The organism is Pseudarthrobacter sp. NamB4, assembly GCF_005796185.1.
Taxonomy (GTDB): Bacteria; Actinomycetota; Actinomycetes; order Actinomycetales; family Micrococcaceae; genus Arthrobacter.
Genome location: NZ_VAHM01000002.1, coordinates 1 through 56,845, shown reverse-complemented (window position 1 = coordinate 56,845; position 56,845 = coordinate 1). Strand labels below are relative to the sequence as shown.

Annotated in this window: 51 protein-coding genes and 5 pseudogenes (1 of these 56 cut by a window edge); 27 read left to right on the top strand and 29 right to left on the bottom strand. The window is 63.1% G+C overall.

Features of this window, described 5'->3' with window-relative positions:
* Positions 1–868: the 5' portion of a nucleoside hydrolase gene (locus tag FDW81_RS01760; RefSeq protein ID WP_138132412.1), read on the bottom strand. 212 nt of this gene lie to the left of the window's left edge; 868 of the gene's 1,080 nt are visible here — the first part of the coding sequence; the start codon lies at positions 866–868; its stop codon lies beyond the left edge, outside the window.
* 217 nt (positions 869–1,085) lie between these two features.
* Between FDW81_RS01760 and FDW81_RS01755 the strand changes: the two genes are divergently transcribed.
* Positions 1,086–2,075: a LacI family DNA-binding transcriptional regulator gene (locus FDW81_RS01755; RefSeq protein WP_171027088.1), complete on the top strand. Its 990-nt coding sequence runs from the start codon at positions 1,086–1,088 to the stop codon at positions 2,073–2,075.
* 49 nt (positions 2,076–2,124) lie between these two features.
* The gene (locus FDW81_RS01750) at positions 2,125–3,231 is read left to right on the top strand and encodes a GTP pyrophosphokinase family protein (RefSeq protein ID WP_138132410.1); all 1,107 of its coding nucleotides are present in this window, start codon (positions 2,125–2,127) and stop codon (positions 3,229–3,231) included.
* Between the two features lie 17 nt (positions 3,232–3,248).
* On the opposite strand, the gene ilvD is transcribed toward FDW81_RS01750, so the two are convergent.
* Positions 3,249–5,114, bottom strand: coding sequence for a dihydroxy-acid dehydratase (gene ilvD / locus FDW81_RS01745; protein WP_138132409.1), 1,866 nt, complete (start codon positions 5,112–5,114; stop codon positions 3,249–3,251).
* Between the two features lie 75 nt (positions 5,115–5,189).
* Here ilvD and FDW81_RS01740 point away from each other — a divergent pair, with 75 nt between their 5' ends.
* Entirely contained in the window at positions 5,190–6,041 is an 852-nt protein-coding gene (locus FDW81_RS01740; protein WP_138132408.1) for a helix-turn-helix transcriptional regulator, read from the top strand.
* Here the strand turns inward: FDW81_RS01740 and FDW81_RS01735 are convergent.
* Both FDW81_RS01735 and FDW81_RS01730 read right to left on the bottom strand, forming a co-directional pair.
* Entirely contained in the window at positions 6,038–7,222 is a 1,185-nt protein-coding gene (locus FDW81_RS01735; RefSeq protein WP_138132407.1) for a mandelate racemase/muconate lactonizing enzyme family protein, read from the bottom strand. The two genes, FDW81_RS01740 and FDW81_RS01735, sit on opposite strands and share 4 nt — an antisense overlap.
* Before the next feature lie 16 nt (positions 7,223–7,238).
* Positions 7,239–8,288 carry a LacI family DNA-binding transcriptional regulator gene (locus tag FDW81_RS01730; protein ID WP_138132406.1) on the bottom strand — a complete coding sequence of 350 codons (1,050 nt, stop codon included), beginning with the start codon at positions 8,286–8,288 and terminating at the stop codon, positions 7,239–7,241.
* 244 nt (positions 8,289–8,532) lie between these two features.
* Here FDW81_RS01730 and FDW81_RS01725 point away from each other — a divergent pair, with 244 nt between their 5' ends.
* The 7 genes from FDW81_RS01725 (at position 8,533) to FDW81_RS01695 (ending at position 15,782) form a co-directional block, all read left to right on the top strand.
* Positions 8,533–9,861 carry an extracellular solute-binding protein gene (locus FDW81_RS01725; protein WP_138132405.1) on the top strand — a complete coding sequence of 443 codons (1,329 nt, stop codon included), beginning with the start codon at positions 8,533–8,535 and terminating at the stop codon, positions 9,859–9,861.
* Positions 9,858–10,793, top strand: a complete 936-nt coding sequence (locus tag FDW81_RS01720; protein ID WP_138132404.1) for a carbohydrate ABC transporter permease — start codon at positions 9,858–9,860, stop codon at positions 10,791–10,793. Before FDW81_RS01725 ends, FDW81_RS01720 begins: the two co-directional genes overlap by 4 nt.
* Before the next feature lie 79 nt (positions 10,794–10,872).
* Entirely contained in the window at positions 10,873–11,700 is an 828-nt protein-coding gene (locus tag FDW81_RS01715; RefSeq protein ID WP_370278688.1) for a carbohydrate ABC transporter permease, read from the top strand.
* Positions 11,701–11,714: 14 nt separating this feature from the next.
* Positions 11,715–12,908, top strand: a complete 1,194-nt coding sequence (locus FDW81_RS01710) for a Gfo/Idh/MocA family protein (RefSeq protein WP_138132402.1) — start codon at positions 11,715–11,717, stop codon at positions 12,906–12,908.
* A gap of 38 nt (positions 12,909–12,946) precedes the next feature.
* Positions 12,947–13,951: a sugar phosphate isomerase/epimerase gene (locus tag FDW81_RS01705; protein WP_138132401.1), complete on the top strand. Its 1,005-nt coding sequence runs from the start codon at positions 12,947–12,949 to the stop codon at positions 13,949–13,951.
* Positions 13,952–13,974: 23 nt separating this feature from the next.
* A complete protein-coding gene (locus FDW81_RS01700; protein WP_138132400.1) occupies positions 13,975–14,676 on the top strand; it encodes a ThuA domain-containing protein in 702 nt (233 codons plus the stop codon).
* Entirely contained in the window at positions 14,661–15,782 is a 1,122-nt protein-coding gene (locus tag FDW81_RS01695; RefSeq protein ID WP_138132399.1) for a Gfo/Idh/MocA family protein, read from the top strand. Before FDW81_RS01700 ends, FDW81_RS01695 begins: the two co-directional genes overlap by 16 nt.
* Here the strand turns inward: FDW81_RS01695 and FDW81_RS01690 are convergent.
* The 5 genes from FDW81_RS01690 to FDW81_RS01670 form a co-directional block, all read right to left on the bottom strand.
* The gene (locus FDW81_RS01690; protein ID WP_138132398.1) at positions 15,779–16,627 is read right to left on the bottom strand and encodes a pyruvate, water dikinase regulatory protein; all 849 of its coding nucleotides are present in this window, start codon (positions 16,625–16,627) and stop codon (positions 15,779–15,781) included. The genes FDW81_RS01695 and FDW81_RS01690 overlap by 4 nt on opposite strands.
* Complete coding sequence (ppsA, locus tag FDW81_RS01685) at positions 16,628–19,042, bottom strand: phosphoenolpyruvate synthase (protein ID WP_138132397.1); 2,415 nt, start codon at positions 19,040–19,042, stop codon at positions 16,628–16,630.
* Positions 19,043–19,287: 245 nt separating this feature from the next.
* Positions 19,288–20,133: an alpha/beta fold hydrolase gene (locus FDW81_RS01680; protein WP_138132396.1), complete on the bottom strand. Its 846-nt coding sequence runs from the start codon at positions 20,131–20,133 to the stop codon at positions 19,288–19,290.
* Between the two features lie 988 nt (positions 20,134–21,121).
* Positions 21,122–21,967, bottom strand: coding sequence for an aldo/keto reductase (locus FDW81_RS01675; protein WP_138132395.1), 846 nt, complete (start codon positions 21,965–21,967; stop codon positions 21,122–21,124).
* 83 nt (positions 21,968–22,050) lie between these two features.
* Positions 22,051–22,935 (bottom strand): NAD(P)-dependent oxidoreductase, encoded by an 885-nt coding sequence (locus FDW81_RS01670; RefSeq protein ID WP_138132394.1) that lies wholly within the window; start codon positions 22,933–22,935, stop codon positions 22,051–22,053.
* A 689-nt stretch (positions 22,936–23,624) separates the two neighbouring features.
* Here FDW81_RS01670 and FDW81_RS01665 point away from each other — a divergent pair.
* From FDW81_RS01665 to FDW81_RS01645, 5 genes and pseudogenes are all read left to right on the top strand, one after another.
* The gene (locus FDW81_RS01665; protein ID WP_138132393.1) at positions 23,625–23,879 is read left to right on the top strand and encodes a hypothetical protein; all 255 of its coding nucleotides are present in this window, start codon (positions 23,625–23,627) and stop codon (positions 23,877–23,879) included.
* Between the two features lie 309 nt (positions 23,880–24,188).
* Positions 24,189–24,269, top strand: a pseudogene (locus tag FDW81_RS18285) (recombinase family protein); the annotation flags it as partial.
* The gene (locus FDW81_RS01655; protein WP_240719838.1) at positions 24,238–24,663 is read left to right on the top strand and encodes a hypothetical protein; all 426 of its coding nucleotides are present in this window, start codon (positions 24,238–24,240) and stop codon (positions 24,661–24,663) included. The pseudogene FDW81_RS18285 and the gene FDW81_RS01655, both read left to right, overlap by 32 nt.
* Positions 24,664–25,162: 499 nt before the next feature.
* Positions 25,163–25,660: an HAD domain-containing protein gene (locus tag FDW81_RS01650; protein ID WP_138132392.1), complete on the top strand. Its 498-nt coding sequence runs from the start codon at positions 25,163–25,165 to the stop codon at positions 25,658–25,660.
* A gap of 111 nt (positions 25,661–25,771) precedes the next feature.
* Positions 25,772–26,290 carry an alpha/beta hydrolase gene (locus tag FDW81_RS01645; protein ID WP_240719868.1) on the top strand — a complete coding sequence of 173 codons (519 nt, stop codon included), beginning with the start codon at positions 25,772–25,774 and terminating at the stop codon, positions 26,288–26,290.
* 328 nt (positions 26,291–26,618) lie between these two features.
* Here the strand turns inward: FDW81_RS01645 and mscL are convergent, their stop codons facing one another.
* The 6 genes from mscL to FDW81_RS01615 all read right to left on the bottom strand — a co-directional run bounded on the left by mscL (position 26,619) and on the right by FDW81_RS01615 (position 30,730).
* Positions 26,619–27,083 (bottom strand): large conductance mechanosensitive channel protein MscL, encoded by a 465-nt coding sequence (gene mscL / locus FDW81_RS01640; protein WP_205754584.1) that lies wholly within the window; start codon positions 27,081–27,083, stop codon positions 26,619–26,621.
* Positions 27,084–27,704: 621 nt separating this feature from the next.
* Positions 27,705–28,163: a DUF4383 domain-containing protein gene (locus tag FDW81_RS01635; protein ID WP_138132390.1), complete on the bottom strand. Its 459-nt coding sequence runs from the start codon at positions 28,161–28,163 to the stop codon at positions 27,705–27,707.
* Positions 28,160–28,819 (bottom strand): MarR family winged helix-turn-helix transcriptional regulator, encoded by a 660-nt coding sequence (locus tag FDW81_RS01630; protein WP_138132389.1) that lies wholly within the window; start codon positions 28,817–28,819, stop codon positions 28,160–28,162. The genes FDW81_RS01635 and FDW81_RS01630 overlap by 4 nt, the downstream gene beginning before the upstream one ends.
* Positions 28,816–29,511, bottom strand: a complete 696-nt coding sequence (locus FDW81_RS01625; RefSeq protein WP_138132388.1) for a DUF3618 domain-containing protein — start codon at positions 29,509–29,511, stop codon at positions 28,816–28,818. Before FDW81_RS01625 ends, FDW81_RS01630 begins: the two co-directional genes overlap by 4 nt.
* Positions 29,508–29,918 carry a phage holin family protein gene (locus FDW81_RS01620; RefSeq protein WP_138132627.1) on the bottom strand — a complete coding sequence of 137 codons (411 nt, stop codon included), beginning with the start codon at positions 29,916–29,918 and terminating at the stop codon, positions 29,508–29,510. The genes FDW81_RS01625 and FDW81_RS01620 overlap by 4 nt, the downstream gene beginning before the upstream one ends.
* A 17-nt stretch (positions 29,919–29,935) precedes the next feature.
* Positions 29,936–30,730, bottom strand: coding sequence for a hypothetical protein (locus tag FDW81_RS01615; RefSeq protein WP_240719866.1), 795 nt, complete (start codon positions 30,728–30,730; stop codon positions 29,936–29,938).
* A gap of 208 nt (positions 30,731–30,938) precedes the next feature.
* Here FDW81_RS01615 and FDW81_RS01610 point away from each other — a divergent pair, with 208 nt between their 5' ends.
* The 3 genes from FDW81_RS01610 to FDW81_RS18055 all read left to right on the top strand — a co-directional run bounded on the left by FDW81_RS01610 (position 30,939) and on the right by FDW81_RS18055 (position 33,580).
* Positions 30,939–32,405 carry a TrkH family potassium uptake protein gene (locus FDW81_RS01610; protein ID WP_171027080.1) on the top strand — a complete coding sequence of 489 codons (1,467 nt, stop codon included), beginning with the start codon at positions 30,939–30,941 and terminating at the stop codon, positions 32,403–32,405.
* Positions 32,398–33,090 (top strand): TrkA family potassium uptake protein, encoded by a 693-nt coding sequence (locus tag FDW81_RS01605; RefSeq protein WP_171027079.1) that lies wholly within the window; start codon positions 32,398–32,400, stop codon positions 33,088–33,090. Before FDW81_RS01610 ends, FDW81_RS01605 begins: the two co-directional genes overlap by 8 nt.
* A gap of 190 nt (positions 33,091–33,280) precedes the next feature.
* The gene (locus FDW81_RS18055) at positions 33,281–33,580 is read left to right on the top strand and encodes a hypothetical protein (RefSeq protein WP_171027078.1); all 300 of its coding nucleotides are present in this window, start codon (positions 33,281–33,283) and stop codon (positions 33,578–33,580) included.
* A 69-nt stretch (positions 33,581–33,649) separates the two neighbouring features.
* Here FDW81_RS18055 and FDW81_RS01595 read toward each other — a convergent pair whose 3' ends face one another.
* From FDW81_RS01595 to FDW81_RS01585, 4 genes are all read right to left on the bottom strand, one after another.
* The gene (locus FDW81_RS01595) at positions 33,650–34,549 is read right to left on the bottom strand and encodes a diacylglycerol kinase family protein (protein WP_138132386.1); all 900 of its coding nucleotides are present in this window, start codon (positions 34,547–34,549) and stop codon (positions 33,650–33,652) included.
* A 108-nt stretch (positions 34,550–34,657) separates the two neighbouring features.
* Entirely contained in the window at positions 34,658–34,810 is a 153-nt protein-coding gene (locus FDW81_RS18050; RefSeq protein ID WP_171027077.1) for a hypothetical protein, read from the bottom strand.
* Positions 34,811–34,961: 151 nt separating this feature from the next.
* On the bottom strand, positions 34,962–35,213 hold the full coding sequence (locus FDW81_RS01590) for a hypothetical protein (RefSeq protein WP_138132385.1): 252 nt from the start codon (positions 35,211–35,213) through the stop codon (positions 34,962–34,964).
* A 216-nt stretch (positions 35,214–35,429) separates the two neighbouring features.
* Complete coding sequence (locus tag FDW81_RS01585; protein ID WP_138132384.1) at positions 35,430–35,708, bottom strand: hypothetical protein; 279 nt, start codon at positions 35,706–35,708, stop codon at positions 35,430–35,432.
* Positions 35,709–35,884: 176 nt separating this feature from the next.
* On the opposite strand from FDW81_RS01585, the gene FDW81_RS01580 reads away from it, so the two are divergent.
* Together FDW81_RS01580 and FDW81_RS01575 are read left to right on the top strand one after the other, a co-directional pair.
* Entirely contained in the window at positions 35,885–36,595 is a 711-nt protein-coding gene (locus FDW81_RS01580; protein ID WP_138132383.1) for a TetR/AcrR family transcriptional regulator C-terminal domain-containing protein, read from the top strand.
* Positions 36,596–36,891: 296 nt separating this feature from the next.
* The gene (locus FDW81_RS01575) at positions 36,892–37,635 is read left to right on the top strand and encodes a GAF and ANTAR domain-containing protein (RefSeq protein WP_138132382.1); all 744 of its coding nucleotides are present in this window, start codon (positions 36,892–36,894) and stop codon (positions 37,633–37,635) included.
* Positions 37,636–38,421: 786 nt separating this feature from the next.
* Here the strand turns inward: FDW81_RS01575 and FDW81_RS01570 are convergent.
* Complete coding sequence (locus FDW81_RS01570; protein ID WP_240719836.1) at positions 38,422–39,390, bottom strand: alpha/beta hydrolase; 969 nt, start codon at positions 39,388–39,390, stop codon at positions 38,422–38,424.
* Positions 39,391–40,189: 799 nt separating this feature from the next.
* On the opposite strand from FDW81_RS01570, the gene FDW81_RS01565 reads away from it, so the two are divergent.
* Both FDW81_RS01565 and FDW81_RS01560 read left to right on the top strand, forming a co-directional pair.
* Positions 40,190–41,047, top strand: coding sequence for a hypothetical protein (locus tag FDW81_RS01565; RefSeq protein ID WP_240719834.1), 858 nt, complete (start codon positions 40,190–40,192; stop codon positions 41,045–41,047).
* 94 nt (positions 41,048–41,141) lie between these two features.
* Positions 41,142–42,431, top strand: coding sequence for a hypothetical protein (locus tag FDW81_RS01560; RefSeq protein ID WP_138132379.1), 1,290 nt, complete (start codon positions 41,142–41,144; stop codon positions 42,429–42,431).
* Positions 42,432–42,543: 112 nt separating this feature from the next.
* Here the strand turns inward: FDW81_RS01560 and FDW81_RS01555 are convergent.
* Positions 42,544–43,775 (bottom strand): annotated as a pseudogene (locus FDW81_RS01555) (IS256 family transposase).
* A gap of 315 nt (positions 43,776–44,090) precedes the next feature.
* Here FDW81_RS01555 and FDW81_RS01550 point away from each other — a divergent pair.
* Positions 44,091–45,087: pseudogene (locus tag FDW81_RS01550) on the top strand (IS30 family transposase).
* Positions 45,088–45,555: 468 nt separating this feature from the next.
* Here FDW81_RS01550 and FDW81_RS01545 read toward each other — a convergent pair.
* The 7 genes and pseudogenes from FDW81_RS01545 to FDW81_RS18580 all read right to left on the bottom strand — a co-directional run bounded on the left by FDW81_RS01545 (position 45,556) and on the right by FDW81_RS18580 (position 53,311).
* Positions 45,556–46,419, bottom strand: a complete 864-nt coding sequence (locus FDW81_RS01545) for a hypothetical protein (RefSeq protein WP_138132378.1) — start codon at positions 46,417–46,419, stop codon at positions 45,556–45,558.
* Complete coding sequence (locus FDW81_RS01540; protein ID WP_205754583.1) at positions 46,416–49,643, bottom strand: VWA domain-containing protein; 3,228 nt, start codon at positions 49,641–49,643, stop codon at positions 46,416–46,418. Before FDW81_RS01540 ends, FDW81_RS01545 begins: the two co-directional genes overlap by 4 nt.
* Before the next feature lie 499 nt (positions 49,644–50,142).
* Positions 50,143–50,730 (bottom strand): maleylpyruvate isomerase family mycothiol-dependent enzyme, encoded by a 588-nt coding sequence (locus FDW81_RS01535; protein WP_138132376.1) that lies wholly within the window; start codon positions 50,728–50,730, stop codon positions 50,143–50,145.
* Positions 50,731–50,794: 64 nt separating this feature from the next.
* Positions 50,795–51,816 (bottom strand): annotated as a pseudogene (locus FDW81_RS01530) (RNA polymerase sigma factor); the annotation flags it as partial.
* Positions 51,815–52,240 carry a YciI family protein gene (locus FDW81_RS01525; protein WP_138132375.1) on the bottom strand — a complete coding sequence of 142 codons (426 nt, stop codon included), beginning with the start codon at positions 52,238–52,240 and terminating at the stop codon, positions 51,815–51,817. The gene FDW81_RS01525 and the pseudogene FDW81_RS01530, both read right to left, overlap by 2 nt.
* Before the next feature lie 286 nt (positions 52,241–52,526).
* Positions 52,527–52,688: a hypothetical protein gene (locus FDW81_RS18045; RefSeq protein ID WP_171027076.1), complete on the bottom strand. Its 162-nt coding sequence runs from the start codon at positions 52,686–52,688 to the stop codon at positions 52,527–52,529.
* 239 nt (positions 52,689–52,927) lie between these two features.
* Positions 52,928–53,311: a TfoX/Sxy family protein gene (locus tag FDW81_RS18580; RefSeq protein ID WP_255467063.1), complete on the bottom strand. Its 384-nt coding sequence runs from the start codon at positions 53,309–53,311 to the stop codon at positions 52,928–52,930.
* 730 nt (positions 53,312–54,041) lie between these two features.
* On the opposite strand from FDW81_RS18580, the gene FDW81_RS01510 reads away from it, so the two are divergent.
* The 4 genes from FDW81_RS01510 (at position 54,042) to FDW81_RS18670 (ending at position 56,281) form a co-directional block, all read left to right on the top strand.
* Entirely contained in the window at positions 54,042–54,914 is an 873-nt protein-coding gene (locus FDW81_RS01510; RefSeq protein ID WP_138132374.1) for a formate/nitrite transporter family protein, read from the top strand.
* Positions 54,915–55,165: 251 nt separating this feature from the next.
* A complete protein-coding gene (locus tag FDW81_RS01505; RefSeq protein ID WP_240719832.1) occupies positions 55,166–55,840 on the top strand; it encodes a plasmid pRiA4b ORF-3 family protein in 675 nt (224 codons plus the stop codon).
* A gap of 20 nt (positions 55,841–55,860) precedes the next feature.
* A complete protein-coding gene (locus FDW81_RS01500) occupies positions 55,861–56,064 on the top strand; it encodes a hypothetical protein (RefSeq protein WP_138132373.1) in 204 nt (67 codons plus the stop codon).
* Between the two features lie 64 nt (positions 56,065–56,128).
* Positions 56,129–56,281 carry a DoxX family protein gene (locus FDW81_RS18670; RefSeq protein WP_205754588.1) on the top strand — a complete coding sequence of 51 codons (153 nt, stop codon included), beginning with the start codon at positions 56,129–56,131 and terminating at the stop codon, positions 56,279–56,281.
* 377 nt (positions 56,282–56,658) lie between these two features.
* On the opposite strand, the pseudogene FDW81_RS18210 reads toward FDW81_RS18670, so the two are convergent.
* Positions 56,659–56,845 (bottom strand): annotated as a pseudogene (locus tag FDW81_RS18210) (GntR family transcriptional regulator); the annotation flags it as partial.

Genomic DNA, 56,845 nt, shown 5'->3' with positions numbered 1-56,845 from the left:
CCAGGGTCAGTGCGCCTTGCAGTTCTATGTTAACGGGCACTTTCCGGGTGCTGACGACGCTGGGGTCGATCACGTACGCCACGGCGCAGGGATCGTGGACGGGCGGGTGGTCGAAGCCCTGGGCGTCCTTGTAGGTGTGGGCGAAAAAATCCATCAACTCGGTGACGAACTTTGCTGGCGTGGTGCCGATGGCGGCGATATTCTCCACCACGTCCGGAGTGGCCAGTGCCTGGTGGGTGAGGTCCAGGCCCACCATCACCACGGGCCACTTCTCGTTGAAGACGATGTGGGCGGCCTCGGGGTCGATGATGATGTTGAACTCGGCCACGGCGCTCCAGTTGCCCACGTGGTACCCGCCGCCCATCAGGACCACTTCCTTGACCCGCTCCACGATCCGCGGTTCCTTGCGTGCGGCCAGGGCGATGTTGGTGAGGCCGGCAGTAGGGACGAGGGTGACCGTGCCCGGCTCGTGGGCCATCACGGTGTCGATGATGAGGTCGACGGCGTGGCGCGGGTCCAGCCCGATGGTGGACTCGGGCAGGGCAGGGCCGTCCATGCCGCTGTCACCGTGGATGTCCGGTGCGGTTTCGATGTTGCGGACCAGGGGGCGCGGGCAGCCGGCGGCGAAGGGGACGCCGGTGATGCCGGCAATGGTGCCTACGGCCAGGGCATTGCGGGTGACTTTTTCGAGGGTCTGGTTGCCCACCACGGTGGTGACTGCCAGCAGATCGATAGTGGGGTTGCCGTGTGCGAGCAGCAGGGCCACGGCGTCGTCGTGCCCGGGGTCGCAGTCCAGGATGATCTTCCTGCGTTCAGCCGGCTGGCTTCCGGGCTGGTGGTTTGGTTCCACGATGGTTCTCCACGTCATTGGGGCCTGCCGGGGGCAGGGGTTCAACATTCCGGGAGTCATCATGGCAGGGCTTCGTGGCCCACGTCAAACGCTTAACTCCCCCTCCCGTGTTTGCGCACGTCAAACGCTTGATGCCTTGCGCTCCCTGACGGCATTCGGCGGCGACTAGGATCGAAGTATGGATTCCGGGGAACAGCTGCAGCACCGGGCGCGCCCCCGGCGCGTCACGGCAGCCATGGTCGCTGCCCGCGCCGGCGTCTCGGTAGCAACAGTCTCGCTGGTGGCCAACGGCAAGACAGCCGGCCGCGTCTCCGAGGACAACATCTCGCGCGTGCGGGAGGCCATCGCCGAGCTGGGCTATGTAGTGGACAGCATAGGCAGTTCGCTCGCCAGGGGCGTGAGCTCGATCGTGGTCATGGTGGCCCCGGACATCTCCAACCCGTTCTTCGCCAAGGTGATCGCCGGGGTGCGCGAGTCCCTCGGCCCGCAGTACCAGCTGCTGCTGTCAGTAACCGACGCGGGCGAGTTTCCCCAGGCCGACGACGTCCGCCGGCTGATGTCCCTGCGTCCGGCCGGGCTCCTGGTGGACGCACCCAACGCAGGGTTCCTCGAAGACCTTGCGTCGCCGTCGCCCCTGGTGCTGCTGGATGCGCCAGGGCTGGAAGGGTATGCACCGTCAGTGAACCTGGACGTGGCAAGCGGCGCGCGCCAGCTTGCCGCGCACCTGGCTGGGGCCGGGCACCGGGAGGCGGCGTACGTGGACAGCGTCACCGGCACCGAAACGTTCGCCCTTCGCCGGCAGGCCTTCCTGGACGAGGCTGCGTCCCACGGCCTCCATTTGGCGGCGGACCGGATCATCAGCACCACGGTCGACGTCGGCTCGGCAGCTTCCGCCTTTGCCGCCGCCTGGCCGGAGTGGCAGCGCGAGGGGGTGACCGCCGTCGTCTGCTGTACCGATACGCATGCCTACGGCGTGCTGCAGGAAGCGCGCGTGGCCGGAGTGAAGATCCCGGAGCAGCTGGCGGTGGCCGGCTTCGACGACCTCCCCTACTCGGCCACCAGCAACCCGGGCCTCACCAGCGTCCACCTGCCCGCCACTCCACTCGGCCTGCGGGCCGGTGAACAGCTGCGCCGCCTGATGGAGGGGAAGCCGCTGGACAAGACGGCGGTCACGCTGGAGAGCTCACTGGTGGTGCGCGGCTCAACCGCTGCCGCCGCGGACTGAAGGCCCCGCCCGCCGTCGTTCTGTCATTGCCCGGCCGTAAGCTGGGAGCATGCCGAGTAACTGGGAGAGCCTGGACGTAAAACTCCGCGAGTCCGTGGAGCACAACGTGGAGATCTACGCGCGCGTCCGCCCTGCCCTGAAGCTGGTCACGCGCGATGTCCTGCTGATCCTGCGGGACATGCTCAAGGACACCGAGGTGACGCCGCTGTTCGTCACCGGGCGGACCAAAACGGTGGAATCATTCAAGGAGAAGATCTCCAGGACCGAAGAACCGCTGGAACCGGGAGGGCCGCGGCTGCTGAAGTTCCCGGACCCGTTCCGGACCCTGAACGACATGGTAGGCATCCGCGTCATCACCAAGCTCCCGGCCGAAAACGCCGCCGTGGCCAACATCATCAAGCGCCAGCGCCAGCTCTTCGACTGCCGCGGGGACCGGGAAAAGGACATCGGTTCCATCGAGTCCGGCACGTACGGCTACTCCAGCCGGCACCTGATCCTGCGGACCATCCAGAACGAGGCCGTCAAGGAGTACCAGCAGGTCTTCAACCCGGATGCCGTGCCCAACGGCAGCTACTTTTTTGAATGCCAGATCCGCACCATTTTCGCGCATGCCTGGAGCGAGATCGAGCATGACATCCGGTTCAAGGCCGAGGACCCCCGGGCCTGGACGCCGCACTTCGACCGCCAGTTCACGGCCACCGCGGCCATGCTGGAAACGGTGGAGACCGCCTTCGCCGACCTCCACGAACGCTACGAGGAAGTGCGCAGCTTCTGGGACGCCGACGGCGAAGGCGCAGCACCGCTGACCCCCAACCGCGTGCGGGACGTCTGGCGCACCCTGCTCCCGCACGTTGACCGCAAGGTGGACGACGATTGGGGCTGGGCCGCAGAACTCCTCGCCGCCCACGGCCTCAAGCAGACCATGCAGCTGGCCGGTCTCCTGAGCGCCAACCGCATCACCGAGGTCCGCAAGGCCCTGGATCACCGCTACTCCCCCGGCCCGGACCGGCTGCTCGATGACCTGCTCCTGTGGCAGTACGGCACCAAGCACATCGACCTCACCGCGGAACCGGCCGACGCCGTCCCGCACCCCCGGCGGGACAGCCTGCTGCGGCGGCTGAAGCAGATCGAGCGGTACCGGCTGACGAAGAAGTAGGGTGCTGGCGCGCAGCCTTAGACGAGGCTCTCCACGAGTGACACGTCCCGCACCGCACCCTTATCTGCAGACAGGGCCATCGCGGCGTAGGCGCGCAGGGCCGGCGATACCTGGCGGTCCCGGTTCTTGGCCTTGTAACCGCCGTTGACTTCCAGTTTTTCGCGGCGTTCGGCGAGGACCTCGTCGGAAACCTGCAACTGGAGGGAGCGCTGCGTGATGTCGATGCTGATGATGTCGCCGTCCTCCACCAGGGCGATGGTGCCGCCGGAGGCAGCTTCCGGGGAGATGTGCCCGATCGACAGGCCGGAGGTGCCGCCGGAGAAGCGGCCGTCGGTGATGAGGGCGCACTTCTTGCCCAGGCCACGGCCCTTGAGGAACGACGTCGGGTAAAGCATTTCCTGCATGCCCGGGCCGCCCCTGGGGCCTTCGTAGCGGATGACCACCACGTCGCCTTCCTTGACGGTTTTGTTCAGGATCTTTTCCACGGCTTCGTCCTGGGACTCGCACACAACGGCCGGGCCTTCGAAGGTCCAGATGGACTCGTCCACGCCGGCAGTCTTCACCACGGCGCCGTCGATGGCCACGTTGCCGCGGAGCACGGCCAGCCCGCCGTCCTTCGAGTAGGCGTGTCCCACGGAGCGGATGCAGCCCTCCGCCGCATCGGTGTCCAAGGAGGTCCACTCGTTCGACTGGGAGAACGCTGTGGAGGAGCGGACTCCGCCGGGAGCGGCGTGCCACAAGGCCTTCGCCTCTTTGCTGGCCTTGCCGCCGCGGATATCCCAGTCATCCAGCCAGCCGTCCAGGTCGGCGGAGTGCACGGAGTGGACGTCCTTGTGCAGGAGCCCGCCGCGGTTCAGCTCGCCCAGCAGGGCGGGAATGCCGCCGGCGCGGTGCACGTCCTCCATGTAGTAGGTCTTGTCCTTGGCGACGTTCGGGGCCACCTTGGCCAGGCAGGGCACCTGGCGGGACTTGGCATCCATCTCGGCCAGGCCGTAGTCCACGCCCGCCTCCTGCGCAGCGGCCAGCAGGTGCAGGATGGTGTTGGTGGAGCCGCCCATGGAGATGTCCAGGGCCATGGCATTGTCGAAGGCCTTGGCGGTGGCGATGGAGCGCGGCAGCACCGAGTCGTCGTCGCCGTCGTAATAGCGCTTCACCAGCTCGACGACGGTGGAGCCGGCCTTCTCGTACAGCGCCTTGCGCGCTGTGTGGGTGGCAAGCACGGAGCCGTTGCCCGGCAGGGACAGGCCGATGGCCTCGGTGAGGCAGTTCATGGAGTTGGCGGTGAACATGCCGGAGCAGGAGCCGCAGGTGGGGCAGGCGTTCTCTTCGATGAGGCTGATGTCTTCATCGGAGATGGACTCGTCCACGGCGTCGGCGATCGCATTCACCAGGTCCAGGGAGCGCACGGAGCCGTCGGTCAGGGTCACTCGGCCGGCTTCCATGGGGCCGCCGGAGACGAACACGGTGGGGATGTTCAGGCGCAGCGCGGCCATGAGCATGCCCGGGGTGATCTTGTCGCAGTTGGAGATGCAGACCAGTGCGTCGGCACAGTGTGCGTTGACCATGTACTCCACGGAGTCGGCGATCAGGTCGCGGGAAGGCAGCGAATAAAGCATGCCGCTGTGGCCCATGGCGATGCCGTCGTCCACGGCGATGGTGTTGAACTCGCGCGGCACGGCGCCGGCGGCGAGGATCGCATCGGAGACGATCCGGCCCACGGGGGCCAGGTGGGTGTGGCCGGGGACGAATTCCGTGAAGGAGTTGGCCACGGCGATGATCGGCTTGCCGATGTCCGTGTTGGCGACGCCGGAGGCGCGCAGCAGTGCGCGGGCGCCGGCCATGTTGCGGCCGTGGGTGACAGTGCGTGAACGAAGAGGAGGCATGGTACCGATCCTGCCGTTCCTGCCCGGCCAGCGGAAGACAGTGCTGATACTAGTAGCAGGAGTACCACGGTACTAGTGTTGGAGAACGTGAAAGAGGCGGGCGAGAAGCGCAAGGAACTGGGTCTTTACCTGCGGGCACGCCGCGACCAGGCGCTGAGATCCGAGTACGCCTTGCCGCCGGTGGCCCGACGGCGGGAACGGGGGCTGCGGCGGGAGGAAGTGGCCTTCCTGTCCGGAGTCAGTGTCACTTGGTACACCTGGCTTGAGCAGGGCCGGGACATCAGGCCTTCACGCGAGGTGCTGGAGGCCGTGGCCCGGACCCTGCACCTTTCGGAGACCGGGCGTTCCTACATCCTGTCGCTGGGCGGTTATTCTGCGCCTGTTTCTGCGCGTCCGGAGGCTGCCGATGCGCCGGCGCACATCCAACGCCTCCTCAACGCCCTGGGCCCCAATCCGGCCTTCGCCTTGGCCCCGGACTGGAGCGTCATGGGGTGGAACCGGGCCTACGCCGCCCTGTATCCCAACATCGCCAAGGTCGCCGCACCCGAGCGGAACCTGTTGTGGCTCGTCTTTACCGACCCGTATGTGAAGGAACTGCTCCCCGACTGGGACGTCACCAGCAGGCGGTTCTTGGCGGAATTCAGGGCAGAAGCCGGGCAGAGGCTCGGCGATCCTGACGTGTCGTACCAGGTGGAGCGGCTCAAGGAAACGAGCCCGGAGTTCAAGGAAGGCTGGGACCGGTACGACATCCTGGGCTTCGAATCCCGCGAGCGGCTGTTCCGCCACCCCTCAGTGGGCGTCCTGAGGCTGGAGCACCACCAGGTCTCGCCCTCGGACCGGCCCGATCTCCATATCGTGGTCTATACGCCCGCTCCGGACAGTGACGCCGCGGAGCAGATCCAACGGCTCCTGGCCGTCGGCAGCTAGCCCCACACGGGCTCGAGGTTAAAGTAGGAGCGAGCGTCCGGCGGGCGGATGTCGGCGACGGCGTCCGTGAAGATCCGCATGGGATGGGGCGTGAAAGGGTGCTCGGCCATCGCGTCGAAATCGAGGTCGATGCCCAGGCCTGGACCTTCAGGGATGAGCACGTCGCCGTCCTCCGTCAGCTGGAGGCGCTCGTTGGATATTTCACTGCGCCAGGGCACGTCGGTGGCCATGATTTCCAGATACCGGAAGTTGGGCAGCGCGGCGCCAAGCTGCAGGGTTGCGGCAGTACTGAGGGGGCCGCTGGGGTTGTGGGGTGCGAACGGTATGTAGTGGGCGGCGGCCAGAGTGGAGATGAAGGACAGTTCCAGCAGGCCGCCGGCGTGGGTGACGTCCGGCTGGATGAAGTCAACGGCGTTCCTGGCGAGGACGGGGACGAAAGTGCTCCGCCCGAACCACCGCTCCCCTGCCGCAATCGGCACGGGAGACTTGGAGCGGACCTCAATCAGCGCGTCGATCCCGTCCGGCGGGCACGGCTCTTCGAAGAACACCGGCTGGAACTGCTCAAGTTCCCGTGCCACACGGATGGCAGTGGGGACGTCGAACCTGCCATGCCCTTCGATGAACAGCTCCACATCATCGCCAACAGCGTCCCGGACGGCGGCAACAGGCTCCAGCATCCGGTGCAGGTCGCCCGGCCCGAGCGTGAGGTCTGCCGCTTCGAAGGGGTCCCATTTGAGTCCGCGGAAACCCTGGGCAACCGTCTGCAGAGCAGCCTCGGCGAAGTCCTCCGGGCATGTGGCTCCTGAGAACCAGCCGTTGGCGTAGGCGCGGACCCTGTCCCGGACCTGCCCGCCCAGCATGCGGTGGACCGGCACACCGAGGGCGCGCGCGGACACATCCCACATCGCCATTTCAAGGGCGCTGAGCGCTGTCATCGTCACGGGCCCACCGCGCCAGTAGGCATCGCGGTTAAGTTCGTAGATGATCTGGGAAATTCTTGTGGGGTCCTTGCCGCGCACGGCGTCGGCAAGGATCGCGACGGCGCCGAGGACGGCGTGTTCCTGTCCCTCAAGGGTTGCCTCGGCGACGCCAGTGATGCCGGCATCGGTGTTCAGTCGGACGAAGATGAGGTTTGTCCGGTAAAAATCGACGACGACGGTGTCGAGATTGGTGATTTTCATCGTTGCGGCTTCATTTCTAGTCAACGGTTGCCGGAGGCGCGGTGGAGTCGCGGACTATGAGGTGGGTGGCAAGTTCCACCCGGTGGGAATCGGGGAATTCGCCGTCGGCCTGGCGCAGCACTGACCGCAGTGCCGCGCGCCCCATTTCCTCCAGCGGCTGGGCTACGGAGCTGAGCGAAGGGACGGATTCGGCGCCCTGCTTGGTGCCGTCAAAGCCGATCAGGCTGAGGTCCTCGGGAACCCTGACACCATGGCGGCCGGCTTCGCTGAGGACGCCCAGTGCGATGGTGTCGCTGCCCGCAAAAATTGCCGTGGGCAGCTGGTCAAGTTTGAGCAGCTCCTGGAACCCGGCAACACCGCTTTCCCGCCGGAACCTGCCGCCCGAAACGATGTACCGCGGATCCACCGTGACGCCGCGGGCCATCAGGGCCGCCATGTAGCCATGCAGCCGCGCCTGGTTGCACTCGGCGTTCTCGATTCCGCCAATGTACGCGATGCGGCGGTGCCCCAGGTCCAGCAGGTGTTCCGTAGCGGCCTTGCCGCCGGCCCAGTTAGTGGCTCCCACGCTGACCACATCAGCCGAAGGCGGGTTGAGCGGATCGATGACGACGACGGGAATCTTGCGGCGCCGGAACGCCTGCAGTTGCGCCTCGCTGAAAGCGGAGGTCACCACGATCATCCCCGCCCTGCCCTCGTCCAGCATGCGCTGGGCGCGGCGCTCGGGGCTGGGCAGGCTGGGGTTCCCACGGCCAGTGACACTGACCAGGATCTCCACGTCGGCGCCTGCGGCGAACTGCAGTATCCCGTTGAGGACCTCAATCATGTAGGCCGAGTCGAGCACGTCGATCACCACCTCAACAACGGTGCCGGTATCCGCCGCCGGCCGCCGCAGCTGGGGTGACTGGTAGCCGGACTGCTCCAGCGCGGCCAGGATGCGGGCCCGGGTTTCAGGGGCAACATCGTCCCTGCCGTTCACCACTTTGGAAACTGTGGGCGCCGAGACGCCGGCCTGCCGCGCCACCGAGGCGAGCGTCGGCTTGGTCCGGTGTGGCGTTTTGGTTGTCATTCGCGATCGCAATCTTTCGAATCTTTCGGAAATCTCATTCTGTCCATGCCTGCTTCAAGCGTCAAGAGGGGTTCGAGTCGCTGAAAGGTTGACCAAAAATTGTGCGCGCTTCCTCTTGACCGCGGCGGTTTAAGCGGCTTTAGTTTAGAGAGTGACCTAAACCACAGGTTCGAAATATTTCGAAAAGTGGAGCGGAGCCACGGCTCCGATACTTGCAAAGAAGCAAATTCCAGATGGAGAAGCAATGAAGCAGCCCCAGACCTCCCGCCGCTCTTTCCTCGCACTTGCCGCCCTCACCCCCTTCGCCGTCGCGGCCACCAGCGCCTGCGGGACATCCGGACCGGGCACGGCCAGTGGCGGCGGGGGCGCCAGCATGTGGTACCTCTCCGGCGAGCCGAACCAGACCACCATGCAGAAGGCCGTGGACACCTTCAATTCGGCAAACCCGGACAACAAGATTTCCGTGACGTACTTCCAGAACGACGCGTACAAGACCAAGATCAAGACCGCCATCGGTGCCGGCCAGGCCCCCACCATCATCTACGGCTGGGGCGGCGGCACCTTGAAGACCTACGCCGAGGCAAACCAGGTGGAGGACCTGACCAGCTGGTTTGAGGAGAACAAGGACCTGAAGGAAAAGTTCTTCCCGTCCTCCTTCGGCGCAGCAACCGTGGACGGGAAGATTTACGCCCTGCCCAACCAGTACGTCGCCCCCATTGTCCTGTTCTACAACAAGGAGCTGTTCGAAAAGGCAGGCGCACAGCCGCCCAAGACCTGGGACGACGTCATGTCGCTGGTCAAGACCTTCAACGACATGGGCGTCGCCCCCTTCTCGCTCGGTGGCCAGTCACGCTGGACCTCCATGATGTGGCTTGAATACCTGCTGGACCGCATCGGCGGCCACGAGGTCTTCAACGCCATCTTCGAAGGCAAGCCCGATGCCTGGCTGGATCCGGCGGTCATCGAGACGGGCACCAAGATTCAGGAACTCGTCTCAGCGGAAGGCTTTATCAAGGGCTTCTCCTCGATCGCCGCCGACTCCAACGCTGACCAGGCCCTGCTCTTCACGGGCAAGGCAGCCATGATGCTGCACGGCTCCTGGACCTACGGCGCCATGAAGAAGGGCGGCCAGAACTTCGTCCAAAGCGGAAAACTGGGCTTCGTCCACTTCCCCACCGTTGCCGGCGGCAAGGGCGACCCCAAGAACGGGGTCGGAAACCCCGCGCAGTACATGTCAATCTCCTCCAAGGCCACAGACCAGGAGAAGGAGTCGGCGAAGAAGTTCTTCAAGGACGGCATCCTGACCGAGACGGTCATTGACACCTACATCGCCTCCGGGTCCGTTCCCATTGTCAACGGCATCGAGGACAAGCTGAACACGTCCGAGGACAAGGAGTTCCTGAACTTCGTCTACGACCTGGCCAAGAACGCACCGAACTTCCAGCAGTCCTGGGACCAGGCTCTCAGCCCCACCGCCGCCGAGGCCCTGCTGAACAACATCGACCAGTTGTTCCTGAAGTCGATCACCCCGCAGCAGTTCGCCGAGAACATGAATGCCACCCTCGGAAAATGAGTAACACTGTCTCCACTTCGCCCCGCACTGCTGTCAGCAGGGGCGAGTCCCAACAGACTGAAAAGCGCAAGGCCGCGCTTGCGTGGCTGACCGTGCCCGCCTTGTTCTTCTTCCTGGTCTTCGCCGTGGTGCCGCTGGCGGGCGTGTTCATCCTGAGCTTCGCCAACTGGGACGGCATCGGCTCCATCGGGCTGGCGGGAATGGACAACTGGTTCTCGGTGCTCGCGGACCCAGGGCTGTACAACGCCCTGGGGCTGACCTTCCTGATCATGATCGCCTCCTGGCTCGTCCAGACTCCGATCAGCCTCCTCCTGGGGGTCTTCACCGCAGGAAGCCAGCGCTACCGGGCCGCCCTGGCGGTGCTGTACTTCCTGCCCCTGCTGCTCTCCTCAGCTGCGGTGGCCATTGCCTTCAAGGCGCTGCTGGATCCGAACTTCGGCCTTGCCACCGGCCTTGGACTGCCCTTCCTGGCACAGGACTGGCTGGGTGTTCCGCACCTGGCCCTGGGCCTGGTCATCTTTGTGATCGCCTGGCAGTTCGTGCCGTTCCATACGCTGATCTACCAGGGCGGCGTGCGGCAGATCCCGAAGTCCCTGTACGAGGCTGCGGAGATCGACGGCGCGGGTACCATCAAGCAGTTCTTCCACATCACCCTGCCCCAGTTGAAGTACACCATCATCACCTCGTCCACCCTGATGGTGGTGGGCTCATTGACGTACTTCGACCTGATCTTCGTTCTCACCGGCGGCGGGCCCGGAAACTCCACCCGGATTCTGGCCCTGGACATGTACCTGCGGGGCTTCCGGGCCAACCTGATGGGCCCGGCGAGCGTCATCGCCGTCATTCTCGTAGTCATCGGCCTTGCCCTTGCCTTGCTCCTCCAGCGCCTTGGAGGCAAGGACAAGCAGGGCAGCCAGTTGGAAGGTCTGTAGCGTGAGTACCGTCTTGAACACCAGCACGGAGGAAGCCAGGGCCGGCTCGCCCGCCAACTCCGCAGCCCGCACACGCGGCCTGGGCTCCAGGCTGCGGCGGCTCAACATCCCTGCAGGGCTGGGCGGCTGGCTCTGGTTGGCCATCATCATCATCCCGGTGTATTACGTCGTGATCACCAGCCTGAAGACGCAGGAAGGCTACTTCGGCCAAAACCCTTTGGCTCTTCCCACCTCGCCCACGCTGGAGAACTACCAGCTGGTGATTGAGGCGAATTTCGCCAGGTACTTCATGAACAGTGCCATCGTCACCATCGGTGCCGTGGCCCCCGCGGTGCTGATTTCGTTCATGGCCTCCTTCGCCATCGTCCGGGGCAGCGGCCGGTTCCTCAAAGTGGTCAACGGGATGTTCCTGATGGGCCTGGCGATTCCGCTCCAGGCAACGATCATTCCGATCTACCTGATGATCATCCGGCTGAACCTGTACGACAGCCTGCTGGCTCTGATACTGCCGTCCATTGCCTTCGCCATCCCGCTGACGGTGCTGATCCTGTCCAACTTCATCCGCGACGTGCCGAACGAACTGTTCGAATCGATGCGGCTGGACGGCTGCAGCGAGTGGCAGATCATGTGGCGGCTGGCCCTCCCGCTGACCCGTCCGGCGATCGTGACCGTCGCCATCTACAACGGCCTGCACGTCTGGAACGGGTTCCTGCTTCCGCTAGTCCTCACCCAGAGCCCCGACCTGCGCGTCCTGCCCCTCGCGTTGTGGACCTTCCAGGGCGAGTACAGCGTCAACATCCCGGCCGTTCTCGCCTCGGTGATGCTGAGCACGCTGCCCATCCTGGTGCTCTACGTCGTCGGCCGCCGCCAGCTGCTCAGCGGCCTCACCGCCGGCTTCAGCAAATAGAAAGGAACATTCATATGACCACCGCAAAGCCCCTGCGGGTTGGCATGGTGGGCTATGCCTTCATGGGTGCAGCCCACTCCCACGCCTGGCGCACGGCGCCCCGGTTCTTCGACCTGCCGCTGCAGCCGGAGCTCACCGCCGTCGCCGGCCGCAACGCCGAGGGTGCACGCGCCGCGGCCGACAAGCTCGGCTGGGAATCTGTCGAGACTGACTGGCGCCGCCTGCTCGAGCGGGACGACATCGACCTCATCGACATCTGCACGCCCGGCAACACCCATGCCGAGATTGCCATCGCAGCCCTTGAGGCAGGCAAACACGTTCTGTGCGAGAAGCCGCTGGCGAACTCGGTGGAGGAAGCGGAAAGGATGACACTGGCGGCGGAAACTGCCGCCAAGCAGGGCATCAGGTCAATGTGCGGCTTCAGCTACCGCCGCACCCCTGCGCTGGCACTGGCCAAGCGGTTCGTTGAACAGGGCCGGCTCGGCGACATCCGCCACGTACGGGCCCAGTACCTGCAGGACTGGCTGACAGATGCCAACGCCCCGATGACCTGGCGGCTGGACAAGAGCAAGTCCGGGTCCGGTTCGCTGGGGGACATCGGAGCACACAGCATTGATGCGGCCCAGTGGGTTACGGGCCAGAACATCAGCGGCGTGTCCGCACTGCTCGAAACGTTTGTCACTGAGCGGCCGCTGGCGGGCGAAATGGTGGGGCTCGGCGGCCACGGGGACATCAGCAGTGACGCGCCCCGTGGAGCGGTCACCGTTGATGACGCGGCGATCTTCAGCGCAAAGTTCGACGGCAGCACCGGCTCCACGGGCACCATAGGCGTCTTTGAAGCAACGCGGTACGCGCTGGGCCGGAAGAACGCGATGCGCCTGGAGGTCAACGGCACCAAGGGCTCCCTGGCCTTTGACTTTGAGGACATGAACGTCTTGAACTTCTACGACGCCGCTGAATCCCCCGATGCCGGCTTCCGGCGGATTTACGTGACGGAGCCCGAGCACCCCTACGTCGGCAACTGGTGGCCCACGGGCCATTGGCTGGGCTACGAGCACGGCTTCACGCACCAGGTGGTGGACCTCGTCACGGCCATCGGTGAGGGCCGGCAGCCGGAACCATCCTTCGCGGACGCCCTGCAGGTCCAGCGGGTCCTCGCGGCGGTGGAATCCAGTGCCGCCAATGCCAGCCAGTGGCAGAAGGTCTGAGCCAGGCCGCCCAGCTTCAGCACAACCAAGGAGACTTGATGACACGACCAATCACACTTTTCACCGGCCAGTGGGCCGACCTGCCCTTCGAGGAAGTGGCCCGGCTCGCCGGCGAGTGGGGCTTCGACGGACTTGAGATCGCCTGCTGGGGCGACCACCTGGACCCGCGCCGCGCCGCCGAGGACGACAACTACCTCCAGGGCAGGCTGGACATCCTCGAGAAAAACAACCTGAAGGTTTACGCGATCGCCAATCACCTCACCGGGCAGGCAGTGTGCGACGACCCCATTGACGAACGCCACCAGGGCATTCTGTCCGCGGAAATCTGGGGCGACGGTGACCCCGAAGGTGTGCGCCGCCGGGCCGCGGAGTCGATGAAGGACACCGCCCGGGCAGCTGCGCGGCTGGGCGTCAAAACGGTGACAGGCTTCACCGGCTCCTCCATCTGGAAGGCCGTCGCCATGTTTCCGCCCGCCTCCGAGGCAATGATCGACGCCGGCTACCAAGACTTCGCGGACCGCTGGAATCCCATCCTGGACGTCTTTGAGGAGGAGGGGGTCCGCTTCGCCCTGGAGGTCCACCCGTCCGAAATCGCTTACGACTACTGGACTGCAAAGCGGACCCTGGAGGCCATCGGGCACCGCAAGAGCTTCGGGCTGAATTTTGATCCGTCCCACTTCATCTGGCAGGACCTGGATCCGGTGATGTTCCTGCAGGACTTCGCAGAGCACATCCTCCATGTCCACGTGAAGGAATCCATCCGGCAGCTTGACGGCCGCAACGGGCGGCTGGGCTCCCACCTGGCCTGGGCGGATCCGCGCCGGGGCTGGGACTTTGTGACTGCCGGGCACGGCGATGTGCAGTGGAACCGGATTTTCCGGACCCTGAACGCCATCGGCTACGAAGGCCCCACCAGCATCGAATGGGAAGACGCCGGAATGGACCGGCTCATCGGTGCACCGCAGGCACTGGCGATGGTGCAGGAACTTGCCCAAATTGCCCCGCCTGCAGCTGCCTTCGATGCCGCCTTCAGCACGCGCTGAATACATAAACCTAAGAGGAAACAATGACAAGCCAGAACAAATCAGCACTGGTGGTGCGCGGCGGCTGGGACGGACACCAGCCAGTCGAAGCCACTGAAGAGTTCATCCCCTACCTCAAGGAGCAGGGCTACGAGGTCAGGGTGGAGGAATCCCCTAAAATCTACGCCGACGCCGACTACATGGCCGGGGTGGACCTGATCATGCAGTGCATGACCATGAGCACCATCGAAAAGGACGAGTTCGCCGGACTGCGGGCAGCCGTGGAAAACGGCACCGGCCTGGCCGGCTGGCACGGCGGCATTGCCGATTCCTACCGCAACACCTCCGACTACCTGCACCTGATCGGTGGCCAGTTCGCCTGCCACCCGGGCAAGCACCCGGACGAGTGCACCGGCGAGCAGTCGGACAATTATGTGCCCTACACGGTGAACATGCTGCCGGCAGCGGCCGAGCACCCCATCACCAAGGGCATCGAGGACTTTGACCTGGTGACCGAGCAGTACTGGGTCCTCTCCGACGACTACATCGACGTCCTGGCCACCACCACGCAGAAGGTCCGGGAGTGGGACCCCTGGAACCGCGAGGTCACCTCCCCCGCCATCTGGACCCGCCAGTGGGGCAAGGGCCGGATATTTGTCGCCACCCCGGGCCACAGGGTCGAAGTCCTCCAGGACCAGAACGTCCGCACCATCATTGAAAGGGGCCTGCTGTGGGCAAGCCGTTGAAAGTAGGAATCGTTGGCTGCGGCGCCATCATCGCGCAGTACCTCGCCAACTTCCGGAAGCTCAATGACATCGATCTCGTGGCGGTCGCGGACCTGGATCCGGCGCGCGCGCAGGCCGTGGCGGAGCAGTACGAGGGCGTCCGTGCCGTGTCCGTGGAAGAACTCCTGGCCGCGGACGACGTCGAACTGGTCCTGAACCTGACCATCCCGGCGGCGCATGCTGAGGTGGCGCTGAAGGCGATCGCAGCGGGCAAGAGCGTGTACGGCGAGAAGCCTCTCGCCGCCACCACTGAGGAGGCACGGCAGGTGCTGGACGCAGCGAGGGAGGCGGGCGTCGTCGTCGGCTGCGCTCCTGACACGGTGCTTGGCACCGGCCTCCAGACGGCGCGCAAGGCGATTGATGACGGCCTCATCGGCGCGCCCATCTCTGCGAGCGCCACCATGGTGACCCCCGGCCATGAGCGCTGGCACCCGAACCCGGATTTCTACTACCAGCCAGGTGGCGGACCCCTCCTGGACATGGGCCCGTACTACGTGACCGCCCTGGTGACCCTCCTGGGCCCGGTGGTGTCGGTGGTGGGTGCCGCGAGCCACACCCGCAGCGAGCGGACCATCGGTTCGGGGCCGCGCCAGGGTGAAAAGATTCCCGTCACCATCGATTCCCACGTCACTGGTGTCCTGACCCATGCCTCCGGTGCGATGTCCACCCTGTTCATGAGCTTCGACGCCGTGAAGTCCAAGTCGCCGAACATCGAGATCCACGGCGAGCGCGGATCGCTGGTGGTTCCGGACCCCAACCACTTTGACGGTGACGTTGAGCTGTTCTCGCTGGGTGCCGATGCGTGGGAGACCCTTCCCGTGTCGGCCGGCTATGTTGATGCCGGACGCGGGTTTGGAATCGCTGACCTCGCCGCCACACCTGCCGGCAGCGAGCCCCGCGCGGGAGGCGCCCTCGCCTACCACGCGCTGGAGGTCATGGAGTCCGTCCTCGAATCGGCGCGCAGCGGTGCGGCCGTCAGCATCAACAGCACGGTGGAGCGCCCGGCAAGCGTGGAACTGACCGTCCTCACGGAGGTAGACGCGCTGCAGGCCCAGGAAGCCTCCTAGTGGTGCAGCTGCATCCGTTGGAGAACGGTGGCTGAAATTTCCTCGACCGACATCGACGCCGAGTTCACGTAGGGCACATTGTTGGCCCGGTACATGTCCTCGGCGTTGCGCAGCTCGAAGGTGCATTGGTTCAGCGATGCATAGGTGCTGCCGGGACGGCGTTCCTGGCGGATCTGGCTGAGCCGGACGGGCTGGGAGGTAAGCCCGAAGCATTTGTTGGCGAAGGGCAGCAGGGGTTTCGGCAGGGACAGGCTGGCGAAGTCTTCCTCCACCAGGGGGAAATTGGCGGCGAGGATGCCGTGCTGCAGCGCCAGGTACATGGTGGTGGGGGTTTTGCCGCAGCGCGACGGGGCGATGAGGATCAGTTCAGCGCGCTCCAGCGCACGCAGCGACTGGCCGTCGTCGTGCTCAATGGCATATTCGACGGCAGCCATCCGCGACTGGTAGCGGACGGCGTCGCCCACTCCGTGGGCCTGGCCGGGCTGGCCGCTGGCGGAGGAGCCCAAGGCATCTTCCAACTGGCCGAGGTGGGCGCCGATCAGATCGAAAAAGTGGCCTCGGCTGCGGGCCAGGACGGAGCGGACGTCCTGGCTGACGGCGGTTGAAAAGACGATCGGCCGCGGCCCGGCCGCAGCGAGCTGATCGATGACAGCCACCACCTCGTGCGCCTGCTCCACCGTGGTGATGAACGGGATGGTCCGGCGCTCCAACGGGTGGCCGGGGAACTGGGTGAGCAGCGTGTTGCCGAGTGTTTCTGCCGTGATGCCGGTGCTGTCCGAGAGGAAGAACACCGTGGGGGCGGACGGGTTGCCCGCCCCCACGGTGTCCGTCTGGGTTTCGGTCATTCAGACGGCGGAGCGGTTGCCGGTGCGGGTGCTCGTGCGCGCCAGGCGGAGCCAGGTTTCGGTGACCGCGTCCGGGTTCAGCGAGATGGAGCTGATGCCCTGCTCCAGCAGCCACTCCGCGAAGTCCGGGTGGTCGCTGGGGCCCTGGCCGCAGATACCGACGTACCTGCCCTTGGCGCGGCAGGCGGCGATAGCCATTTCGAGGAGCTTGGTGACGGCAGGGTTGCGCTCATCGAACCCTTCGGCCACCAGGGCCGAGTCACGGTCAAGTCCCAGAGTGAGCTGGGTCAGGTCGTTGGAGCCGATGGAGAAGCCGTCGAAGTACTCCAGGAACTCGTCGGCGAGCAGGGCGTTGGCGGGCAGTTCGCACATCATCACGATTTCCAGCCCGTTTTCACCCCGGCTAAGCCCGTTGGCGGCGAGGAGCTCGGTGACGCCGCGGGCCTCGTCCAGGGTGCGGACGAACGGAACCATGATCTTGATGTTGGTCAGGCCCATCTCGTTGCGGACGAACTTCAAGGCTTCGCACTCGAGTTCGAAGGCCTTGCGGAAGGATTCCGAGAGGTACCGGGACGCGCCCCGGTACCCGATCATTGGGTTTTCCTCGGAGGGCTCGAAGGCGGGACCACCCACCAGGTTGGCGTACTCATTGGACTTGAAGTCCGAGAGCCGGATGATCACAGGTTCCGGCGCGAAGGCCGCGGCGATGGTGGAGATGCCCTCGGCGAGACGCTTGACGTAGTAGTCCCGCGGTCCGTCGTAGGCGGCGATCTTTTCCCGGATTTGCCGGACGGTGTAGTCGGACAGCGAGGCGGGCCGTGCGATCTCCCCGGCCACGGCCAGCAGCGCGTTGGGGTGGATGCCGATCTGCCGGTTGATGATGAATTCGAGCCGTGCCAGGCCGACGCCGTGGTGCGGCAGCTTTGCAAAGCTGAAGGCCTGTTCGGGGGTTCCGACGTTCATCATGATCTTGACCGGCGCCGGCGGCATGGTGTCCAGGCTGGTTTCCTGCAGCGTGTAGTCGAGCAGTCCCTCGTAGACGAAGCCTGCCTCACCCTCCGCGCAGGAGACGGTGACGGGTGCGCCGTCGGCCAGGACCCGGGAGGCGTTGCCGGTTCCGACGACGGCCGGGATACCGAGTTCTCGGGCGATGATGGCTGCGTGGCAGGTACGCCCGCCACGGTCCGTGACGATCGCGGCGGCCTTCTTCATGATCGGTTCCCAGTCGGGGTCGGTCATGTTGGCCACCAGGACGTCGCCCGTCTGGAAGGAGGCCATCTGGTCAATGGAGCTGAGCACCCGCACCTGGCCGGCACCGATGCGCTGGCCGATGGCCCGGCCCTCGACCAGGACTGCCGAGCGCTCGGTGAGCGTGTAGCGGGAGATGGTGCCGGATGCCTTGCGGGATTCGACGGTCTCGGGCCGGGCCTGGAGGATGTACAGCTCCCCGTCCACACCGTCCTTGCCCCACTCGATGTCCATTGGGCGGCCGTAGTGCGCCTCAATGGCGAGCGCGTGCCGGGCCAGCTGCTCCACCTCCTCATCCGTGAGGCTGAAGCGGCGGCGCTGGTCCGGCTGCACGGGGACGAAGTCCACGGTTTTTCCGACCTCCTCGGACTCCGTGTAGATCATCTGCACAGCCTTTTCGCCCAGGCCGCGCTTGAGCACTGCCGGCCGGCCGGCTGCGAGCGCCGGCTTGTGGACGTAGAACTCATCAGGGTTCACGGCGCCCTGGACCACGGCCTCGCCCAGGCCGTAGGACGAGGTGATGAAAACGGCGTCGGTGAAGCCCGACTCGGTGTCCATCGTGAACATCACGCCGGATGCGCCAACGTCGGAACGGACCATGCGCTGGACGCCCGCCGAGAGTGCCACTTCCGAGTGCGTGAACCCATGGTGCACGCGGTAGGCGATGGCGCGGTCGTTGTAGAGCGAGGCAAAGACATCCTTGATTGCCAGCAGGACATTGTCCACGCCCCGGATGTTCAGGTAGGTCTCCTGCTGCCCGGCGAAGGAAGCATCCGGCAGGTCTTCCGCCGTGGCGCTGGAGCGCACCGCCCAGGACACGTCCCCGCCGTGCTGGCCCGTCAGCCGGTCATAGGCGGCACGGATCTGCTCCTCGAACCCAGGAGCGAAAGGGGTGCTGCGGATCAGGTCGCGGATCTGCTTTCCGGCCAGGGTCAACGCGGCCACATCGCCGCTGTCCAGGCCCTCCATAATGTCCTCGATCCGGCTGTCCAGCCCGGATTCGGCCAGGAAACGCCGGTAGGCGTCAGCCGTCGTAGCGAAACCGTCCGGAACCTTGACCCCCGCCGAGGCAAGGTTCCGGACCATCTCTCCGAGCGATGCGTTCTTGCCGCCGACTCGGTCGAGATCGGACAGGCCAAGGTCAGAAAACCAGAGAACGTCAGTCATGGGTGGTGCTCCTTCGTTGGGCACGCGCCGACAAGCGCTAAAAATCAGGTGATGCAAGGGTTGTCGGAAGAGCGGCGGCGAAGCAATCGGATGTGACGCGGAACACATTCGGCTTGAGTAATGAAAAGTCACTTTGGTGCTGCCCAGGGAAGCGAGGGGCGCAAATCATCCCCGCTTGGCGTGGCGCAGGTACTGTCCGGTGGAGTTCAAGGCCTGTTCCAGAACGTTTTCAGCGCCTAGGGGTTCTATTTGTCCAGTTGGGGTGTGCCGCGGGTATCGAGATAGTGCAGAATCGCCCGGGCCGTTTCCTCCGGAGCGCTGACGTGGGGGCAGTGCCCCGTGGCCTGAAGCTGCACCAGGGTGCTGTGTTCCAGGTTCTTGTGCAGGTAGGCGCCCACTTCCGGCGGAGCAAGCCGATCGTCGGAGCACTGCAGAATCAGACAGTTGGTGTGCAACTTTTTCAGTTCAGGGCGGGTGTCGGAAAAGAAAGTTACCCCGGCGAAGTGCCTTGCGATGGACGGATTTGTCCGGCAGAAGCTGAGACGCAGGTCCTCCGCCAATTCCGGCTCCTGCGGGTTGCCCATGACCAAGGGCGCCAAGGCCGCGGCCCAGGCGAAATAGTTGCTGTCCAGGGCTGCCAGCAGGCCCTCGATGTCCTCCCGCGAAAACCCGCCCACGTAGCCGTCATACGGGTCATCCGTATGACGGGGTGAAGGAGCAAGCAGGACAAGGTGGGAGAAACGGTTGGGGTCCTGCGCAGCGGCGATCACGGCGATCATGGTGCTGACGCTGTGGCCCACAAGGATGACGTCCTCAAGTTCAAGGGCGGCGCAAATCTCCAGCAGGTCCGACGCGTACCCGTTCAGGGAGCCGTACTTCTCCCAGTCGTAGGCGCTGATGTCGGAGTGTCCTGCACCAACATGATCGAAAAGCACCAGCCGGTAATCATCAACGAAATAGGGCAGCAGCTTCCGCCACATAGCCTGATCGCAGCCGAAACCGTGGGCAAACATCATCACAGGCCCATCATCCCGGCCGAGTATGGTGACATTGTTCCGGCGGCCCATCACCGCAGCAACTGCTTCAATCACGTTCTCACTGACCCTCGCGTAGGGTGGCGTCCTGTCCCAGACTATCCACGGGAAATAGAGAATCCTAGAGATCCTCCCACTATGACCTTCAAGCCGACGTCGATTCAGCCCATCACATGCGGCGCGCGGCCTGCGCGAATCCTCCGACAGGCAGCATGATCGCGATCAGTGCGTCGTCAGCTCGCCCCAGCGTCCCACATTCAGTCAGCGCTCGGAGAATGCCTGCGTGAAATCAGCAAGCCGCATTTAGAAGCGCCGACCACGACCTATGTCAACTAAAGGTGGCGATGGCTGCTACTGCGCCGCTGGCTAAGTCCCATTCCGGCAGAAGTTAACTGCGCGGTTCGTGCGGCTTCGACACCAAATGCTTTTTCATGAGCAGCCAATGCTTCCTCGTAACGCTTTTCGGCGAGCTACATGTCTTCATAGCGGTCCGCCACCGCCAATCGCACAGCTACCGGCCCCGGTCCCCTGCCGGCCTTGAGTGCCCACTCGATTAGTAGGTGCCGGGTCAGAAACATGACCGCAGCAACAGCCACGCTTAGAGATATCCGTACTGGCCCTAGCATCATTAAAGCCGCTATTCCGCCCACGGAGGCCCAAGCCAGACTCATTCCTATCCATTGCCCCCATCTCGCCTTGGTCCCCAGCCCCCCGTAGAGCAGGACTTTCGGCCCAAGCAAACCAAAGGTTTAAAGGGGTGGAATCTCAATCGTAACTGCAGTGAGGATCGGTTGGTTGGCTTGTTCCACCCACATCACGTCTTTTCTCCAACTTCATTAAGAGAGGACTCGCCAATGAGTTCTTTAGACGTTGGTATTCCTTTCAGTGTGATCCGAAAAGTTCTTTGCAGTATTACTTCCATTTGAAGCACAGACAGTCGCCCAGATGGTAAAGACTGCTACGTTTACCCGAAAACTGTGATCAGCATAGACGGAGATACAGCGCCCCATCTCCTTGAAAGACACCCCACTTAGTTGTCCGCCGCTTACATTTGGCTGTGCGCGGCTAGGGCTGGATCCGCGCCGGCACGGGCGCCTGACTCCAGGGCCGTTAGGTCTGCCATCTCGGCCGGAGTGAGCGTCAGACGCACGGATTCCAAGTTTTCCCGCATGCGTGCAGAATCCGCTGACTTCGGGATGACGATCGTGCCTTGTGCGAGGTGCCATCCCAGCAATATCTGGGCCGGGGTGGCCCCGTACCTACCCGCAAGTGACTTGACTGTGGATGCCATGAGGTCCGCGCCCTGGCCCAGGGGGCTGTACGCCTCAACCGCGATGCCAAGGGAGCGGCTTTTCGCGGACAATTCCTCCTGCTGGAATGTGGGGTGAATTTCGATCTGATTGACGGCCGGAACAACGTCCGACCCGGCGAGGAGCATGTCCAGGTGGTCGGCGAGGAAGTTAGAGACGCCTATGGCGCGGACCTGGCCTTCAGCGTAGAGCTTTTCCAATTGTTTCCATGCCTCAACGAAGAGTCCCTGGGACGGTACGGGCCAGTGGATCAAATAGAGGTCCACGTAGTCGACCCCTAGAGCCTGGACACTGTTATGGAACGCTTCTTTTGCGTTGCCCTGCTCGCCGTTGCGCAGCTTGGTCGTTATGAAGACCTCCTCCCGAGGGATCCCCGACGCAGCAATTGCTGCCCCGACGCCGGCCTCGTTGCGATACGCGGCAGCTGTGTCTATGTGGCGGTAGCCAGCTTCCAAGGCATCCTCGACAATGCGCTGAGTCTCTTCCGGTGGGACCTGGAATACGCCGAATCCGAGCTGCGGGATCCGGACGCCGTTGTTGAGGGTTACGGTGGGGACGTTTATTTCTTGCGTTTGGGGCATCATCGGTTTCTTCCGTTGGTTGGGTTGGTTTCGTGCAATAGGAATCCACTGGAAAAGCCCGGTAGGATCTCCCGCCAGGAAGGTTAGCGGTTGATCATATGTCCTTCGGCGTCGAGGTAGTCGCGCCAGGACCGCTTCGGCGTCCACCCAAGCATTCGTTGGGCTTTCGCACTGGAGATGCCCGAAGCATCGGCACGGTCAAGGCCGCGTAACTCGATTCTGTCACCGTAGTACTTGCTCAGGATCTCGGCGAAGTCATGGCCGCCCACGTTGTCAGGGGAAGCGATGTAGAAGATTTCGTGTCCGGGGAGGTCTGACTCCGTGGCCAACACGATAGCGTCGGCGAGGTCGTAGACGTCGACGTAGCTCCATAGATTGGGGCTGAGGACCGACGCGTCTCGGACCTGCGGTCCGAGGTTTGTCTCGTAGTTGCCCTCGAACTGGACCCAGCTGGGCCGAATGGAGATGCACTGGATGTCAGAGCGGGCGATTGCGGCGTCCATGAGCTGCTCGCCGAAGTGCTTGGAGAGCGCGTAGGGATCCTGCGGGTGGATCGGGTGCTCCTCGTCCACGGGTGCGTAGTCAGGGAGGAAATCGCGCTCGGGAAAAAAGAACCCCGGGACAGTCTCACTGGAGATGTAAACGAAGCGCTTTACGCCAAATCGAATGGCGGCCTCAAGAACGTTGAAGGTCGCCATGAGATTGGTTTGGAATACGACGTGGGGCGGATGACCAGTGGGCTCCGGGATCGCAGCAATGTGTACCACGGCATCCACTCCGCGGATGACAGAGTACGCTTCCCCCGCGTCGGTAAGGTCGGCCATCATGTACTTCGGGGTGCCTTCAGGCTTGCGCTCGAAGCCGGGACGCGTGAGGTCGGTGGTGAGCACTTCATGCCCGGCGTCGATCATTGCCTGGGTAGCGGCCCGACCGACCTTTCCATGGGCACCAGTGATGAGGACCTTCATGATGTCTCCTAGATCGTACTGCTGCTCTGGTACAGGGTGGGTAGGTACCGGGCAGCTTCAGGTTGCGCCGTCGCCAGCCTCAGTGATAAGTCTCAGGCCGCCGTTTTAGTTTATTGCCTAAACAATATGCGGGGAATGAGTCACGGTCAATGGGACAGCGCGCTCGCCGCAACCAGCGATGTCATCAGAGGTGACTAGATGGAGGTTTTCATGGCATCCGCTGCGGAACGAAAGCCAGCCTTCGACGCCGCCCGCGAGGACAGAAGACGCGTGCAGCTCCGCGCACCAGGGGCGGGCCAATAAAGACGCTAAGACATATAAAGGGCCTTTTTCTCGATCACGGCTGCCTGTCGGGCAGGCCGCCGACACTTCCACCGTTCGGACGCTTCCTTGACCTCGGCATAACCGAGGGCAGCTCATCCGCGCTGGCCCAGGGGGTTTGAGATGCGCTCCACTCCCCCAACTGCCGCTTAGCTCAGCTCCGCGGATGTGGAGGCGGGCATTGGATTGCGTTCCGGCCGGCTGTCTGCCTCGGCAAGTTTTCCAGGAAAAACGACATCCCTTAGCCATCCGTGTTCGCTGCGGCCACGAATCGCACGTGTAGGACCGTCTTTGCCGTGTGCCCGGCAAGAGGCGTCGTCGCTGTAGCCAAACGGCGGCAACCCGCGCACGCAGCGAAAAGAGCCACCATGGCCGCAACGCAGTACGACCAGTTCCTTCAAGATGCCACGACCTGCGACCCGGGGTCCGGGGCCAGCCTGGGACCCGATGCCCTGTACGGCCTGTATACGAGCTGGTGCCACGTCACCTGCCAGGAGCCGCAGCCAGAAAAGATGTTTTGGTTTGCAATGCAGAGCCGCATCGAACCGCAAAACAACGGACTGCGGATGAAGGGCGAGGCTGCCGCGGACTACATCCTTAGCAGCTATCCCGCACTGGTGTAGCTGGAGAAAGCCCTGCCAAGGAGACGTTGTTGAGCCAGCACGAGGAACTTCCCAACATGCGCGCCCAAGACGCGCCCCTGAGCGGGCAGTTTCCGCAGCCGCCGAGCCGCCGCATGAAGCTCGGACATCAGCCCCAGTCCGACGAACTACAGGGCGCCAATGGTTGTGATTATGAAAGCAACTTACCTGACTCGGTTGCACCGTGCCGGGAGTCGCAACACAGACCGTTCTGTGACCAGCGCGCAAGCCCTGACGTACGTCACTGTGACCCCCAAACTCAAACACACACGTTGAGGGTTGGAGGTGGCCATGGCAGGTCAGCGCATTGGGTACGTGCGGGTCAGCACGCTGGACCAAAATGAGCGGCGCCAGCCCGAAGGCCAGGTTCTGGCCTGGTCTTCACCGAAAGCAGTCCTGCTTTGACCGGATGGTGGTCGACCTCAGTGGCCCTGTGAAGGGTTATACGGTCCGGTACGTCCCGGAGATCATCCAGGACGGCACCGGTTTCAGGATCCCGGTCTACGGCAATGCACGCCTGCAGGTCACCGTGAACGCACCCTCATATGACAGCAACGGCAACCTCACCTACAACCCGGCCGCGAAGGCCGAGCTGTCCAACGTGGCCGGCTACCAGACCTTCCGGCAAGTGGTTTACGCCGCAAGGTTCGAGGGCTCCACCAGCATTGGCCCGTGCGTCCGTGCCCGGCTGCCCTTCAGGGTCTTCACCCTGGACGGGCCCGGGTCCGGTTCCCGGCTGATAGTGGACGTGGCCCACTTCTGGTGATGGAACAGAAAGGTGCCGCACACCGGTGATCCGGGGCGTGGCACCTTTTTCTGTCTGCTGGGCTCAGTCCCTACTGCCGTCAACGGTCCAGCGGCAGCAAACCCCGTCAGTCCTCAGCTACTCAAGGGAGGCAATGCGCTCTCGGGGTATTTCTGTTTCCATCGTCTGCGCATTATAGGCGCGACTTCATGGACGGTCTCCGAGGATCCATCTAACTGAGGCCGAAACCCTGTTCATGAGATCGCCGGCGCAGAGGTGGTCCGCGATATCCTGAGCGCGGTCAGGATCCAAGAGGTGGTCCGCGATATCCTGAGCGCGGTCAGGATCCAAGAGGCGGTCTGGGTCAGTGCGGAACGGCCTGCCTGCATGGCTGCTTCGGGTTGAAGGCGGTAACCGGTGAGGTGGCTATGGAGCCCATGTGTACGGAGTAGGGTTTCACCGGCGTCAGCCTGGCACTGGACGCTACCGTCAGCCGTGGAGACGGACTAGTGTCTCGCTCATGAAACCGATCATCCTTCTCGACATTAACGGCGTGCTGAACCCGAAGCTTGAGCCTGACGAGCGCTCCGATGGCCAAAATCCTCAACTCTCCGATTTGAAGATTGCCCTGGTGCGCCGGCTCGCCAACAAAGGGAGGATCGCTTGGGTGTCCACATCACCTGACGATTTTGTGGACCACCTCGAAGCGCAGCTGCAGCTTGAGGTGAATCCGCTTCGGGTGGCGATAGCGCCGGAGCCTGGGGATGAAGACCAACAGACGCCAAAGCTGGGGTCGGTCGCCAGATGGTTGAACAAAATGGAAGCCGAGGGCGATGGAGACTGGGACGCCATTGTGTGGATCGACGACGAGCTAGGGCCTGACGTGCACGACTGGGCCCACCAATACGCCCACCCCGTGCTGCTGGAAAAGCCGCACCCCGACGAGGGCCTGACAGACGCTCACGTCGTGGCCGTGCAGGTCTTTATCAAGGGCGAGGACCGGGACCCAGCCGCCTGATCGCAGACCTCGGATGCGTGGGATAGGCCGGCAGGGGATCGTTCGCTGGGAGCGCTGGTAAGGTCTGCGTGATGAACGACGAATCGATCCCGGTCCGTCCAGCGTGTCGTCATCGTCCATGGGCACGAGTCCGGGCCGGACGCGTACTGGTTTCCCTGGCTTTACGGTGAACTTCAAGCCGTGGGCATAGACGTCACGATTGTTCCCCTCCCTGACCCGGACGATCCCGAGACGACAGCGTGGGAGAACGCTGTGAAAGCGGCGCTTCGAGTACCGGATGCGAGAACGGTGATGGTGGCCCATTCTCTCGGTGCGATCACCGCACTACGGGTCCTGGCAGCCCTCCCCGAGCCATGGCAACTCGGTGGTCTTGTCCTGGTAGCCGGCTTCATTGAACCGCTGGATGCATTGCCGGAACTGGATCAATACCTCGCAACAGGTGTGGACGTTGAACGCGTGGCAGGGAGCATCCGCAAGCGAACGGTAATCCGCTCCGAAACGGATCCTTTTGTTCCGCCAGCAGCGACGAATGACCTCGCCAGGCGCCTCCAGGCGGCGAGTGCAGGTCCATCCGGAAGCCGGAACCTTCATGGCAGAAGATGGGGTGACAAGGTTTCCGGGGGTGCTTGACCTCATCCTGTCCCGATAGCGCATTCTCCGACAGTTAGGAGCCGCGAGAACGCGGTGCCGGGACCGCAGCTGTCAGCAAAGACCACGCCCCATCCTGACACTGGCCGTTTGCTTGGCGGCATCCGTTATCGGCGTTTCGATTGAGCTCCCATTAGCCGCAACTGAGTATGGATCCGTGGATCGTTGTAGATGGAGGCGCTGCCGGCCCGAGACAGCCCCGACCGGCGCCATGGCCAGGCCCTGGCGAACGATGAGCAACCTTGCCGCGCTGGCAGGGGTGAGTAGGGCGAGGCGGCTGGACGCGTCCTCCCGGACTTATGAGGCCGGGTTAGGCGATGCCGTCATTGGGGTTTTGCCAGCCTTCACGCTTCTTCAGCAGCTCAATGTCTTCTTCCTCCAGTTGCCCCGGGTCGATGTCGGCGGTGCAGTACTTGCACTTGATGGCGTCGATGGCCACGAATTCCTTGCAGTAGGGGCATTCCTGTTGGCCCTGGGCGCGGAAGTTGCCCATGCCAAAGCGCTTGAGGAGCTTAACGATCCCGAACAGCACCAGGGCCAGCAGCAGGAACCTGATCAGCACGGTGATGAAGCTGCCGTATCTGATTTCGGCGTCGTTGACAGTGAAGCTCATCTGACTGAAGTCCGGAGCCCCGAAAATCGCCGCAACGAACTGCAGCAGAATGTCGTTGGCCAGGCTGTCAACGAGAGCGGCGAAGGCCGTGCCGATGATGAAGCCCAGGGCGAGATCAAACATGTTGCCGCCCATGGCAAAGGCTTTAAATTCTTTCCACATATTCGACATGCCATGATGCTAAACCCGTTAGCGGCACGATCTCCGAGTGCGACCACCTCGAAATCGATCAGGCCGTAAGTTTTTGAAGTGTCAAGTCCAAGAGGGCAGTGCAGAGAGGTGGTGAAACTCAAGATTGAAACAATAAGTCCTAACGCTGGACAATCTGCTTTGCCTAACCGCCTGGTGTTTCTGAGTGTCCCTATGTCCCTACAGCCCGGTGTTTTCATGGTAGTAACCGCGTCAACTGGGACGGATGTTCACTGGCCGCAAAGGAAGCATGGACTAAGACTGCGCCGAACAACAAAATTTCCTGTCCCCGTGCCATCAAGGAAACCCTTGGCGAGGCCTCACCAAGTACAGGAAACTCCGCATCCCACGCGGGAACATCGGGGGATCCGCGACCTCGCGGCCCTTGCAGCTACGCATCGTTCGCAGGCTTCGTGACAATCAACTGATCCTTCATGCTCCATCACATATCACTGAGGAGCAGGCCCGGGTGCCTGTGCTTCGGCGTCTGATAGGAGGCATTGCAAACGATAAATGGTCCGCCCTTCAGAGATGAGGGGCGGACCATCCATGGTGCAGCGTTCCCGAGGGGAGTTCCGGGGATGGGAATGGGGTTTAGCGGGTGGTCGTACCCGCGGTGCGGGTGTTGCGGGAAAGCAGGATGGCCAGGGCGATCATGGCGACGCCGAGGACGAAGTGCAGCCAGTTGTCAGCGGTGTTGACCGGGACGAAGTTGGCGGGGGTGTCGTGGCCGACGATCAGGCCGTAGAGCCACAGGACGAGGTAAATGACACCGCCGTAGAGCAGGTAGTTACGGGACTGCCCGTGGGTGCGGGACATGAGAATCCCGGCAACGCCGAAGAGCAGGTGGACGATGTTGTGCAGGATCGAGACCTGGAAGATTCCCAGCAGGAGTGCTTCGGAGCCGTGTCCGGCGAAGGAGAGCGCTTCGTAGTTGCTGGTGATGCCCGGGATGAAGCCGAGGACGCCGACCAGCAGAAAGACGGCGCCTACTGCCTGGGCTGCTTTTTGAAGCGTGGTTTTGGGGCCGGTGGTGCGGTTTGTTGTAGTCATAGGGGTGCTCCTGATTCGTTGTTGTGTTTCGTGTGGTGTTCCTGCCCGTGGCGGAAAGATGAAACGGTTCGTGCCTGCCGCTCCCTCGTCCTGTGCCGTGTGGCAGTGCCTGATTCTGCGTTCCGCAAATGTCGGATCTGTTGTTCCAGTTGCTGGCGGAAGAGGACCTCCTCCGCGAAGTCCGTGCCCGTCGCCTCACTGGTTTCTTCACCGATGAGGTTTTCGGCCGCGGAAAGGGCGGCACGTCCTTCCTCGGTGAGGTGAAGGTAGGCGCTGCGGCCGTCCCTGCCCCGTTCCTTGCTCAGATACCCCAGCGACTGGAGCCGCCTGAGGACTTTGCCTAGGCTTTGCCTGCTCACGTAAAGCATCGCCGCCACGTCGGTGGCTGTGGCCGGTTCAAGTTCCGCCACGGCCTCCAGCGCGTCCAGCGCGGAGGTGGTCAGTTTGAGCCGGGCAAGCCTGCGGTTGATTCGGCGTTCGTAAAGACGGGCCGCGATGCTGACTAGCCGGTGCGTGGCCCACTGTTGCGGTCCCGGTCTGGGGCCGGGGACGGCTTTCATGTGCCGGGGTCCGCCGGGGAGGGGTTGCTGGTCCGGGTCCGTGAGCCGCCGCACCCGGTGGTGCGGCGGCTTCGGGCCCTTGTCCTGACCGGTCACGTGTTCTGGACGTTGTCCTTGGCATCGGCAGCCCGGTCTTTGACGTCACTGGCAGCGTTCTGGCCTTCGGTTTTGACGTTTTGGACGGCGTCAGCGGCGGTGGACTTGACGCTTCCCAGCGCGTCCTGGGCAGGTTCTTTCAGGTCCTGCACCACGTCCTTGGCGGCCTCGCTGACCTTGCCGGCCAGGGGCTCAGCTGCTGTCTTGAGCTGCTCCGCGGCCTGGCGTTCCTTGGTGCCGGCCGGGATCAGGGCCGAAAGAAGCATCCCGGCGCCGAACGCGATCAGCCCGGCGGCCAGGGGGTTTCCCTGGGCTGCGGTCTTGACCTGGCCCGGTGCCTGGGAAATCGCGGTGCCGGCGTCAGAAAGCTTGTGTGCGACGGTGTCCTTGGCTCCATGCAGGGACTCGCCGGTGCTGTGCACGGAGCCCCCGGTGCTGCTGGTGCCGGAGGAAACCTTGTCCTGAACGGTGGAGACCTTGTCCTGGACGGTGCTGGTAGCCGTATCCGCTACTCCCATGACTTTCTCCTTCACTCCGGTGACGGCGTCCTTGACGCTGCCCTTCACCTTGTCGGTCTGGCGCTGGACGATGTTGGACGGGGTGACCTTGTCGGCGACCGCGTCCACGTTGGTGCCCAGGCGTGCCCGGGTCTCTTCAATTTCCTGACGGATTGCATCCGGGTTATCGCTCATCGGTTTACCTCACCTGGTTTCAAAGTCGGGGGAATTTCAGAAAGTGTTTCGCCGGTCTGGGGCATGCCCTTGATCTGTTTGAGTTCCTTACGCCCGATCGAGGCCAGGACGGCGGCGATGATGCCCCAGATCACGGCGACGATCACCGCTGCCCAGCCCAGCGGCATCAGCGCACCAAGGGCGAACATCAGCGCCAGCGACAGGAACAGCAGCACGAAGTGCCCTGCCACGCCGGCCCCGGCGAGCATCCCGCCGCCTTTCCCTGCCCGGGTGGCGGATTGCTTGGCCTCTGCCTTGGCGAGCTCGACTTCCTGGCGCATCAGCGTGGACAGGTCCCGGGTAACCTCACCGAGCAGGTCACCAAGGGAAGCGTTATCTGCCTTCTGATGCGCCTCACTCGGCGGCATCTCAGGAACCTGGCTACTCACAGGTGCCGTCCTTCCCCGCGCTGGTACAGGTCATCTTCAAACCGCAGGGGCATTTCTTCCGCCGTGCCGGACGGCAGAGTTGTGGTGGAAGCAGTTGCTGCGCCGATGACAACCGGCTCCTCGTACAGGCCGGTCCCGCTGCCCGTGGCGTACCCCGTTTCCTGCGGCAGCGCAGCTGCCTGCGAGGCGGGAACCTGCCGCTGAGGCTGGGATGCGCCGCTTCCTGAATCCGCGGCACCGGCAGCGAGGCTTCGCGTGAGCCGTCCGGCCAGAAGACCGGCGCCTGCGGCAAGCAGCAGGAAGGTGCCGGGACGGTTGCGGGCGAAGCGCTGCACCTCGCTCAGGAGGTCACCCGGTTCCTTGTTCTCGATCCAGGAAGCCACAGTTTCAGTGCGCTGGGCTGCCTGCCGGATCAGGTCGCTGGCCAGACCCTGCTGCTCAGGGGCCTCAGCCATCGTCTGCAGCTGGCTGGAGACGGTGCGGATACCCTCAGCAACCTTCTGCTGCTGCGTGCCGGCCTGGCTCGACAGGCCCGACTTCGCCTGGGACAACAGGTCCTTCGCGCTGGACTTCGCCTCGGAGGCGACGTTGGCGGCCTCTTCCTTCGCAGTCTGCGCTACACCCTGCGCGGCGGTGGCGGCATGCCCTGCCACGTTGGAGGCTTCCTCCTTCACTGCGTCCTTTTTGGACCCGGAGGCAGGCGTAGCGGACGGGGTCGTCTCGATGATGGTGGTCGCCTCCGGGTCCTGCGATGAGGACCCGGTGACGTTGGTCCATTGATTTTCCGTCATCATGCTCTCTTTCCTTCGCGGTCAACTGCTGGGGATGACCAGCACTGATGCAATACTAAGCATGGTTACTAATATTTAGTAAGTACCCTTGCTATATTTCGCAAAACCGGACTTGCGTTTCAGTGGTGAGACGATGGGCAACGAATCCCCTGTTGGAGCACGTCGACGGTGTATTGGGTGGAGTCCGGGCGGTGGTACGGTGACGCCTATGCACGTGAAGGCTTACCAGCGAAGCCCCCAACCCGAACGTAGGAGGCCAAAGCCGGGCCTGGTCCTCGCCGGCTACAGCCGTTCCATTGCTGCTTTCCAGGATCAGCAGCTGTCCGCCCTGCAACGGTTTGGCCGCCGTCTGGTGCCAAGGCATCCCGCACAGCTGATTGTCCTGGGGTTCGCGACGGCCATCGCAGTGGGGACCGGGCTGCTGATGCTCCCGGTCGCAAAGAGCGGCGCCGGCGGCGCCTCACTTCTGGAGGCCGTGTTCACAGCGACATCTGCGGTCTGCGTCACGGGACTGATCACCGTGGACACCCCGGTGTTCTGGAGCGGGTTCGGGCAGGTAGTGATCCTGGGGCTGATCCAGATCGGCGGCTTCGGGGTGATGTCCTTCGGCACCCTGCTGGGCGTCCTGACCGCCCGGCGGCTGGGCCTGCGGTCCCGAATGCTGGCCGCAGCTGAAACCAAAAGCACTGGCTTTGGCGACGTCCGGCGGGTCCTTGTGGGGGTCTTCATTATCAGCCTGATCGTCGAGGTACTGCTGGCCCTGGTGCTGACGTTGCGGTTCCTGTTGGGCTATGGCTACCCTCTGGGCCAGGCGTTGTGGCACGGTGTCTTCCACTCAATCTCGGCGTTTAACAATGCCGGCTTTGCCCTTTATTCGGACAACCTCATGGGCTTCGGCAGCGACCCGTGGATTCTCCTTCCCATCGCCGCCGGCGTGATTATCGGCGGGCTCGGGTTCCCTGTACTTTTCGAGCTGCGCCGCCAGTACCGCCGGCCCATCTTTTGGAGCATGAACACCAAGCTGGTGCTCCTGGGCACCGTTGTCCTGCTCGCCGGTGGCACGGCCTTTTTCACCGCGGCCGAGTGGAGCAACCCGGCAACCTTGGGCGGTCTTGCTCCTGCTGACCGTGTGATGGGCGGATTTTTCCAGTCTGTCATCACTCGCACAGCGGGCTTCAACAGCACCGACATCGCGCAGATGCACCCGGTGTCCTGGCTGGGCATGGACATCTTGATGTTCATCGGCGGCGGCCCCGCAGGCACGGCAGGCGGGCTGAAGATCACCACCTTCGCCGTACTGTTCTTCATCCTGGCCACCGAGCTGCGCGGCGGCACCGCGGTGAACATCTTCGGCAAGCGGCTCTCCCGCGCCGTGCACCGGCAAGCCATCACCGTGGTGCTCCTGGCCATCGCCCTGGTTGTGGTGTCCACCATGTTCCTGATGCTCATCACGGACTTCGGGCAGGAGCGGATCCTCTTCGAAGTAGTCTCCGCGTTCGCCACCGTGGGCCTCTCCACCGGGATTACCGCCGGGATGCCTCCCGCCGGGCAGGTGGTGCTGATCCTGCTGATGTTTATCGGCCGTCTGGGCCCGGTTACCCTGGGCACCGCCCTGGCCGTGAGAAGCCGCCCCATAATGTACGAATACCCGAAGGAAAGGCCCCTCATTGGCTAAGGACTTGTTTTCCCGCAGAGCCGGGCGTGTGGCGCAAGCGGACTCCGTCGCAGTGATCGGCCTGGGCCGGTTCGGCGGCGCCCTGGCCCTGGAACTGGAGGAGCAGGGCACCGAGGTCTTGGGCATCGACAGCAACGAGGAAATCGTGCAGTCCTACAACGGTCTACTCACCCATGTGGTCCGGGCGGACTCCACCAAGGAAGAGGTGCTGCGGCAGCTCTCCGTTCACGAGTTCGACCGCGTTGTGGTGGGCATCGGCACCGACTTGGAGGCGAGCATCCTCACCACGTCCCGACTGCTCACCTTCAAGCACCCGCAAATCTGGGCCAAGGCCATCAGTGAACCGCACGCCGAGATCCTCGGCCAGCTGGGAGTGGAGAACGTCATCCGGCCCGAGCACGACATGGGCAGGCGCGTGGCCCACCTGGTCCGGGGCTCCATCCTGGACTACGTAGAATTCGAGGACGACTTCGTGATGGTCCGCACCCGGCCGCCCGTGCAGGCACGGGACCGCCCACTCGGTGTCCTGGGTCTGCGGGACCAGTACGGCATCACCATCGTCGCCGTGAAAAGGCCCGGTGGTGTATGGACACACACCACCGCGCAGACGGTTCTGTACGACGACGACCAAATAATCGTCCAAGGCCCCAAAGACCTAGCCGAAAGCTTCAGCACTCTCGCATGATGCCCGCAGACTCGGAGGACATTCCGTGCAGGGCGCCCCAGCTGCAACGCCTACGGACCTCTCATATCCCTGGTTACTCGAAGCGCAGAGCTTTCGAGACACCGAATCGCTTAGGAGAAAGCGGTCAACCAACTGCAGACGTGACGGGAATGGCGGAACTCGTTACCGGCGGACGCCCTTACGCCCCGAGATGCCTTCCGCAACGGCGATGAAAAGAACGCGCAATCACCGCCACGATAGATCCAAGGAAGTTCAGTTCGAAGATATCGCCCGTGCCGAGCAGGTTAGCGATGACCCCGCCTATGACAGACCCGGCCAGCCCAAGTACGAGCGTGGCAACAAAGCTCAAATTCTGCTTGCCGGGCTTGATGAGCCGGGCAAGGGTACCTATCACCAGCCCCGCAACGATAAGCCGTTGCGGGGCTGGCTCACTCCCGGCAAAGGCCGCTGGAGCGCCAGGACAGATCTGGTGAGTTCGGGCCCGGTGTAACCTTTTTTGCGGGGCTGCCCGTTACCAGTAACCCCCTGGGGCGGGTTTGTTTCTGGGTGCGCCGTGCGGTTACCCTAGCGTTGCGAGGGCGGCCGGTGCACATTCGATCGTGACCGGGGTATTTTTCTTGAGGGATTTCACTTCTCCGTCAATTTGGTACGGGATGGGTTTAAGGGTTGTGAACCGGTAGCTGCTGACGCTGGGCTGGTTTCCCAAACCCTGGGTGGTGGCCCGCAGCGCGGTTAGCAGCACGCGGAACTTTGACCGGTGGGGAAAGATCACGACTTCGAACTTCCCGTCCGAGGCGGCGTCGTCGGCTTCGCTGAGGGTGGCGTACTTGGCCATTTCGGCGATGTTGGCCAGGACGATGCTGTCGAATTTGCGTCGCTTGCCGTCTTCTTGCCGGATCTCGAAAGGTTTGAATTTCGAAAAGGTGCGGATTACGGAGAACATCTCCTTCAGGGCGCCTTTACTGCCCTTTTCCAGGTCGATGGCCATGACGGGTGTCAGGCCGAACCCGATGTAGGAGTGGGCGTATTCGGCAAGAGCGCCGGGATTCGAGCCTGTTGCCATCTTCAGCAGGTCGATGTGCCGCACCTTGCCGCTGGCGATTGCTGCCTCGAGCGGTTGGGTGCGGGTGGTCCGGCGGTGGTCGTTGGCGTTGCCTGCTGCTTTCACGGCACATACTGCGTTCGGGTTGCCCGCCTGCATCACGCCGTTCACGACTTCGTTATAACCGCCGTCTCCGCTGACGGATACGACGAGCACGCTACTGCCGCCGTTGGCTGCTTCACGGGCCAATTCGACCGCATGGCCAGCGTGGGCAGTGGGTTGAAGGGTGATGTCGACTGAGTATGGAAGCAAGTCCGCGAGGCTGGCTTTGAGTTCTTCAGCGAGTCTGGGCGCATCCCCAGTGCTGTTGGGGTTGAAGATCACGACAATTGATTTGAAGATCCGGGTAGTGCTCATTACGCGCTCCGTGGTTCTGTACTTTTTGTTGATTCATCCAGATATGGTTCGGGGGTTGTCGCTGCGGTGGCTGGTCAGCAGTAGGGGCTCGCCACTGAGTGGGACGGTTTAGCTGTTTCCGGTATGGACGATGCTTCCGGAGTCCTCTTCGTGGGCCGGGGTGCCGGCGAGGCCTTCGGGTGTGAGATCAAAAGTCTCGATACCGGCGGCGATCCCTGTCTCGTCGGTGGCGAATGGGTCGTTGTGAGGGCTGTTCGTCATGATTGGTCCTTTGGTGATCGTGCCGCCGACCACCCGGGCCGGCGGAGGTTTTAGCGGGCAGTTCCATAGCGGGAACGGTGCCGGCAGCGACCGCCGTCGTGGTCAGGCAGCGGCAGGATAATGTGGGCCAGATCGGGTCGTGGCCGGAGGGTCAAACCAGAGCGTGGTAGCTGGCAAGAATGTAGTCGGCAGCGGCGGGGCCCTTCATTTTCAGGCACTGGCCGGGGCTGACGCGCTGTCTCATGGCGGCCCAGAAGGCCTGCTCGGACCGCGGGAGTTTGCCAGCCAGGCAACACCAGCTGGTGTATAGGCCGTAAAAGCAGTTTCCGTCCAGAGTCGATTCCGACTCCTGGTCACAATAGGTGGCTTCGCTGAGGAACTGGTCGAACTGTGAATGTGCCATGGGTGGCTCTTTTCACTACGGTGCAGATGTCCGCCGTTGGGCTACAGCGGCCTGAAACTCAAATGCCTTGCACGGGACACTGGGTGTACTGGCCAGAGCTCGCCGTTGTGATGCCCCGGCCGGCTAATACGTAGGTGAAACAGATGACTCTGGCGCAGCACCAGTTCAGGATGCTGCGCCAGGATCGCATTGCCCGGCACTGCCGGGAAGCGGGATTTAGGCGTGGTTGTCGTGTACGCGGTTGCCGGCCTTCGCCAGGCCGCGGGCGATCATCAGGCCGACGGTGAGCCAGGTGATGTACTGCATCGCGTCGTTGGCGTTGAAGACATCGACGCCGTTCTCGCTTGCGTCGTCCCCAACGACTGCAGCGGTGATGATCGTCGCGATTACCGCCGCGACGTAGACAGCGAATTCGAGGGTCCGGGTTGAGATCTTGATGTCATTGGCGTTCCGGACAACGGTAGTGGCGTGACCGTTGTGGGTCTGACTAGTCATATGGTTCTCCTTGGGTGATGTGAGCAGCCTGAACGGCTATGCAAACTCTGATCCCTTTACTGAAACCATGTCAACAACTCTCTACACTGTAGACTTTACGCGTAGACTACTTGATAAGCAAGCTTATTCATCCGTGGCAGGGGTGGGCCTGACGCAAGAAACAGGACGGTTCCCCTATGGCCTCCCCCAAAAACATCCCCAGCGGACCAGCACCCCGAAAAGCGCGACTGAGCAGGGACGTCGTCCTCTCGGCGGCGTTGGAGCTCGTCGACGCTGAAGGCGTTGATGCTCTCACGATGCGCCGTCTGGGTCAGGAACTGGGGCGCGACCCTATGAGCCTTTACCGCTACGCCGCCAACCGCGCCGCCCTGCTGGATGGCGTCACCGAGATGGTGCTGAACGAACTGGCGATCTTCCCTGATGACCCGGACTGGCAGGCTCAGCTGCGCCGGATCGCACACGACCTCCGGCTCCTGGCCCTGCGCCACCCTAACGTCGTGCCCCTGCTGGTCACCAGGCCCCTGTCCACACCCTTGGGACTGCGTCCACTGGGTACGCTTCGCCCCCTCGAACAAATACTGGCCCTGCTTATTGGCGCCGGCTTCGCTCCCGCTGATGCCCTTCACGTCTACCGCGCGTACTACGGATTCCTCTACGGACACATCCTCAATGAACTCCAGGAATACATCGTGGACCCTGACGAGAACGAAGCCATCCTCCGCCTTGGTCTGCACCGCCTGCCGGCTAAAGAGTTCCCGCGCCTGCGCGCACTGGGCCCGGTCCTGGCCGAGTACGACGGTGAGGTTGAGCTTGACCAGGGACTGAGCATCCTGCTCTCGGGCCTGGCCATACAACTCTCAGGACCGCACCCAAAACCCCTGCCCTGAAAGACCTTTGTCGACGCAACCGGCCCGGGATGACGGGGCTGAGGGGAAGGTCGAACCGGAAGCCCAACCGTCCCCCAACCCGCGGACTTTTTGTCGGCAAGTCCGGACGTATTGGATTTCTTGCTGCGGCTAGGATCATTGACCGGACGTGAGACCCGGCAAACAGGCCCCGCAGGCCGCTATCTATTAGCGGTGCAGGGGCGCATACTCAATGCAGTGCCGTTTATTCGGCTTCGCAGTCCTCCAGTGTCCCCCCGACAAGGGGTTGTTGTTTGGGCATAAGAGGAATGAGGCCCATGGTGGCCCAAAGAACACATCCATTGCCGTCCGAGCTCGTCGATCACCTTCAGGATCTTGTCCTGGGCACCAAGGACGTGAAGGAGATGCTGGACGAGCTCGCTGACTTTACGGCCCTGACACTATCTGACCCTGCCGCTGCCTTTTGCAGCATCACCTTGATGCGGCGAAAGAAACCAGCGACGGTTGCCAGCAGCGAAAAGGGCGCAGTCCGGCTCGATGAAACGCAATACAGCGCCGGCGACGGCCCCTGTCTGGCCGCCATCCGTCAACAGACCGTCATCCACGTGCCTGATCTGCGCGAGGAACGCCGCTGGCCCGGCTACAGGGCGGCCGCCCTGGCGGAGGGAGTCGGTTCCAGCCTGTCGGTACCGCTGGTCCTTGAAGGGGAAGCCGAAGCGGGTCTGAACATGTACTCCACCCGCTCCCATGGATTTACCGGCGAAGACATCGAAAACGTCGAATCCTACGCCTACCATGCGTCAAAAGCTCTCCGGCTCGCGGTACGGATCAGCCAGCTCGCCGAGGCCAAAACCAACCTGGCAGCTGCCCTGGAATCACGCACCGTCATCGACCTGGCAGCTGGCGCGATCATGGCACAAAACCGATGCAGCCAGGAATCCGCGATGAGGATCCTGAAAATCGCTTCCAATTCGCGCAACGAAAAGCTCCGGGATGTTGCGGCATCAGTAGTCTCATCACTGACCGCAGACCCGGGCGTCCGGACCCATTTCGACGCATAGCCAGGTGAATCCGTGTCCTTACTTATCGGTGGCTGCGGAATGACCGGAAAGGTGCCCCGACTTCAACGCCTCACCGCCCAGAGCCCTTGCAATGAGACGCTCACCGCCCGAAGAACCGTGCCACACTGCTGGACACCGCGTCCAACAATAAGCCTACTTACTATTGGTCTCAATGTTTGAAGATGTACTGCGATTCCTCCTGCCAAAGTGCTAGTAGACGGGCTCTAAGAGCCAACGAAGCTTGGGCTGGGCGGACCACAAGCTGTGGACTGTAACTGAAGCGCTGAGCTTGGACAGTTTGGCGCTGAGCGACATCGGGTAGCTCTGCCGCACGTTTAACTGTCAAAATCAGCTCTTCCTGTATCGGCGTTGAAATGCGCGCAGGGCACTGCCGGGCTAGGGAGGGCTGCTTCGGTTCGTGCAGCTGTAGTGGCCTTGCCGCATTCCGCTACTCTCCTGGAAGTCGGACGTGGTCCGAAGTGAGTTCGGAGATGCGGCTGACGGTGTAGCGACCCTGGGTGCCGGTGAGTCGGTGGCCTAGTACGACTTGACCGTAGACCGTGGGAACGTGCATTAGATGCAGGAAACCTCTCAGTGTGCTTCGTGCGTGTCCGAGCCACTGTTGTCTCCTCCTTTCCAGGGCTTCCCGTGAAGTATGGCCTCCGGCTCGGCCAGGGCGCGTGGAATGTCATGCTGTGACGGGAGAGCCGATGAAGGGCAGTGAGGATTTGGGCCAGCCATATGACGGTGGGGCGAGAACCATTCCGATCAGAACCAGCGGATCCTCTAGAGCTTCCGTCCCGCGTGTGTGGAGAGGAAGTCGAAGGTTTTGTCCCGCGCCTTGCGTGCCTCGTCAAAGTTCAGGTGGAATTGGTACTCGTGTGGCAGCTCAGGCTCGTGCGTGGCGGGCCAGAAGAGCTCGGTCACTGGGACCCCGGCGTCCTTGAGCCGGTTGCTGTAGGGAACAGACTGCAACCACGTGAGCCCGTCACCGTTGCCGCCGCTGATGAAGGTCGGCGGGAAGTCGTCGGTCACGAAGTCGATGGTGGACATGGTCGCGCCAGCGTAGGTAGCGGACCAGTCTTTCGTGCCCGTATAGGCCCACAGGGATGTCTTGAAACCCCAGGCTGCGATGCCGCTGAGATCCGCCATGGCCCGAAGGTCGTAGACACCGCAATGCAGGATGGTGGCCGCCAGATCTGACTTCTGCAGCGTAGGCTGGATTCCCATCAAGTTGGCGTACTCGGGATTCACGGTCAGGGTGGTCATCTGGCTCGCGAGCTGCGCGCCGGCAGAGTCACCGGCCAGGACGATGCGGCTGCTGTCCACGTTCAGCTCCGCGGCATGGGCCTTGATGTAGGCAAGAGCCTCGTTAATGTCCCGCACAGCCGTGGGGTAGCTGGCCTCAGGGGCGACCGGATAGCTCATGCCAATGGTGGTGTAACCCTCGGCCGCGATGATCTGGAGATACGGATTCACATCTCGCTGGGCTCCGGAAATCCAAGCGCCACCGTGAATCCACACCACAGTAGGAAGTGGTGCGATGGTCCCTGCCGGACTGAAGACATCGAAGGTGGAACCTGGCTTGTACACGACGCCGGCTTGGGTTTGCAGCGGTGCATCCGGAACGTACGGCGTCATTTCGTCGATGGTCGCCTGTGCCCCGCGCTGAAAGACACTCCGGATCAGCATGGCCGAAGGCCACGGAGTAGCCGAAAGCGCCAGCGCGACGACCAGCACCAGCAAAATCGCCAACTCAAGCTTCCTCAACCGTGAGGATCGTTTTTGCTTCCCAGGAACTCGAGGAAACGAACCAGCAACTACTGATTCGCCCTTCTCCGTTCTACCCTCGACGGTCTTTATCGGCCCCATGACACTCTCTCCCCCATTAGGTGTACCTCCGACCATGCTAGAACGCCTCGAGAAGATTCATCGTCACATAACCAAGCCTTTTGGGCTCCGGGCTCGTCTTGCTCCGCAAGTGCAGGATCTCCTAGCACCTGGTTCCCCTTTACCTGCTCCCTGTCATAGGAGCAGGTAAAGGGGGCGATCCCTTCCTCTTGGCAGCGCTACCCTCCTTGGAGTTGTTTCCACCTCACGGACCATCACCGGCAACGCTTGAACCTGGAGAAGAGCCGGAACCAGAGTTGAAAAGTAAGCAGGCTTTCTATTAGTTTGGGAGGCAGCTCCTCCGCCTTTCCCCCATTGGCGGGGCAGCGACCCGAAGCCCCGCGCATTCCCCCGTGCTGCGGGGCTTCTCACTGCCCAGACAGCAACGTCCTGCGCCCGGCGGCGATGGGCAGGAAGACCCGCGGGGGCTTCGACATGGGGTCGCGCCGGTCCGGGTGACGGCGAGCGATTGTGGACTTTATCCAAGGTGTTGGGTTATTCTTCGAGCGTCTCAGAACTGCACCGGGGGGTGATGCGCGTGGCTAGGTCTCGTTCGCCGTGGCGTGCCCTGCGTCCTGTTCTGTTGGGAGGTGCTGCCACCCTTACGTGGCTGACTTTTTCTTCCACGGCCGCGTCGGCCGACACTCTTTCGGACACTTCAGCCTTGCTGGGTCGCGTCACCAGCTCCGTCTCCACGCTGTCGGACAAGGCAATAAGCCCTGTCCCTGCGGCTCCAGCCGCTACACAGCCGTCGGGATTGCTGCAGCCGGTGGTCGGCTCCGCCGCGGGCCTGGCAGATGACATCGTCTCAACCGTGCCCATCATCAATCAGGTGGTGCCGGCAGGCACCGTCTTCACTGTCATAGCGCCGATCGCGCAGCTCGCCGATGGCGCGACCACTGTTGTTGTCGAAACGGTTGTGCCACCGGTAGCCGAGACGGTCCCGGACCTGGAACCTGTCCTGGACCCGGTCACCGACCTGGTGACCGGTAAGACGCCCGTACCGGCGCCTGCCCTACCGGGGCAGGTCGGGGATGACGGCGGGCTTCCTGCCCGCCCCGATTCTGCTCCTGCAGAGGGTACAGAGACGGACTCCGGATCAACGGCAGACACCGGGGACACCGCGCAGGGCAACGGGTCGGTATCTCCAGCGGCCGCAGAAGCATCATCCTTGGACGACTCCGGGGCTGAAACCTCGTCGCAGTCTTCGGATACGCGTTCGGGCGGAAGCGGCCCCGCAGCCGGGCCCACCTCCCCGTGGCCAGCGAGCATGGCACTTTCCGTGACGAGTCAATCGGCCGGCGCGGTTGATCCTGCACCTTCTCCCGGACCGTCCCCGGCAGCTCCCGGGATTTCCGGTACCGGCAGCGGCGCGTCCTCGGCCGCCGGTGGTTCCGGTTCAGCAGCCTGGCTGAACCCCTTTGACTTTCACCTTCCTTTGCCCGGTTCTTCCCAGGCCGGTGAGCTCTCTGAGCACACTCCTGCGCCAGTGTCATACGACCCCGGTTCTTCTCCTGACTAGTTGAGTCCCCTGCTGCCCTTTATCCGGCGGCGTACGGGTTTTACGGGCAGCTAACCAGCGCCCCCACCTCAACTAATTGTCAGGAGACATCATCATGAATTCCACCCTTCGCAAGGGGCTGCTCGGCACCCTCTTTGCCGGCGGACTGCTGGCCTTCGGCTGCTCCGCCGCAAACGCTTCGGAAACCGCCACCGGACCCGACCTTTCCGCATCCGCGCTGATCGCCGCGTCCGCAGACTCAACCCTGCTCACCAACCTTGGCGGCGCCGGCAGCCCTGAATCAACTGCCCTCAGCGCCGCAGTGGACGTCGCGCTTAGCGCCGGAACCCTCACCGGAACCGAGCAGGGCAACACCACCGACCTCGCAGCCGCAGCCGTAGCCGACCTCGGTATTAACAACATTGGTGTGACCGACGGAGGTATCGCCGATGCAACCGTCGCCGCTGATGCCGCACTCGGTCTTGGCAACATCCTGGCAACCGGCGAAGGAACCACCAGCGGCGCCGGCACCGTCGTGGACGCAGTCGTCGACCTCGACTTAGGCGGCACCGGTACCGACGAGACCACCGGCGGCACAGGCGCGGTCGTGGACGCGGTCGTCAGCCTGGACCTTGGTCGTAACGGCACCGACGGCACCACCGGCGGCACAGGCGCGGTCGTGGACACGGTCGTCAACCTGGACCTTGGTCGTAACGGCACCGACGGCACCACCGGCGGCACAGGCGCGGTCGTGGACACGGTCGTCAACCTGGACCTTGGTCGCAACGGCACCGACGGCACCACCGGCGGCACAGGCACCGTTGTTGACGCAGTGGTTGACCTGGCCATTGGCGGTAACGGCACCGACGGCACCACCGGCGGCACAGGCACCGTTGTTGACGCAGTGGTTGACCTGGGCACTGGCGGTAGCGGCGGAGTAGATGCGGGCGTTGAGCTGGGTCTCGACCTAGGTATCGGGGGCGGCAACGAAGGTACCGATACCGAGAACCCGGGCAACGAAACCCCCGGCACGGAAAACCCTGACAACGGTACAGGAGGCAACGGTAGCGTTGATCCCGGCACCGGCGGTAACGGCACTGTTGATCCCGGAACAGACGGCAACCCCGGTACGGACATCGGCGGTACGGACAAGGGCGGCGCCGACAGCAATGAAACCACCGACGACTCGACCGTCACCGGCACCTCCAGTAACAGCGGCACCTTTGTGACCCGCGCAGGCTCCACCTCGGTCACTGGCGTGATCACCACCGACTCTTCTTACCGCAGCACCACCAGCAACGGCAACGCCCTAGCCAACACCGGCGTTGACACCTCATTCGTTCCGTTCGCCCTGCTGCTGCTGGGCGCCGGACTGCTCATGCTCCGCAAGCGGAGAATCTCCTAGCCCTAACGGCTCGCGCACTGTGTCCCTGCTACTTGAGCAGGGGCACCGTGCGGGCCGCGGCTCTTCCCCGGGGACTGTCCGATAAACGGTGTGTGGGTCCGGCCGGTTTTCATTAGTGAGTGGTTCTTTCGAACCGGCCCGCGAAGGTAATCGCGAACGCGTTTAGTGCGGGCTTCCACCTCATCACCCAGCGTGCCCTGCCGCCGCCGGTGGGATCAAGGGATCTGGTAACCAGGTAGAGGCATGTCAGGGCAGCGGTTTCGTTCGGGAAGTGCCCGCGGGCCCTGACTGCCCTCCGGTAGCGGGCATTGATCGACTCGATCGCGTTCGTCGTGCAGATCACCCGCCGGATCTCCACGTCGTACTCCAGGAAGGTCACGAACTCGGCCCAGGAGGACTCCCAGAGCCGCACGATCGCCGGATATTGCTGGCCCCATTCGGCGGTAAACTCGGCGAACCGGTCCTTGGCCGCTTGCTCGGACGGCGCCGTGTAAACGGGCTTGAGTGCCTTGACGATGCCGTCGCGGTGTTGGCGTCCGGCGTAGCGGAAGCTGTTGCGGATCAGGTGCACGATGCACTGCTGCACGATTGTTCGCTCCCATGTGGTCGTGATCGCCTCCGGCAGGCCCTCGAGTCCGTCGCAGACGGCGATTAACACATCTTCCACGCCTCTGTTCTTCAGCTCGGAGAATACCTGTAGCCAGAAGCGGGCACCCTCACCCCCGTCGCCGGCCCAGATGCCCAGAATCTCCCGCTCCCCGCTTGTGGTGACCCCCATGACGACGTAGAACGGGGTATTGCGCACCTGCCCATCACGGACCTTGACCACGACCGCGTCAACGGATCCAACGGCCGGGACGACCACTCGGTCAGCTCCGCGGAGACTTTCTCCGTGATGCGGCTGATGGTGTCCTTGGAGACCCTGGCCCCGTAGACCTCCTCGAAGTGCGCGGCGATTTCCCCGGTGGTCAGCCCCCGTGCTGAGAGGGAGAGCACGATCTGGTCGATCCCGTCCAGACGCCGTTTCCGTTTGGGAACGATTACCGGCTCGAACGATCCGTCCCTATCCCGGGGCACCTCAATCTCGACCGGGCCGATCTCGGTCAGCACGGTCTTTGACCTGGTGCCGTTCCGCATGTTCGCTGCGACCGGTGTCTGGCCGTGCTCGTGGCCGAGGTGCTCGGTCAGTTCCGCTTCCAGCGCGGTCTCGAGTACGTTCCTCGTGAGCTGGTTCAGCAGTCCGCCGGGGCCTACCAGGCTCACGCCCTGTTCCTTGGCCTGCGCGAGCAAGCGCTCCGCAAGTTCCTTCTGATCGATGATCTCTCCCGTCACAGGATCGATCATCACCCCTGCGATCTCGGTCGTGGACTCTGACACGGCCGTCTCCTTTCGAATCAGACCGGACCCCACACACCGTTATTCGGATAGTCCCGAACGGCGAGTTCAGGTGGTGAGTGCAACGCCCTGAATTCTGTGGGGTGTCGTCGATGGGCAGACCGTGGTCGCCCGTTGAGTGTTCGTTTAGCGTTTTGGGAAGGGCTGGATGCCGGGCTGGCGGTATCTGTAGCGGCGCGGGCCGCCGGGGTGTCGCGTCCAACCGCGTACCGGTGGTTGAGCGACCATCAGAAGGTGTTGCCATCGCCGCTTCCGGATTTCAGTGTGCCCCGTGCAGGGCTTTTGTCGTTGCGTGAGCGGGAAGAGATCGGCTTCCAGCTTGCCCAGGGTCATGGAGTGCGTCGTATCGCCGCCTTCCTGGGCCGGGCTCCGTCGACGATCAGCCGGGAGATCGCGAGGAACCGCGTCAGTGACCGGTATTCGCCATCGCTCGCGCAGGAGCAGACGTGGGCTCGTGCCCGCAGGCCGAAGCCGCGGAAGCTGGACGGGTTAGCGTTACGGGAACAGGTCACCACAGATGCTCACCGACCGGTTCAGCCCGGAACAGGTCTCTGGCCGACTCAGGGTGGAGCATCCGGAGACTCCGGAGATGCAGGTGTCACACGAAACGATCTATCAGGCCCTCTATGTCCAGGGCCGCGGATCCTTGCGCCTGGAAGTTGCGGCGGCGCTGCGGTCCGGGCGGGTGCGTCGGCGCCCGCAAAGGCCGGAGGGTCATCGCCCGCAACGGTTCCAGGAGATGGTGATGATCTCTGAACGGCCGGCCGAGGTCGAGGACCGCGCCGTTCCCGGCCATTGGGAAGGGGACTTAATCATCGGTTCGACGGCCTCGAAGTCCGCGATCGGGACCCTTGTCGAGCGCACAACCGGATATGTGATGTTGCTGCATCTGCCGGAGGACCACACCGCCCGCACCGTCGCCGATGCCATGATCACCGCGATGAATAGCCTGCCCGAGCAATTGCGCCGCTCGACGACCTGGGATCAAGGAGCGGAGATGTCCCGGCATCAGGAGATCTCGATGGCGACCGGTATGCCGATCTACTTCTGCGACCCACATTCGCCTTGGCAGCGCGGCAGCAACGAAAACACCAACGGGCTCCTCCGCGAGTACTTCCCGAAAAGCACCGACCTGTCCTTCCACGGACCCGGAATCCTCGAAAACGTCGCCGCAGAACTCAACCGCCGACCACGCAAACGACACGGCTACCGAACGCCCGCAGAAGTCCTCGCCGAGCTAGTCTCGAACCCAGTCAACTAATCCGGTGTTGCAGGCACCACTGGAATTCGCCCGCCTCCAAACCCTAGGGTTGTGCAACGGAAATGATCAGAACCTGGTCATCCGAAGCCCCTAGGAGTATGGGCCCTACGGTCAGGGCTAGACTGGCGTGGTTGGGACGGATTGGGGGATCCACAGCGGCTCGCGCCGCTGTTCCTCTGGTCGGTCGCCGCCAGCGGACGCGGGATGACCATGACCTTCTTCCAGAGCTTTCCGGTACCGCCGTTGCCGCCGCAGCCGCGGTCGACAAGATACGTCCCGCCGCCCTGAGTGGCCCCTCCTGCACATGAGCTGCCGGCCGTCGTACACCGTGGGGAAGTTCCTGCATCGCCTCACCATCTTTACAAGGAGGGTGGCAGGCTGCTCTGGGAGCATGATCCGGATTGCCACTGGAAGATTCGCGCCCGCCTGTGCTCTTTAACGATGAGGACGGGGCCGGGGGGTGCAGGGTTAGCTGTTGATGTTGTCCTGGAGGTAGCGGGTGATCCATCGCTCAAGCTGTTCCGTGGTCCAGCTCCCTGTAGCAACCAGGAGTATCTCGCGGTCTTCCCGCACGACGCCGGTTATTCCTTCCTGCTTGGCCAGCGTTTTGACCAGCCGGCCAACCACCGGTGAATGTTGGTGGGCGATATCCTCCCGCAGGGACACCTCGAGCTCGCGCCCCCTGAGTTCGTCCCCGCCCAGGTCCTCGACCTCGAGCAGTGGCTCATCCCCGGCGTTGGAGCCCTGATCGACGCCGCTGTCTGCGGCGTTCAGCCCGTCGATTAGGGTGCGCGCGTAGCGGGCGATTACGTCGTCTGGTACTTCTCGGAGCCCAAGGAGGAGGGCGCGTGCTTCCGACTCGGGAATTCCGGGCAGAAAGTTGTGGATTTCGCCACTGCCGCTGACCAGGACCGGGTGGTTGTTGGCTGCGTAGCGTTTGATGCGGTGCCGGGCGATCTCCCATCGCGCCGTAGGCGCATGCGTGCGCACCACGACCGCGAGGTAAGAGACCAGTCCGTCCAGAAGGGCCAGGGATTCCAGCGACAGGACGCGTTCTTCTTCCCTCGTGTACCGCTCCCAGGACGGCCAGGCATCTCGCGCTACCGACCCCGGATCCGTTGCACCTTCGTATCGCGGCCCCGTAAGCCGCGATACGATCCAGCGCCACAGAGGAACCAGACTGTCCACCGTTCCGTCCAGGAGGACTGCCGGGTTCTGCCCATCGGCAAGGAGACGAATTCTTAGGCGCTCAAGCGCTGCCTCCCGCTCGTCGAGGAACTCTTGGAAGGCGGACTGTGCCTGGGACACAGACATATTCAGGTAATCAATCATGGTAGGTGAATAACGTAGGCGATGCCCCTATCTTCGAGCAACTGCAGCACTCGAGGGTCGGCACCCAGGGAGCCTGTCCTGCCACCAACGAAGTGCCAGACGGCTTGCGCGACTTGCCCGTTGATCCCTTGGGTGTCGGCCAGGATAGCGGCGTCTTTTTCAATTTGGCGTACCACGCTGGAACGGAAGGGGACGAAGCCGGACTTTACCTCGCGCATGACACCAGCGTCGATCATGTCGGCGTACCTTCCGAACGGAAAACCCGGAGCCTGGCGGTAAAGCTGGCGCTGTGAGGCCCCTACACCGAAAAGGCCGGCGACAGCGTTCTCTGCTTCTCGCCAGTGGGTGACGAAAGGTAGAGAAGCGCCGACTTGCACCTTTGATCGGTTGAGGGCGGCAACGATGTGGTCCGCACCTTGCCTCGATGAGGCCAGGCGCAGGAAACTTGCCTCGTCCATATTCGGGGATGCTTTGCGCAGAGCGTCCCAGTTGCTGTTGATTCCGGCGATGATGTCGGCACGGGCGCTGGCGGGGAAATCATCCAGTTTCGCGATGGCGGGAACGACTTCATCGAGCAGGTGAGCGCTGCGACCAAGGAACTTCGTGACCTTGGCGATGATGTTGGCGGTGTCCCCGACGTAGGGCACGATTCCAGCCAGCGACATGCCCGCCGCCACCCAGTCGGTTTTCACCGTATTGGCGATGGCATCGCGCAGGTCGAGGATCGCGCCGGCGATCCAGCCAACTACCGGGATGAAACTGACTGCGGAAGAACTGATCGTTCCCATCAGGTAGGGCACGGTGGTGCCGTCCCCGGCATCACCGAGCGCTGCACCTTTCGCGAACTCACTGGCCCATTCATCCGGAGTCAGCGGATCGTCAAAGACGACAGGGCTAAAGCCGGCGTTGGCATCGGCTACCTCGGGTCCGTCGGTGTAGCCGTCACCATCGGTGTCGCTGGCCAGCGGATCAGTGGCCCAGCTCAACTCGTCGGAGTCGCTGAGTCCGTCACCGTCGGAGTCGGCACGCCAGGCGCTGGTTCCTTCGTCAACTTCGGCAGGGTCAGGAAACCCATCGCCGTCCGTGTCGGCGTTTGAGGGGTCTGAGAGGACCTGGAAGGTATCCGACGCGGTGGGGATCCCGACGCCGTTACCGAGTGTCAGGACTTCCTGGCCGTCAGCCAGTCCGTCGCCATCGGTGTCGGCATCGAACGGGTCTGAAACGTAGCGGAGGCCAGTGCCAGGACTGTAGGCGCCCTGAACTTCGACGCAATCGTTGAGACCGTCCTTGTCAGAGTCGCTCATGACACCCTCGTCGCCACCTGTGTCATTGCTGATCCGGCGGAAGACCTCGGGGAGTTCTGCTGCGTTATCGACCTGGTGGTACTTTCCGCCCGTTTCGGTGGCGATCGTGTTGAGCAGGCCGGAGTTCACTGCGCTGCCCAGACCGATCGTGTAGATGGTGATCAGGTTTTGCTTGGCCTGGGTCAGGTAGAAGTTGTTCCAGGTGCCGTCGCCGTCGGTCAGCAGAATCATGACCCTGCCCCGGTTTGCGTCACTGTTGTTGGCGAGGACGTTGTTCGCAGCGCTGACGCCGGCAGAGATACTGGTGCCGCCGACGTCATCGATGCGGTCGATCGCGCTCTTGACCGCGTCCTTGTTGGTGGTAAGCGGTTGCAGGACCCGGGCGAAGCTGTCGAAGTCGATGATGGCGGCGCGGTCTTCAGGCAGCAACGCGTCGACGAAGTTTTTGGCGGCGTCCTTGCGCAGACCTTGGGGGTCGTTCCAGGCCATGGAGCCGGAGGAGTCGATGGACAGCGCGAGGTCAAGGAGAACTACGTCACTGCCACCACCGTCTGTCCGTACGCGGCAGGGGTTGTCCTTGGCCGTCCACGTCGCGTTCCAGTTGATGATGTCAAAGACAGCGTAAGTGGAGAAGTGATCTACCGTCACACTCACCGTTTTGGCTGCGGCATCGACGCGCTGGTCACTGGCTACGGGAACCCAGGCGTTGGCAGTCTCGTCCAGCCAGAAAACCCTTGCCCGCTCGGCAGCCCCGCCCGCGGGCATCGTGGACGCGTCGAAAGGCAAGGTGATCTCCGCCGTGACCATGCCTTCACCGGGTGACTCGAATTCAAAAGCCCCTCCCATGCGTCCGGCGACACCCGTCCGGGTGTCTTCAGCGGGTATTGCGCTGATCCTGGCTCTCAGCGCCGACTGGTCGGCTCCGGTTACTACAGCAGACGCCCCGTCCGGGCCCTGCACCCTGACGGAGAGGAGTTCATCGGCGTCGGAAACACCGTCGGAGTCAGTATCGGGGCTGGTCGGGTCTGTGCCGCCCCGAATTTCTGCACCGTCTGGCAGCGTGTCGCCGTCGGTGTCGGCAACTAACGGGTCGGTGCCGTATGTGGATTCGAGGTTGTCGGTGAGGCCATCGGCGTCCGTGTCGGGGTTCACGGGCGATGTTTTTGCCGCTTGTTCCTGGGCGGCATTGAGTTCGTCACCGTCATGGTCCTGCGCTGCGTCGGGCACACCGTTGCCGTCGGTGTCGGCATTGTTCAGCGCCAAACCCGCCATGGCGTTAAATTCAAAGGCGTCAAGCAGGCCGTCGGCGTCAGTGTCCAGAAGTAACGGTGATCCACCCACGCTGAGCTCCGCTCGGCCGGGGATGCCATCACCGTCGTGGTCGCCGTCATAGGTGATGCCGAGGTTGGCCAGCGCGTCGGTGCCGCTGCGCCAGGCCTTGCCGAAGTGTGTTTCGGCGGCGACCGGCTGGTCCTTGGTCAGGGCGTTCCGTGCCTGGGTAAGTGCATGCTCTGCGGCGGCGAGGTCACGTTCTGCGGCAGCCCGGGCTTGCTCGGCCGACGCCGTTCCAGGCGCCGGGGGCGAGAGAGCCGTCCGGGCGTCACTGACCGCAGTCTCGGCGGTGAGACGACCCGCGAGCAGAAGATCAGCCAGCGCGGAGGACAGAACCTCTGTCTCTGCGGGATCAGCTGCTTTGCGTGCGGCGCCGTCCAAATGGGATACCAGGTGCAGGTCATCGCGGTAGGCCTGCTGACCGTCGAAGTCCTGGCTGTACCGCACTCCGTCGACATAACCTGCGACCGTCCTGGCGACGCTCTCGACCCGCTCCGGCCCCGGCGTCGCATCAGCTACCGGAGCCAAAGACGCAACCAGCGATTCCTTGATGCCCTTGCTGTTGAGTGTGAACGGTTCGGTGGCCACTGCAGCGATCCCGCTTGCAAGGCTGCGTGTCGCTAAAGCCGGTCCCGCAGGACTGATAAGTTGGGCGACTGTCGCCACCACGAGTGCAATTCCGATGCTTGCTGAGCGCATAACGGACCGCGCCATGTTTCCCCCCTTTGACCATGGCTGGAACGGTCCTCGCTCCGGCGGAGTCAGACTAACAGCGAAAGATCAGCGAAATCCGAGGGCGTAATATTACGTTTAGGTAACACTCTGGAACGATTCCGCTGTGTCCCCCACCCAACGACCGTGGGCGCGTTCCTCCTGGGTTTCGCCGGTTCCATTACGGGGCCAATCATTTCCGGCGAGCATTAATGCAGCCAGGGCTTCAAGCTTTGTTGCCCAATGCTGATGTTCACTGCGTTTTTGCCGTCAGGACTGTCCCATCCGGGTAGTAGTTCCAGCCGGGTGCGGTACTCGTCACGGAGAACGCCCTGTCGGGATTCCCGTCGTCTGTTGCACAGCCAACTGCCGAGCTTCAGGACTGCCGGATCGACGTCCCTTTTTGAGGGGAACGTACCGGTTTCCGAACGTATGTGATGAGGGCTTCGATTATGGCTGTTTCAGCAGCCGCAGGAGCGGTGATCCTGGCTGCTGCGTGGTCGCTTTCCAGCGTCGAATCAGTGGCCCGGGCAATGCGGAGGTGATAGCCGCGACACGCTTCGAATAGAGGGAGGGCGCAAAGCATCCGAGAACGTTGTCTGCGGATGTCTTCACCGTGCACGATCATTTCGCCCAGCAGGGCAAGCCGGGGCAGAGGAGGGGCTGTCCTGCTCCCCACGGTCGCGCGGAAGCGTTGCAGCGTCTCAGCGGGGGTGCTGCCCAATTGCTCCCGCAGCCGCTGGTCCACCTGCTTATCAAAGTCGAACCGGGCGCGCAGTACGCCCAGGAGCCACCGCGACGCCGGCAATGATCCGCTGACCGTCAAGTGCGCGAGGACCTCCCGCACCGACAGCCCCTGGCAGAGCGACGGCGAGGCCCACTGATCGGCTGTGAGCGGCGCAAGCTGCTCTGCCAAGACCTTGCGTTCCAGATCAACGTTACGCCAGATGGCATCACTCCTCATGCAGCCATCTTGGCCCACAATCGGGAGCTATCGCGGGTTTCAGGTGCATTCCCCTCGGGTGGGTTTAGAGGGGGGCTGCCTTGGCGAGCAGGACTGCTTTTTGTTGGTCGTTGGCGGTTATTGCCGCTGCCTTCAGCAGTTCGGCTTTGGCTTCGTTGGTTCTTCCGAGCTTGGTGAGCAGCTCTGCGCGGATGCTGGGCAGAAAGTGTGAGCGGCGGAGGGCGCCCTCGGCAACGAGGCGGTCCACGATCTTGAGGGCGGCGGCAGGTCCGGTGGCCATGGAAACCGCTACGGCGTGGTTGAGTTCGACGACGGGCCCCGGCCAGGCGTCCGAGAGCCTCGTAGAGCAGCACGATCTTGTTCCAGTCGGTTTCTTCGAAACTGTGGGCGGTTGCGTGGCATTGAGCGATGGCAGCCTGCAGGCAGTAGTTCCCCCTTCCGCATCCGAGCGCATCGGCACGTGCAAGGGAGCAACGCCGCGGCCGATCTGCGTCCCGTCCCAGCGTGAACGGTCCTGGTCGGGAAGCAGGACCGGGCTGCGTCGTGGTTGACGCGCGCGGCGAACCGGGACGCCTGGAACTCCATCAGCGCCACGAGCCCATGGACTTCGGGTTCCCGCGGCAGCAGGCCAGCCAGCACGCGGCCAAGGCGCAGCGCTTCGTTGGCCACCTCGGTCCGGATCCACCGGTCATCCGTTGTGGCGGCATAGCCTTCGGTGAAGATCAGGTACAGCACGGCAAGTACCGCGCTCAGGCGCCCGTTCCACTCGTTCGGGTCAGGGGTGTCGAAGGGCACCTGAGCGGCCGCGAGAGTTTTCTTTGCCCGAACGATGCGCTGCTGGAGGGTGGCGACGGGAACGAGCAGCATCCGTGCAATCTCCACGCTGCTCAGGCCGCCAACGGTTCGCAGCGTCATCGCGGCCTGCCCCTCACGGGAGAGCACGGGGTGGCAGGCGGTAAAGACCAGCCGGAGCACATCATCGGGGATCGGCTGCCACTGGTCCTCGGTCATCTCCCTGAGGTCCTGGGCAATCTCGCGGTAACGTTCGTCGAGCCGCTCCCGGCGGCGCCAGGCATCTATGGCCTTAAGGCTGGTTGAGTTCCTCGCGCCATCCGGCTTCCTTCTGGAGGAACTCGTTGTCGGAGAAGTCTTCGAAGTCGCTCATATCGGTCACGCGGCGGACTTCAAGTTTGCTGCCCGGGCCCAGGGGGCAGCGGCTGGCCCACTGGACCGCTTCTTCCTTGCTGGCGGTCTGGATAATCCAGAAGCCGTTGAACAGTTCGTGGGTTTCCCCGTAGGGACCGCCGGTAACGATGGGCTGCTCGGCCGAAAAATCGACAACAAACGATTCGCTCATGTCATCGGAAAGTCCCTCACCGGCGAGCAGCACCCCGGCCTTCATCAGGGATTCGTTGTAGGCGCCCATCGCGTTGATGATCTGTTCGATATCGGCGGTTTCGTATGCCTTCTTCGCCTCATCGGTAGCGCGCATAATCAGCATGAACTTCACGGTTCTTTTCCTTCGTATTGAGGACGCCTGATGCGTCCTTCTACTATCGCGTCGAACAGGCGAGCTCCGGATCGACACTGACTGGATAAATTTTTATTAACACTGCCCAGCATCCTGCCATACCCGGCCCCACAGGGTCCCAGCCAGCGCTTACAGGTTAGTAGGATGGAAGAAACTGCAGCTCACATAGGGGTAGTACAGGCATGTCCGGAAGGACTGTGGCCAAGTTCAGCCCTTTAGCGAGGAGATCCATGGCAGCGAAGCCCCCGGCAATGTCACCGTCCGATCAACCGATTGAGGAGGTACTCGACCGGGTCCCGGGCCCCGCCGTGTCGAGGCTGACGAACTGCTCGCACTCCTGGCCGAGGTCAGCGGTGAACAGCCTGTAGTATGGGCCGGCCGCATCATCGGCTTCGGCCAGTACGAGTACCGATACGAGAGCGGCCACGGGGGCCGCGCTCCCTGGCTCGCCTTCGCGCCCGGGCCAGCGAAGCATACGATCTACCTCATCAACGACTTCTCAGAGCGCTGGCCTGACCTCATGGGCCGAATTGGCAAGCACCGCGCCGCAAGGCATGCCTGTACCTGACCGGGCTGACCACCGTGGACCGCCGCGCGCTGCGCGAGCTCCTTCAACACTCCTCAACAAAACCCGGTCAACAGCATCTGACCGCTCGGACTGAGCATTCAATGTGATGTGTCGCGGGAGTCGATACCGACCTGGAGCCAAAACGCGAGTGCGGCAGCGTCCCGTAACTTTTCGTGCGGTACGGTGATCCACCCGGGGCCCATGGGACGGTCCCTGCCCATGTAAGCCGGCCGTCCGCCGCGATCCAGCAAGGCCTGATGTGCGGCAGGGTTAGTAGGGACGAGCAGGCCACCATCACGGCCGGCCGCTACAACCATCCGGTCATCCACCATGAAAGACAGTCCGCCGAACATACGAACTTCACGCACGTTTTTATATGAGATCAGCAGGTCCCGGACTCGGCTGGCCAGGGCTTGTTGGGGCTGGCTTCGGGCGCTGTCATGACGCGTCCTGCCCGCCGTACCGCAGATAGTGCCTGGCACCCCTCACAGACAGCTCCTTCCAGTAGCGGTGACACCCCGTTGCCTGATCGCTTGATCCTACGGCGGCCCGGTCAACAGGGTGATAAGAATGTCAGCGAGGATTTCGTTTCTTGACCACCTCTGAGGACAAGACCCCCCGACTCCTGTCAAGACTGATCGTCCAACATGCTGGGAGTTTCCTGGCGTCACCGACAGCGGCAAGGGAGGGGTTAAGGTCAACTGGGCTTGGCGAAGGTTACTGTTACACCGTCTCCCGGCGAATTCCGTAATCGCCGGCAGAAAGGAGTCTATTGTGCGCCCGCCCGAGCGCCTAGGCGCGGACGTTCTGATAGCTGGAGTTGTTGGGGTCTATACCAGTCGGCGAAAGAATGACGTGTGAGTCTTAGAAACCCGCCGTGTCTGGCTTGGATCACCGTGACGGACACAACCCTGCATTACGCGCTAGGGGAGGCGACGAGCCAAAAGCAGTTGATGTGGCCCTTGACGTCCAATCATCCCGTGCTGTCTGGCGGTATCTGGATGTCCTGAGCAGCAAGTAACGGCAGACGCATGTAGGGGTTGCCGACGCAAGGACAGGGCCGGCTTCTCACAGTGAACGACCGAAAGGGTGAGCAAAAAGTAACGCGGCATGGCCCCTGAGGAAACTCGACCGAAATACCGCACAGATACTGTCTTCCCATGCTGCCCAGCCCGGACCGCATAAGAAGTTCGACCCCCGGAGCCTATCCCTATGTCCTATGTGAAGCCCGGTGATCTGATCACGACGATGATCGACGCTGGTGAGTCGAAGGTATTCATGTCCACCCGGGACACGGTGGTGCGCGCGGCGATGGCCGGTGCACTGCTCTCCCTGGCGGCCGCGTTCGCTGTCACGGTGAGCGTGACCACCGGCATCCCGCTGGCGGGGGCGATCCTCTTCCCGGTCGGGTTTATCCTGCTGTACCTGCTCGGCTACGACCTGCTGACCGGGGTGTTCGTCCTGACACCCCTGGCGCTGCTGGATAAGCGACCCGGGGTGACCGTCCGCGGCGTGCTCCGCAACTGGGGGCTGGTGTTCGTCGGGAACTTCATCGGAGCGTTCATGGTGGCCCTGCTGATGGCGGTCGTCGTGACCTACGGCTTCGCGATCCCGCCGAACGAGGTCGGTGTCGCCATCGGTCATATTGGCGAGGGGCGCACGCTCGGCTATGCCGAGCACGGCGCGTCCGGGATGCTGACGCTGTTCGTCCGTGGAATGTTGTGCAACTGGATGGTGTCGATCGGCGTGGCCGGCGCCATGATCGCCAAGGACGTCCCCGGGAAGGTCATAGTGATGTGGATGCCGATCATGCTGTTCTTCTTCATGGGCTTCGAGCACTCGATCGTTAACATGTTCCTGTTCCCGTCGGGTCTGCTGCTCGGCGGCCAGTTCACCATTCTCGATTACCTGGTCTGGAACGAAATCCCGACAGTGCTCGGCAACCTCGTCGGCGGTCTGCTGTTCACCGCGCTTCCCCTCTACGTCACCCACGCGCGGACCAAGGCGCCCTCCAACGCCTTCGCAAACCCCGAACTCCCGGCAAGGGAAGACGTCGCACGCACCGAAACCGGAATTCGCCACTAACGTGAATCGCCTGGAGTAACGGGAACGAGCTGATACACCCTCACTGACTAATCGCAGCGGAGACCCTCTGCAACAGAAGCAGAACCAAAATATCGACTCCAAATGACGAAAATCCCCAATACTTCGTCATGCGCAGGGGAACTGGGGTCATAAGCTGCCAGGTCAAATAGACTCCGGTCCGGATCCCCGGCATTGAGTTTCACGTCGATACGGGCGGCTTGCTTCTCGATGAGGTATTCGATTCTGGCGACGTGCCGGAACTCCCGAAGTGGCTCCCCGCGCACGATTGTGAGGAACCGGGAGACAGGCCTGAGGAGGACTGCTCCCTGGATCAGCTGCCCGTACTGGGCGCCGGTGAAGCATTCTACGAGTATGACTTCGGGGACAGCTGGCTTCACCGGCTTGAGCTGATGAGCCCCCGTCCCGTCGAACCGTCCGTGCCGCCGGCGTTGCTGTTCGACGGGGTCCGCCGCGGGCCGTTGGAAGACTCCGGCGGATTCCCTGGCTACGAAGAAATCATGGATGCCCTCGCCGATGCCTCCCACCCGGAACACGAAGAATGCTCCGCTTGGGTGGCAGAAATGACCGGCACGGATGAGCCTTTTGACCCGGCCTTCCTGGACATCCCCGCCGTCAATCTGAGGCAAACCTGGCATCGAGTCGGAACCCGGCCAGAACCTGAGGAGACATGCGAGGAGGCTGGATCCGGCCTAGACACTGCGGAAGTTTCCGTGCAGGTCATCCCATCGGCACGGAAACCTGCCATTGGTCGCCCATTCCCAGCCACTCCAGGACCACGGAGCAGGACGGAACCCGATCCGCCATACCCGGGTGTCTGCAACCCTGCCGGCTCCGACGCCGAGCGGGAGCCGGTCCGTAAAGGTTTGTCCGCGAATTCCCAACCGGGTAGAAGGCGCAAAGGCTGAGGCGCGAGTAGGATTCGGGAATGGCCAAAAAATCGAAATCCGCGTTGCTACCTTTGCTCGCCCTCGCAGTGCTGGCAGTCCTGGGCAGCCTCGTCTTCCAGAAGGTCAAGGCAGGTCGCGCCGATGTGTCGGGCAACGCCGCCCCGCCGCTGGATGACAAGGCCAAGGAATATATCGAAGAGGTCGTCGCAACGCCCCGCCCGCCGGCAACCGGGTTGCAATAGCACTCTTCTCTAGGGGCTCTCCCCCGCCTGAACCGAGACCCGATAACGTTATGTAAAGCTAAAGCTGCGTATTGGACTTGTCCTGCCGGCACTCCTGAAGATCGCCGCCGTCCTGGTCCCCGCCGCGGCCACCGGACTTGTGCTACTGATGGCCGGCGCCGCCGTCACCCACACACGACGACGGGAAATACCAAACTCGCCATCAATCTGGTACTAGGGGTGCTAGCCGCATTAGTCGCAGTAGCCCGGTTCAGCGCTTACAGCTAAGCGCCTCCCTTTGAGCGACGAATTCACTGGGTCAACTACGCTCCTAGTCCCTAGTGTTTGATTACACCCCGACCTGACAATTACTCCTCACCTGCCACGAAGAACAATCGCTACTCCTGCCGGTTCAGGTACACGACAGCTCCCAGCACCCGACCGTTGAACCGGATTAACCCCGCTCATGGCTGCTCGAAAGTCGGCTGCGCAGGCTATGGGTCAAGAACAACGGCTTCTGCCAGAACGGGGAAAGGCTCCAAAGGGGTCACCCCGCAAACTGCAGACAGGGCTTTCGAGCCAGAGGGTTGAGTGTTCAGAAGGTTGCCTAAGGCGCTAACGGAGCGATTCCACGTGGGATACGAGCTCGTGCGAGCATCGCTTCGGCTGCGCCTTCGGCGTCCTGATTGTGGTTGCGTCCGCGATCTTGCGATGCGAGGCGAGGGTCTGCTCGGGTCGGTCGGCTGGCGGAGAGATTTCATGCGCATCTCCAAGGATGATTTTGGCGATGAAGGCCACTAGC

What these genes read in the sequence shown, in the direction of transcription:
- FDW81_RS01755 (WP_171027088.1), top strand. Translation starts at nt 1,086, where the DNA reads ATGGTCGCTGCCCGCGCCGGCGTCTCGGTAGCAACAGTCTCGCTGGTG.
- FDW81_RS01750 (WP_138132410.1), top strand. Translation starts at nt 2,125, where the DNA reads ATGCCGAGTAACTGGGAGAGCCTGGACGTAAAACTCCGCGAGTCCGTG.
- ilvD (WP_138132409.1), bottom strand. Translation starts at nt 5,114, where the DNA reads ATGCCTCCTCTTCGTTCACGCACTGTCACCCACGGCCGCAACATGGCC.
- FDW81_RS01735 (WP_138132407.1), bottom strand. Translation starts at nt 7,222, where the DNA reads ATGAAAATCACCAATCTCGACACCGTCGTCGTCGATTTTTACCGGACA.
- FDW81_RS01730 (WP_138132406.1), bottom strand. Translation starts at nt 8,288, where the DNA reads ATGACAACCAAAACGCCACACCGGACCAAGCCGACGCTCGCCTCGGTG.
- FDW81_RS01725 (WP_138132405.1), top strand. Translation starts at nt 8,533, where the DNA reads ATGAAGCAGCCCCAGACCTCCCGCCGCTCTTTCCTCGCACTTGCCGCC.
- FDW81_RS01720 (WP_138132404.1), top strand. Translation starts at nt 9,858, where the DNA reads ATGAGTAACACTGTCTCCACTTCGCCCCGCACTGCTGTCAGCAGGGGC.
- FDW81_RS01710 (WP_138132402.1), top strand. Translation starts at nt 11,715, where the DNA reads ATGACCACCGCAAAGCCCCTGCGGGTTGGCATGGTGGGCTATGCCTTC.
- FDW81_RS01705 (WP_138132401.1), top strand. Translation starts at nt 12,947, where the DNA reads ATGACACGACCAATCACACTTTTCACCGGCCAGTGGGCCGACCTGCCC.
- FDW81_RS01700 (WP_138132400.1), top strand. Translation starts at nt 13,975, where the DNA reads ATGACAAGCCAGAACAAATCAGCACTGGTGGTGCGCGGCGGCTGGGAC.
- FDW81_RS01690 (WP_138132398.1), bottom strand. Translation starts at nt 16,627, where the DNA reads ATGACCGAAACCCAGACGGACACCGTGGGGGCGGGCAACCCGTCCGCC.
- ppsA (WP_138132397.1), bottom strand. Translation starts at nt 19,042, where the DNA reads ATGACTGACGTTCTCTGGTTTTCTGACCTTGGCCTGTCCGATCTCGAC.
- FDW81_RS01675 (WP_138132395.1), bottom strand. Translation starts at nt 21,967, where the DNA reads ATGCCCCAAACGCAAGAAATAAACGTCCCCACCGTAACCCTCAACAAC.
- FDW81_RS01670 (WP_138132394.1), bottom strand. Translation starts at nt 22,935, where the DNA reads ATGAAGGTCCTCATCACTGGTGCCCATGGAAAGGTCGGTCGGGCCGCT.
- FDW81_RS01665 (WP_138132393.1), top strand. Translation starts at nt 23,625, where the DNA reads ATGGCCGCAACGCAGTACGACCAGTTCCTTCAAGATGCCACGACCTGC.
- FDW81_RS01655 (WP_240719838.1), top strand. Translation starts at nt 24,238, where the DNA reads ATGAGCGGCGCCAGCCCGAAGGCCAGGTTCTGGCCTGGTCTTCACCGA.
- FDW81_RS01650 (WP_138132392.1), top strand. Translation starts at nt 25,163, where the DNA reads ATGAAACCGATCATCCTTCTCGACATTAACGGCGTGCTGAACCCGAAG.
- mscL (WP_205754584.1), bottom strand. Translation starts at nt 27,083, where the DNA reads ATGTGGAAAGAATTTAAAGCCTTTGCCATGGGCGGCAACATGTTTGAT.
- FDW81_RS01635 (WP_138132390.1), bottom strand. Translation starts at nt 28,163, where the DNA reads ATGACTACAACAAACCGCACCACCGGCCCCAAAACCACGCTTCAAAAA.
- FDW81_RS01625 (WP_138132388.1), bottom strand. Translation starts at nt 29,511, where the DNA reads ATGAGCGATAACCCGGATGCAATCCGTCAGGAAATTGAAGAGACCCGG.
- FDW81_RS01620 (WP_138132627.1), bottom strand. Translation starts at nt 29,918, where the DNA reads ATGCCGCCGAGTGAGGCGCATCAGAAGGCAGATAACGCTTCCCTTGGT.
- FDW81_RS01615 (WP_240719866.1), bottom strand. Translation starts at nt 30,730, where the DNA reads ATGACGGAAAATCAATGGACCAACGTCACCGGGTCCTCATCGCAGGAC.
- FDW81_RS01610 (WP_171027080.1), top strand. Translation starts at nt 30,939, where the DNA reads ATGCACGTGAAGGCTTACCAGCGAAGCCCCCAACCCGAACGTAGGAGG.
- FDW81_RS18055 (WP_171027078.1), top strand. Translation starts at nt 33,281, where the DNA reads ATGCCTTCCGCAACGGCGATGAAAAGAACGCGCAATCACCGCCACGAT.
- FDW81_RS01595 (WP_138132386.1), bottom strand. Translation starts at nt 34,549, where the DNA reads ATGAGCACTACCCGGATCTTCAAATCAATTGTCGTGATCTTCAACCCC.
- FDW81_RS18050 (WP_171027077.1), bottom strand. Translation starts at nt 34,810, where the DNA reads ATGACGAACAGCCCTCACAACGACCCATTCGCCACCGACGAGACAGGG.
- FDW81_RS01590 (WP_138132385.1), bottom strand. Translation starts at nt 35,213, where the DNA reads ATGGCACATTCACAGTTCGACCAGTTCCTCAGCGAAGCCACCTATTGT.
- FDW81_RS01585 (WP_138132384.1), bottom strand. Translation starts at nt 35,708, where the DNA reads ATGACTAGTCAGACCCACAACGGTCACGCCACTACCGTTGTCCGGAAC.
- FDW81_RS01580 (WP_138132383.1), top strand. Translation starts at nt 35,885, where the DNA reads ATGGCCTCCCCCAAAAACATCCCCAGCGGACCAGCACCCCGAAAAGCG.
- FDW81_RS01575 (WP_138132382.1), top strand. Translation starts at nt 36,892, where the DNA reads ATGGTGGCCCAAAGAACACATCCATTGCCGTCCGAGCTCGTCGATCAC.
- FDW81_RS01560 (WP_138132379.1), top strand. Translation starts at nt 41,142, where the DNA reads ATGAATTCCACCCTTCGCAAGGGGCTGCTCGGCACCCTCTTTGCCGGC.
- FDW81_RS01545 (WP_138132378.1), bottom strand. Translation starts at nt 46,419, where the DNA reads ATGATTGATTACCTGAATATGTCTGTGTCCCAGGCACAGTCCGCCTTC.
- FDW81_RS01535 (WP_138132376.1), bottom strand. Translation starts at nt 50,730, where the DNA reads ATGAGGAGTGATGCCATCTGGCGTAACGTTGATCTGGAACGCAAGGTC.
- FDW81_RS01510 (WP_138132374.1), top strand. Translation starts at nt 54,042, where the DNA reads ATGTCCTATGTGAAGCCCGGTGATCTGATCACGACGATGATCGACGCT.
- FDW81_RS01500 (WP_138132373.1), top strand. Translation starts at nt 55,861, where the DNA reads ATGGCCAAAAAATCGAAATCCGCGTTGCTACCTTTGCTCGCCCTCGCA.